Below are 57,058 nucleotides of genomic sequence, written 5' to 3' on the forward strand. Positions count from 1 at the left end.
GCCCGTCAATGTGCCTCAGGCCACGCCTGCATCCAGGACGACGAACTCCGGCAACGGCCAAAACTGGGGCAATAGTCAGACACAGCAGCAAAATCAAAACCGGCAAAACCGCAATACGCAAAACCAGGGAGACAACTCTACGACCGCGCAGCCCGTGGCGCCTACCGAGTTTCAGGTCATGGTCGCAGGAACCGCCGGTCGCATTCTTCCCATCTTCGGCGCAGACCTCTTTGACGGCGCACCCTCGACCTTCGCCCCGATTGACGACGTGCCCGTCACGGGCGACTACGTCATCGGCCCCGGCGACGAGATTCGACTCAACACCACAGGTCAGTTGAACCGGGAGGGCAGTTTTACCGTTGACCGGCTGGGAAACATCACAATTCCTGACGTCGGTCCGGTTCACGTCTCGGGACTTCGCTATTCGGAGCTCAATCACTCCATTCGTACCCAGATGGAGAGGGTCTACCGAAACTTCGAACTCAACATCAGCATGGGTGAGTTGCGCTCCATCCAGGTCTTCGTCGTAGGCCAGGCACGCCGCCCCGGGGTCTACACCGTCAGCTCCCTGAGCACTCTGCTCAACGCTCTCTTCGCGTCCGGTGGCCCCTCCGGCACAGGCAGCCTCCGCCACATTGAACTGCGCCGGGGAAGCAGTGTGGTCACGGAGCTTGATCTCTACGACTTTCTGCTCCATGGAGATAAGAGCAAAGACGTTCGTCTGGAACCCGGCGATGTGATCTTTATCCCGCAGATCGGACCGCAGGTCGCCATCACTGGAAGCGTGAACACGCCCGCGATCTTCGAACTCCGGAATGAAGCCTCGATCTCGCAGCTCCTGCAGCTGGCAGGCGGAGTCAGCGTCGTTGCTTCCTCCGCTCTGATCCGGGTCGAGAGCATTTATGAGCACAGCGAGCGGGCCTTTCAAGACGTGGATCTCAGCTCCCCCGCCCCTTTCCCGGTCAAAAATGGAGATATTGTCTCCATTGGATCCATCACCGACCGCTTCCGGGAGACGATCACGCTTCGCGGAAACGTAGCCAACCCGGGCCGGTATACGTGGCATGCTGGCATGCACGTCCGTGACCTGATCCCCAATAAGGATGCTCTGATCACGCGCGCCTACTACCGCTCGATCACCGCACTTGGACAGAACACCAACTACAACGGCCCTGTGGACACCGGTCTCAACACCATGTCTGCCGCAGCTGCCGCACCCAGTTCCAGAGGTAGCAATACTGCAAGCAGCATCACCGCTGGCGGCGGGACGATCACTGGCGACCTGAACGGCCCGTCCTCAACCACCACGGCATCCACCGCCAACACCACGACCCGGACCGACGTCGTTCTACCAGCTCCTGACATCAACTGGGACTACGCCGTCATCGAGCGTCAGGATCCCGACGGTCTGAACACGACGTTGCTTCCCTTCCGTCTCGGCGACCTCGTACTTCGCAATGACGAGTCACAGAATCTCGCTCTCCAGCCGGGAGATGTTGTCACAATCTTCTCGCAGGCCGATCTTCGTGTTCCTTCGGCTCATCAGACGCGCTTCATCCATCTCGAAGGAGAGTTCGTCTCCGCGGGTGTTTACAGCGTGCTCCCTGGCGAAACGCTCCGCCAGGTCATCCAGCGCGCGGGTGGCCTTACGCCCGACGCCTTCCTTTATGCGTCCGAGTTCACCCGTGAGTCCACACGCAGGATCCAGCAGCAGCGCCTGAGTGAATACGCTGATTCGTTGGAAGCCCAGATCAACACGCAATCCTCAAAGGCCATGTCGAACAGCACCGGAAATACTGACGGAATCACAGCAGAGCTGCTGCCCGCACGCCAATCGGTAGCTCGACTTCGGCAGCTTCGCGCCACGGGACGCATTGTGCTCCAGATGAAGCCGGATGATGTTGGCCTGAACGCCATCCCCGATATGTCCATCGAAGACGGAGACCGCTTCGTGATTTCACGTAAGCCGTCCACAGTTCTGGTGCAGGGAGAGGTCTTCTCGCCCAATGCATTCCTCTTCGAGTCAGGGCATCGCGTGAAGGATTACCTCCACATCGCGGGTGGACCGGACCGCCAGGCGGACAAATCCCGCATCTTCGTGATTCGTGCGGATGGCTCTGTGATCTCCAAACAGTTTGGGAATCTTGACCACGCTCCAATCTTTGCCGGAGATACGGTTGTCGTTCCACCCCAGGTCAAGACGGGAAGCTTGCTCCGTGATCTGGCCCTCATTTCGACCGTCGTCAACTCGGTGACGCAGATCGGCTTGCTCGGCGCAGTCATCCTTACGAGATAGCCGGTCGCACCATTCGGCCTTCAGAAAGAAATCGATGTCCACGAACGACGCTCAATCCGGTGAATACTTGCCTCAGCCAGAGATCCAGACTGGCGAGGAAGGGTTCGATCTTCTTCAGTTAGGCCTTATTTTTCTCAAGCACCTCCGCCTCGTTTTGTTCTGCACTCTTGCCATGGGGATTGGTGCGTACGTTGTGACCTTGTTCATTCACAGGGCCTATGGAGCACACGCGACATTTCTGCTTGAATCACAGGACTCTGCAAACGGTTTGACCGGAAATCTCTTCTTCAGCAGACCGACCGACCCAACCATCTCTCTTCTGCAGAGCGAGTCGGTGTCGGAGCTCCTTGTAAGCGGACAGCATCTTGAACCGCTCTTTCCTAACATGACGCCACGGGCCATTCAGAGACAAGCTGCCGGAGAGGCCACCTTTGCCCGCTCTGCGGACGGCATGTTCATTATTTCGGTCACCGACGTGAAACCGGAACGGGCCGTCGCCATCGCGAATGGTTACCTGCAGGCCTTGCAGGAGCTGAATGACCGCATGAACCTCGATGCAGCCAAGCATCGTCGCACTTTTTACGAGAGCCAGGTCGACGAAGAACGTGACGCCCTGGAAAAGGCAGAACTTCGACTGACAGAACTTCAGCAGAAGACCGGCGTCGTACAGCCCGAAAGCCAGACTTCCATGGAGCTTTCCACGATCGCGAGCTTGAAAGCGCAGATTACGGCTCAGCAGGTGGCCCTTTCGACGCTTCTCACTGGCGCAACCGAACAGAATCCGGAAGTCATTCGAATGCGAACGGAGATCGACGCGCTTTCAGCGCAAGAGCGTCGCATGGAAGCAAGTTTCAACGGCAAGCAGACCAACGATATCCCGGCAACGAACCTTGAATATCAGCATCGGTTGGCGGACGTCACGTATCACCGCACTCTGCTGACCTCCTTTTCCTCAGAATTCCAGCAGGCCCGCCTGCAGTCGACCTACCAGTCGCCCCACGTCCGCGTCGTCGATATGGCCCACCTTCCCCTGCCGATTACGTGGCCACCAAGCATGAAGATCACTTTGATCTTCGTCGCCATCGGATTTTTTCTTGGCATCCTGCTCGCTGGAATGCGCCATATGGCTGAACGCCTCATGGTTGACCCGGAGCGTCGCCTTCAGGTGGAAGAGATGAAGCACTCTCTTCGCAGGGCCCTCTTCCTTCGGAGCTAGATGGCATCCACGAGCCTTACTCTTGAACGGCCCGCGGGCCACCACCGCACGATACAGGTGATCGCGGCCCTCCTCTGTGTTTTTATCGTCCTCGTACCCAAGGGCGGCATCAAGGCCATCGGACTCCCCATTACCTGGGGATATCTTCTTCTCATCTTCAGTTTTATCTATAGTCTTCCTACCCGTTTACTTACTTACAGAATGTTCTATTCGCGGCGACTGCTGATTACACTTGCCACGATTGTTTCTTTTTTGATCCCTTTCTTCTATTCCACCTGGGCAAACGGGATTGCCAGTCTTCCGTTCTTCGTCAGCACGTTTACGAACTTTGTCGTTCTTCCCTTCCTCTTTTTCATCTTCTATCCCCCTTTTCTGCCTCAGTTGGACGGCCCTCGTTTTAGAAAGGTCCTCGTCTTCTGCATTCTCGGCGCTGCGATTTACGGCATCTTCACCTTCCTGCTTCGACCTATTACAGGAAAATATGTGGAGATTCCTTTTCTCACGACGAACTCCGGCGATGCCAATCTGGAAGCCACCAAGAACATCGCCCGTGGAAATACCTTCAAGCTCATCTCCACGTACAACAACGGAAATATCTATGGCGTCTGTACCTTCATCCTGCTTCCTCTTTTTGATCGGCTGGTGTCCCAGAGATGGAAGCGCCTGACGGTACGTGCCGCCATCTTCCTGACGCTTTCGCGCTCTGTCTGGGCGGGACTCTTCTTTGAACAGATCCTCTCCATGGCCGCAGTCTTCGTGGAACAGGCGCGTTCTTTCCCGCGTATCCACGGTAAAGCTTTGTTGAGCCGCCTCCTCCTGCTTTCTGCCTGCGGAGTTGTCCTCTCCGTGATCGTCGTCTGGATGAACCGCGACTCTTCGTTCATCTTTGACAGCGAGTTGGGTGGTCGCGCAAATTCTCTTTCGACCTTCTCCTACGCCACCTTCCTTCCTTCGGTGCCCGTCGATGCTTTCTTTGAGATTCTCTACGCGTCCGCCGTCTATCAATACGGCTATCTCGGCTTGCTCGCGATCATCGCGGTCTTTTTCGGACCGTGGATCGTTCTGCTCTCCGACCTTCGGGCGCTTTCCGACCCCTACCGACGCGCAGCGATGAAAGGTCTCGTCCTCTACTCTCTGCTCTCCTTTGGCGACTGCGCCATCAGTTTTATTCCGGTCATGACCTTTTACTGGTTCGCCTACATGGTCTTCCTCTTCGGTTTTCCAGGTCATCTGGTTGTTTCCAGTACGAGAGTAAAGACACGCTCTTCGACCTTTCTAAATCCCACACCTGCTCGCATCTCTCCCGTGGGCGGTCTTACCTGATGGACCTCCAATTCGACCATCTGGGACTTGTCACCAGCGACTTGGTCACCGCACGCGCTCACCTCTCCATCACGCTGGGCATTCAAGCCTGGAGTCAGGTCTTCGACGATCCCGGTATCGGCGTCTCCGTGCAATTTGGCATAGGGAACAACGGCTCTCCTGTCTTCGAACTGATCGCTCCTCTTGGGGAGACGAGCCCCGTCGCGCAGGCGCTCAAGCAAAGTCGAAACATCCTCAATCACATCGCTTACCTTGTACCCAATCTTGAGTCGGCAGCGGATCATCTGCGCACGCAGGGATGTTTCCCAACGGGCGATCCCATGCCTGCCGTGGCGTATGGCGGCCAACGCGTGCAGTTCTTCCTGTCTCCCCTGCGCTTTATGATGGAACTCATCGAAGCACCCGCCCATCAGCATCGCTTCTTCGAGTAGATCGACCCTCTATAAATCGCGTGGCGCACACCTCCTTCAATCCGGAATGTCTTCTGCAATGGCTGCCCACCGCTCCAGCAGACTGGTCTGCGCGCCTCTCTGAGGCACAACAGACCGCAGATCCCTGGCTACACCTGCAGGCCCTGGCGAACTTCCGCCTGGACTTTCTTGCAAACGCGAAGCTGGATCGCGCTCTCACAAAGACCGTCGCCACTCATTCAATCCCAGCCAGCTTTATTTCTCTTCGACTCGGCCTGCTCGCGTCGTCCACGACGCGCCACCTTTTGCCCAGCATGCGGGTCGCGGCGCTTCGGCGAGGCATCGTGCTTGAGATCTATGAAGGCGGATACGGGCAGTACATGCAGGAGCTTGCCGATCCGCTTTCAGGACTGCGCAGCTTCAATCCGCAGGCTCTGCTCTTCGCATTTGACGAACACCATATAGTCGAACTCGCACAACAGGGCGAGCCCATGGATCGTGTGCGCCTCGCGTGGAAGCTCGCGCGCGAGCATACCTCGGCGGCACTCTTTCACCAGACCATGCTTCCCGTCTTCCCGCGTCTGCTCGGTTCGAACGAGCATCGTCTTTCAACGTCTCCGGAGAGCATCCTCCAGCGTTTCAACTTAGAACTGACCACAGAGGCCGACCGCGAAGGCGCTGCTCTGCTCGACGTGACCGCACCGTCCGCACAGGATGGTCTCACCATCTGGCACGACCCCGCTCTATGGCATCGAGCCAAGCAGATCATCAATCCCGCTGCTGCCCCCTTGTACGCAGAGGCCCTTGCACCGTTACTCGCCGCGCACCTCGGAAGGTCTCGCAAATGCCTCGTTCTCGATCTCGACAATACCCTCTGGGGTGGCGTCATCGGCGACGACGGCGTGGAAGGCATTCAGCTTGGCCACGGGCATGCCGAAGGCGAAGCGTTTCTTGCGTTCCACCAGTTCTGCCTGCGCCTGCGCGATCGCGGCATCCTGCTCGCCGTCTGCTCCAAGAATGAGGAAGCTGCCGCCCTTCCTCCCTTCTCGCAACATCCTGAGACCTTGCTGCGGCGCGAGCATTTTGCCGCGTTCTACGCTAACTGGCAGGACAAACCTACCAATCTGCGAACCATCGCTCACCACCTGAACATTGGTTTGGACTCTTTGGTCTTTGTGGATGACAACCCCTTCGAGCGCGCTCTTGTTCGCCGCGAACTTCCGGAGGTCGCCGTCCCGGAGTTGCCCGAAGATCCCGCGCTGTTCGCGGCCACCATCGCACGCGCAGGATACTTCGAATCCCTCGGACTCACTCCGGAAGACCTCGAACGCGCACGCCACTATCAGGCGAATCAGTCCCGCGAAGATCTCCGCTGTTCTGTCACCGATCTCGATGGATACCTGCGCTCACTACAGATGGAGCTGCGCTATCGTCCCTTCGACGAAGCCAATCTCCAGCGCATTGCGCAACTCACGCAGAAGACCAACCAGTTCAATGTCACCACGCGGCGTCATACCGCTGAAGAGCTTCGCGTCATGATGCAGGATCCCTGTACGGTGACTTTGCAGTTTCAATTGAGGGACAGCTTTGGAGACAACGGCACCATCGCCCTCCTCATCGCCTTCGTTCGTGAGACGAGTCTCGTGATCGATACATGGCTGATGAGCTGCCGCGTACTGGGCAGGCGGGTGGAGGATGCCGTGCTTCGCCTCCTCGTGGAGGAAGCAAAACAACGTCAGCTCGACCTCATTGAGGGAGAGTTTCGGCCCACAGCGAAAAACACCCCCGTTGAGAACCTCTTCCCCCGTCTAGGCTTCACACCGGAAGTCTCCACTTCCGAAGCCCAATGGTTTTCTCTCGATGTCGGAGCATACTCACCCGCAGAGATTCCCATGCTCATCACCCATGAGTAGGACGATCACTCGTCACTTCTGCTTGTCCATCGAACCAGGCGTCACCGTGACATCGTTCGGTGCGGAGGGATTAATCTCTCCCTCTTTTTTCTCGGGCACAGGTGAGGTCACATGGGTAGGCTTGCCATGCTCACCTTCTCCGCCATACTTGCTTTCGTTCGGTCTGGGATCACTCATCGTCTCTTCACCTCTTCCCATCAGATTCCGCCAAAGCCGCTGCGAGATGCCCTCGCTTACACTGGACTGATATGCCTCGCAGTTTAATCGTTAAACTCGGTGCCATTGGCGACGTCATCATGACGTTGCCTGCGGCCTTTGCTTTGCACGAAAGCGGGCACGAGATTCACTGGATCTGCGGGCGAGGCGTTCTTCCTATTCTGGAACTCTATCCGTGGGTGCATCCCATTCCGGTCGACGAGCGTGCGCTTCTGCAATCCAGCCTGATCCAACGCTTGCAAACGATGATCGGTCTCTGGCGAAAGCTTGGCCTTTCCCACTACGACACGATTGCCACGATCTACTATGACCGGCGTTACCAGACGCTCACACTTCCTGTGCGTGCGCGGCGGAAGATTCTTCTGCGGCAGGGCGACCGAGCATTGGACCTGCTTCCCAATCGCCATCACACCGACGAGTACGCGCGGCTTCTTGTAGGAGAAGATGCGGGCCCGGTGCCTGACTCGCTGGCCCCCATCTTCCCTGCCAATCTGCCTCCGTCTCCGCTTCCGCCCCCTCAGAGAATGCGCATCGTGCTGGCACCGGCTGGCGCAAAAAATCTTCTGAGAGATGACGCGCTGCGCCGCTGGCCTGCGGAGAGCTATGTCTCGCTCGCCGGGATAGCGTTGGAGGCTGGTTATGAAGTCGTGCTCGCGGGCGGCCCGGACGACGTCTGGATTCGACCCTATTTTGAGCACCTTCCGGTCATCGATCTCATCGCGCAGCTCTCGCTTCCTCAACTTCTCGCCCTCTTCGACGCCTCCGCGGCAGTGGTCACCCACGATACCGGCCCACTTCATCTTGCAGGCATCACAAAGACAAGACTTCTCGGGATCTTTGGCCCAATCTCTCCCTGGGAGCGGCTTCCGCGCCGCCCCGGCACTGCGGCCATCTGGGGAGGCGAAGGCTTTGCCTGCCGCCCCTGTTACGTGGCGGGAAACTTCGCAGCGTGCACCAATAACCTTTGTATTCAGCAGGTGACTCCCGCCATGGCCTTCCAGCAGCTTCAAGTGCTTCTTGAGGGCGAACCTGCTTCTCCGTTTGTGGTCGTCCCGCAGCCCCCTCCAGGGGCCTTCGTATGAGGCCCGCGCTTTTTCTCGATCGGGATGGCGTTATCAACGAAGAAGTCGGCTTTCTTCATCGCCCGGAAGAGGTCCGTTTTGTCCCCGGGATCTTTGAGCTGATTCGTCAGGCTCGCAGCCGCGATTACGCCATCATCGTGATCACCAACCAATCTGGAATCGGGAGAGGGCTTTACTCCGAGGAGCAGTTTCAGGCGCTCATGCGGCACATGCGGTCTCTCCTGGCTGCCGAAGACGCCGACGTGGATGCCGTCTACTTTTCTCCGTTTCATCCAGTGCATGGCTTGAATGAGTACAAACGCGATACCGACTGCCGCAAACCTGGGCCCGGCATGTTGCTTCAAGCGGCGCGGGAGTACGATCTCGATCTCTCCCGGTCTGCCCTGATCGGAGACAGGTGCTCGGATCTGGCTGCGGGAGCAGCCGCCGGTGTTCCCCTGTTGATTCTCCTCGACGGCACGGAAGTTTCACCCTGCGAACAGGAGAATCTATCCAAATATCTAAGGGCACAAAGTCTCGAAGTCGCAGCGTTTCAGCTGGGCTTCCAGTCTGCCCCACCTACTTCGTCAACGATAACTTGAACTATCCTCGTTACTTGCGAGTATCCAGCTTGTGTGCTCGCACAACTTATTGTGACAGAGTGCATCTATACTCAACATAGACAAGAAGATCCTTGAGGAGCGGTGAGCTGGGTTCATACGGTTCATTCCCATCAACAGGACTTGCAGTAGTGAAATGCTTTCACTTGCTTCGCATGGCACCTTAAGGCGGAGATGAGCTACCCCTGCTATCTGCCTTTTTCAGGTAACTCGCTGCCGCAGACTATAAACCAGGATGAGCATGCCTTTGCAAGACCAATCACCGGAGTCCAGAGCAGTTGCGACTTCCCAGTCGTATCTCGAACAGCTCTCCCCACAGATCACGCATGCGGGTAGAACCAATGCCTATGGCGTAGGCTTCGAGTCGCCAGCGAACACCTTTGACTACATCGTTCTCAAACGGGTCTTCGATATCGGGATGGTTCTTGTCTTTTCACCCTTCCTGCTTTCGATAGGCACCATCGTTGCGCTTCTTGTAGTACTCAGCTCTCCGGGACCGATCTTCTTCTCGCACCGCCGGATCCGCCGTGGAGGAGCCTTCTTCTCCATGTGGAAGTTCCGCACCATGTGCCAGAACTCCGCCGAGGTCCTGGAACGTCATCTCGCCCTGCACCCCGAAGACCGCGAAGAGTGGCTTTTGAACCACAAGCTGAAGAAAGATCCGCGGATTACAGGCATCGGCAATATCCTGCGTCGCTCTTCTCTGGATGAACTGCCGCAGGTCTGGAATGTTCTTACGGGTCGCATGAGCCTTGTAGGCCCACGGCCTATCGTCGCCGCCGAGGTTGAGAAGTACGGCAGCGATTTTGCCTATTACATCGCTGTCAAGCCAGGTGTAACCGGCCTGTGGCAGTCCTCCGGACGCTCCACTCTCACCTACGATGAGCGCGTCGCCCTAGATCGCAAGTATGTCGAGAACTGGTCTCTCTGGCTCGACGTTAAGATCCTGGTTCGCACCGTGCGTTGTGTGGTCAACAGCAACGGTGCTTTTTGACCACGCACCTTAAGTCTTCTGTACCATCGGTTACATGCGCGTAGCCATCCTCCATCACTGGTTTGTCACCCGTGGCGGGGGGGAACGCGTCGCGGAGTGCATCGCCTCTTTATTTCCCGGAGCGGATCTGATCACGCTCGTCTCCGCCGACTCAGGACTTCCTGAGTCGCTGAAAGATCGCAAGCTGACCACTTCTTATCTGCAAAATATCCCTGGCGCGGTGAGCCATCATCGCCAGTTTCTTCCGCTTTACCCCTCGGCAGTCGAACACCTGGACGTCCGCGAATACGACCTCATCGTGTCCTCGGACTCTGGCCCTATTAAGGGTGTGCTCAAACGGGAAGATGCAACCCACCTCTGCTACTGTCACTCTCCCATGCGTTATCTCTGGGACGCTTACGATCAGTACCGCAATCAGATGTACGGCCCCGCCCGTCTCGCCTTTACCCTGACCGCGAAATATGTGCGCGACTGGGACGCGCTTGCCGCACGCCGCGTGACCGCCTTCGCCGCCAACTCCAACTATGTGGCGGACCGGATCTCGCGTTATTACGGTCGCGAGAGCACAGTGATTCACCCTCCCATTGATCTGCAGAGGGTCCGTATCCTGGAGCCGCAGGATCACTATCTGGCTGCGGGCCGTCTGGTCTTTTACAAACGCACCGATCTGCTCATCGCCGCCTGCAATCGCCTGAACCGGCCTCTTCGCATCGCAGGCACCGGCCCGGAAGAGGCCCGTTTGCGCAAACTTGCAGGACCAAATGTAACCTTCCTTGGCGAGCTTTCGGATGAAGATCTTTGGAATGAGTACGCCCGCGCCCGCGCCCTGCTCTTCGCCGCCGATGAGGACTTTGGCATGGTCCCTCTGGAGGCACAGGCCTGCGGACGTCCCGTGATTGCATATGGCGCTGGCGGATCTTTAGAGACAGTCGACGCTTACGGCGACCAGCCGACGGGCGTCTACTTCCCATCGCAATCCGAAGACGCCCTCATCGCGGCCATCGAACACTTCGAGTCCATCGAATCGAGCTTCTGTTCCACCGCGATACAGAAACATGCTGAGAACTTTGCAACGCCCATCTTTTTGCAACAGATGCGCGACTTCGTTCTCTCCCATGCCCCGCAGGCGATGGAAGCCATGGCGCCTCTGGAAGAGTGCGTTGCCTTAGAGCGCTCTACCCTGCTCAGAACCGTCTCCTAGCATGCAGACGATGCGCGATCTTCTCCGGTCCGTTCTCGGAGATTCGCTCTCCGCGCTTCCCCCTGTGGAACGGCTTGCCGCTGCCTGGCCCGTTGCAGCCGGAAGTTCCATCGCGGTGCATTCCCTCGTCGCGCGCCTGGAAGGCACAGTGGTCACGGTGCATGTTGCGGATAGAGCCTGGCTCCAACAGCTTCGAAGCATGACGCCCCAGCTCCGAGGGGAACTCTCCCGCATCGCGCGTGTGCCGCTCACCGATATACTTTTTGAATACAGCCATGACTGAAATCACGAACCCCGAACGCGTCACCCTCGAAGAAGTCCGCCACGTCGCCTCGCTTGCCAACCTTCAACTCACGCCTGAGGAAGAGCCGCACATGCAGCGCGATCTGAACGCCGTGCTTGGCTATATCGCCGAGCTCAGCGAACTGGACACCACCGGCGTCCCGCCGCTGGCGCAGATTACCGAACTGTTGCATGAGGCCGACTCCACATGGCTTCGCGCCGACGAGCAACGTCCCTCCGTCGACCGCGCCACCGTAATGCAGGAAGCACCGAATACCGACGGCCGCTTCTTCAAAGTCCCAAAAGTCATCGAGCGCTAAAACTCTCCGCTCACCGATGGAATGCCGTCCTTGAAGCGCAGCCTACGGCGAAAACCGGCTGTTGCAAGGCACGAAGTATGAGCAAAGATTAGGACCAAATCATGAATCTCAAGACCCTGACCATCGACGTCACCCTCGCCGCGCTCCGTTCCGGCGAAACGACCGCCAGCGCCTTAGCCCAACTTCATTTTGACAAGATCAAAACCGAAGACCAAGTCCCGGGGAAGGAAATCAACTCCTTTCTCTCCCTTGCCGAAGAGCGCGCGATGCAGCAGGCGGAGAAGATCGACGGCATGCTGAAGGCGGGCGAAAACCTCCCCGTCCTGGCGGGCGTCCCCATCGGCATCAAGGATGTTCTGACGATGCAGGGTGCGCCCTCTACGGCAGGCTCCAAGATCCTCAAAAACTACCATCCGCCCTACGACGCCACGGCGGTGCGCAAGCTGGAAGCCGCGGGAGCGGTCCTTCTGGGCAAGCTGAACTGCGACGAGTTTGCCATGGGCGGATCGAATGAAAACTCCGCCTACGGGCCGGTTCGGAATCCCAGAGCGCTGGACCGCGTTCCCGGAGGCTCCTCCGGGGGCTCTGCCGCAGCCGTCGCCGCGGGCTTCTGTGTTGCTTCGCTAGGCACGGATACGGGCGGCTCGGTGCGTCAGCCTGCCGCGTTCTGCGGCGTGACGGGCCTGCTGCCTACCTACGGACGCATCTCGCGTTACGGCCTGATCGCTTTTGCCTCTTCGCTGGACCGCGTCGGACCTGTGACACGCTCCGTGCGCGATACCGCCACCATGCTCTCTGTCCTGAGCGGCCCAGATCCTATGGACGCCACCGCTTCGCAAACCCCGGTGGAGGATTATGTTGCCGCGACGAAGGCCCCCGTTGCCGGATTGAAGATCGGCATTCCCGCCGAGTACTTCGGCGAAGGCCTCGAGCCGGAGATCCGTGCCGCCGTGGAGCGGACGCTGGACCAGCTTAAAGCTGCCGGATGCACTACGCATCCGATTTCCCTGGCGCATACAAAGTACGCCGTTCCAACGTATTACGTCCTGGCGACAGCCGAGGCGAGCAGCAATCTGTCGCGTTTTGACGGCGTACGCTTCGGCCATCGCGTCGACCACCCGAAGAACCTTTCGGAGCTCTACAAGGAGTCGCGCGAAGAGGGTTTCGGACCGGAGGTCAAGCGCCGGATCCTTCTGGGCACGTACTCGCTCTCCTCGGGCTACTACGACGCTTACTATCGCAAGGCGCAGCAGGTCCGCACGCTTCTGGCGCGGGATTTTCTGGCCGCCTTTGCCGAGGTGGACGCCATCGTGACTCCAATCACCCCCACGCCTCCATGGAAACTCGGTGAAAAGACAGAAGATCCGCTCTCCATGTACCTCGCGGATATCTACACAGTCGCCGCCTCATTGGCCGGAATCAGCGGCATTAGCGTGCCCGTCGGCGAAACGGCGGAACATCTCCCCATTGGCGTTCAGGTACTTGCGGGTCACTTCCAGGAGGCCAAGCTTCTTCGCGTCGCTCAGGCCATCGAGGATGCTAAAAAATAATCTGTCCGCAACCCATTTTTTGGTGAAAGTCGCGCGCAACACCTGCAAAACTCCTGTGTTCTTACTAATGCAACAAGGGAGGTTTTACATGCAGATCACGAAGACAATCACAAAATGGATTACGGGCGCCGCCCTTGCAGCCGCGCTCTTCATCGCGGCTCCGGCACCGCAAGCCAAGGCTCAGGTTGCCTTTGGGGTCAGCGTGGGAGTTCCCTATTATGGGTACGCTCCGTATCCCTACGGCTATTACCCCTACTACGGCTACGGCCCTTACTACGGCTATGGCCCGGCGTTCTACGGGCGCTATGGTTATGGCCGCGGCTTTTATGGCGGACGAGGCTTCTACGGCGGTCGCGGGTTTGTAGGCGGACGTGGATACGGCGGTGGCGGTTACGCACGTGGCGGCGGCTTTGGCGGCGGTCGTGGTGGTGGAGGATCTCGTGGTGGCGGAGGACGCCGGTAACGGCAACCAAACCACTCTTTCCAAACGAGGCCAGGCGATCACCGCCTGGCTTCTCTCTTTGAAGATGCAGTGAACGTTTCTTAACCGCAGGTGCATCACCAGCAGGTGAATCTTATGCGCAGCACACGTTTTGTCTCAGCCGCAACGCTCGCTTTCGCACTTCTTGCCTCCACTGCCGCCCATGCGCAGAACTCCTTCCGGAATGATGGACGAGAAGACCGGCGGGACAATCGTCGAGATTTCCGCGAACAGCAGCGTTTTGACGAACAGCGCCAGCGGGAAGAGCACTTCCGCTTCGAGCAGTCTCGTTTCAACCACACGGACGAACGCTTTGAGCCACAGCGCTTCGAGAACCGTCGCGATTTCAACCTGGCAGAGCACCGCCTCGTACATGACCGCTACGAGGATCACGGAAGCAACTATGCCCGCTAAGGGACGTACCACAGGCCACCGGAACCCTCCGGCGGCCTGTTTCGTGTCCGAAAATAACACGGAATAAATGTGGTAGCCTCAAGCTTGAAGCGGTTGGCACGAGGCACAATGGCCCAGTCAATCTGAGAACATACGGCGCACGTCCTACAGAACAAGAGGAAGCCGCACAGCGCATGACCACCGTATACGACCTGATCGTTATTGGCTCTGGCCCTTCCGGGCAGCGGGCCGCTATTTATGCCGCTAAACTCGGTAAAAAAGTCGCTCTTATTGAAATGCGCGAAGTGGTCGGAGGAGCCTGTATCTCTACCGGCACCATCCCTTCCAAGACCATGCGCGAAGCCGTCCTTCACCTCTCCGGTTATAACTACAAATCTATCTACGGTATGAACTACCGCGTGAAGGAACGCATCACGATGGCCGATCTGGCCTTCCGCGTTCAGCACGTGATCAAGACCGAGATCGACGTGACCGAAGCCCAGCTCTCGCGCAACAACATCGAGATGCTCACCGGCACGGCCAGTTTTGTAGACGCCACCCATCTAAAGGTAACTAACTCGCGTGGTTCCACCATTTACGAGTCGGCCAACATCGTGATCGCTACTGGCACCAAGCCTGCGGCTTCAGTAAAAGTTCCGATCAACGGCACCTCGATCATCAACTCCGACCTGGTGCTGGACCTCAAGACCCTTCCGAAGACGATGATCGTCGTCGGCGGAGGCGTGATCGGCGTCGAGTTCACCTGCATGTTCGCCGCTCTAGGCGTCCGGGTCACGTTGATTGAGCGCCGCCCACGCCTGCTGGAGTTTGCCGACCAGGAGATCGTCGAGGCCTTGAGCTACCACCTTCGCGATGCGCGTGTCACGATGCGCATGAACGAGGAAGTGGAGTCCGTGGAAGAGATGGAAGACGGCTCCGTCGTCGCGAACCTGGAGTCCAAGAAGAAGATCCAGGGCGATGCCCTTCTGTTTGCAGTCGGTCGCCAGGGAAATGTGGATGAGCTGAACCTCTCCGCCATCGGCGTCGAATCTGACGAGCGCGGTCGTATCCCGGTCGATAAGGACTACCGCACCAAGGCACGCAATGTCTTCGCCGTGGGCGACGTCATCGGCTTCCCTTCCCTGGCCTCGGTCAGCATGGAGCAGGGCCGTGTGGCTGCAGCGCGGGCCTTTGGAGACGAGAGCATCCTCTCCAACCCCAGCTTTTACCCGTACGGCATCTGGACGATCCCAGAGATCAGCTTCCTCGGCAAGACCGAAGAGCAGCTTACGGAAGAGGATGTGCCTTACGAGGTCGGCGTCGCCTACTACCGCGAGATCGCCCGTGGGCAGATTCGTGGAGATACGACAGGCCGTTTGAAGCTCATTTTCCATCGCGAGAACAAGTCGATCCTCGGCGTGCACATCATTGGCGAAGGCGCCAGCGAACTGCTGCACGTCGGACAGGCTGTGATGGCTCTGGGTGGAAACATCGATTACTTTGTGGATACGGTGTTCAATTACCCGACGCTGGCGGAGGCTTATAAGGTCGCTGCGTTCAATGGCTTGAACCGGTTGAGTAAGTTCGAGTAGATCCGGCTCCGCTAAAAATTTTCGTACCAGTAGCCAAATAATCGCATGGGACTCTTCCCTGGCATTATTTGGCTATCGCTTTTGGGATGCCAAATAGCTCTGAAGCGATCCTGTCTCCGATCTCCCACGGTGCCGAAGGATCGATATTTTCGAGCACGATAATGCAGACTTTGTCTTTGGTATATCTCTGAATCACTGATTCAAACCCTTTGACACCGCCACCGTGGTAATACAACGCCCGGCCAAAACGCTCCGCCAGCACGACGCCATATCCATAGTGCATGCCCTGCAGCAGGGTCTCGGGGTAGAGGGCAAACATCTGACGCGTTGAATTTTCCGATAGAAGTTTGCCATTCGCGAATGCCTCATTCCAGCGGTACAAATCCTCAACCGTCGAATAAATGCTGCCCGCAGCATTCGGAATACTCATGTCGATGAACTCTGCATTGATGGTCTGTCCGTCCCTTCGCATGTATCCCGAAGCACGTTCTTTGAGGATGGGGAATTGTTTGTCGTAGCCCGAGTTTGTCATGGCCAAGGGCATGAAGATGTTCTTTTGGAGAAAGTCCGCGTAAGAGACTCCAGAGACCTTCTCGATCACCATTCCCAACAAAACATATCCAGTATTTGTGTAGCGGAGTTGTAATCCTGGCGTAAATTCCAGAGGTTTCGTTGCGGCCACCTCGACCAATTCTTTCGGTGTAGCGCCGGTCCGGTTAAGTATCTGATCAACGCGAGGCATCTCCGCGTAATTAGGAATGCCTGAGGTATGTGTCAAAAGCTGATGAAGGGTGATTGCTTGCCAGGTCGGAGGAAGATCCGCGACGTACTTGGCTATTGGATCTTTCACGTCAAGTTGGTGTCGTTCCTGCAACAGGAGAATTGCGGCCCCTGTGAACTGCTTTGTGAGGGATGCGATCCTGAATTTGGTTCCTGTTGAATTGGGTATGTCCCACTCTTCGTTCGCAAAGCCGTAGCCCTTCTCGAAGACAATCGAGCCGCCTTTCCCGATAAGAACCGACCCGCGAAAGTTGCCGGATGCTGTCTCCTGGTTCAGGAAACTGTCGATAGTCAGGAGTGCTTTTGGAAGATTTGCGGTCTGGGTATTGAGATTTGAGGTCGTTAGAGCCAGTGAGAGAAGCACCGCCCTTTTCACCTGGGATTTTGCGTTCGGATAGCTCAAAACCTGCTCCCCTAGGCTGATTCTCCTGTTTCTTTGACCCGTTCCTCAAGTTAAATGTAGTCGCGATAAGAACATTAGTTTCGGGTGTAGGAGAGCTACGCTCGAAGCGGTTCGCGCTTTCGCGCGAATACCCACACATCGCAAAGAGCGCGATGTATGGGGCACCCGGTTTGATTTCTGAGGATCTGGTTTGTGGGCTCCGCGCGACCCCGCCCTTTCGCGATGAGGCCGCGAAAAAATGGGGCACGAGGGTACGCTACGCGGTTTTCTTTTTGTTGCGGGCTTTTACCTTGAACCAGATGGGGGTGCCGACGAAGCCGAAGGCCTCGCGGACCTGATTTTCCAGGAAGCGTTCGAAGCCGAAGTGCAGCTTCACGTCGCGATCGGTGAACAGGACGAAGGTTGGAGGAGCCACGGCGGCCTGCGTCATGTAATAGATCTTCACGCGCTTGTTCATCGGCACGCTGGCGCGCTGGAAGTCGACGTCAGCGAGGAAGCGGTTCATCTGGCCCGTGGTGACGCGCTTGCGGCGCTCGCGCGCGACCTTCTGCACTTCGCGGAAGACCGAGTTCACGTTGATGCCCTCGGCGGCGGAGATGAAGAGCAGGGGGGCGTAGTCGAGGTACTTCAGCGCGTGACGCACCTGTTCCGTGTAAGCCTTCTGGTCTGCGGGGGGCTGTCCGTCGGTGCGGTGTGTCGTGACGAGATCCCACTTGTTCACGACGATGATCACGGAACGTCCGCTCTCGTGCGCGTAGCCGCCGATGTTGGCGTCCAGCGCGGCGACGCCTTCGGTGGCATCGATGATGAGCAGGCCAACGTCCGCGGCTTCGAGATGCTTGCGCGCCATGATGACGGAGAGCTTCTCCGCCATGAGCGTGGTCTTGCCCTTGCGACGGATGCCGGCGGTGTCCACGAAGCGGAAACCGTGGCCGTTGCGCTCGACGAGTTCATCCACGGCATCGCGCGTGGTTCCGGCGATAGGCGAGACGATGGAGCGGTCGGTGCCTGTGAGGGCGTTCAGTAGCGTGCTTTTGCCGACGTTGGGGCGGCCGATGATGGCGACCTTGGTCTCCTTGGAGTCGTACTCGCCGTGCGAACGCAGCTTGCGCGGCTTGGGCGCGTTGGGGTCGGGCTCTTCTTCCCAGACCTCTTCCAGCTCTTCGGGAGCTTCGACTTCGGGACGCGGGAGGGTCTCAAAGACCGCGTCGAGAAGGTCGCCGATGCCGTTGTTGTGCTCCGCCGAGATGGCGAAGACGTCGCGGAAGCCAAGCTGGCGGAAGTTCTCCGCGTCGCTGGTGATCTGCACGGTATCCATCTTGTTGACGGCCAGGAAGATGTGTTTGCCGCTGCGCAGGAGAATGCGGGCAAGTTCCAGATCGGGAGCGGCGAGCTCCGTTCGACCGTCGACGACCATGATGATGGCGTCGGCTTCGTCCAGGGCGACGCGGGCCTGACGATAGATCTCGCTGGGGATGAGGGCTTCGTCATCGGGAACGACTCCGCCGGTGTCCACGATGCGGGCGTACTCGCTCTGCCACTCGATTTCGCCGTAGATGCGGTCGCGCGTGATGCCGGGTTCGTCGCCGACGATGGAGCGGCGGGTGCCGGTGAGGCGGTTGAAGAGCGTGCTTTTGCCGACGTTGGGGCGACCGCAGACCGCGATGAGCGGAGCGTCGATGGCCGCAGAGGGCTTCTGCAGCTCTTCGATCAGAGGAAGGCTGGCAGCCACGGCGCGTTCGGTCTCGCGATCTTCGAGCGCGGAGAGGTGTGTGCGCGGACGCTGCTCTTCTGCTGCGGTCTGCGAGGCCGAGTCAGGCTTCGCGTGCCGGGCGGAGGCGCGCTCGATCGCGGCTTCCTTGATGTCGCGCTGGGTCGCCTTCGCGCCGCGCGGCACTGCGCCTTTGGCACCGGTGGTTCTGCCGTGCTCGCTCTGCTCGACGACTTTTTTGCTTTCAAACTCTGGCGATTGCCGCCGTGTACGCGCCTTTGCCGCCGCAGCGGACTTCTTCGCCGCTGCTTCCTTACGCGCCTTGGGCGAGGTTGCCGCCCGTGTTCCGCTCGCCAATTGCTCAGCCTTGGTCGCCTTGCCCTTATGCGGACGAGTAGACGCCTGCCTGTGCTTTTTTCCGAGCCTTTTCTTCTCTACCTTTGCCATTCTTCAAGGCTAGCAGTTATGGAGCACTAAACCTGCGTCAAACGTCACCGTATTGGCCCACTGAAGGCCATTCGTACCTGCTTTTCTCCCGGGCAGCCGCTATCATAGGGTTTTCGCCTGTTCTTCGATGCCTGTGACCCTGACCCAGACCGAGCCGCTTCCTACCCTGCGGGACTTCTTTTCGCCGGGCGGCGTGCTGGCGCAGTCGTCGCTGCACTACGAGCACCGCAAGGGTCAGTACGAGATGGCGCAGGCCGTCGAGAAGGCGATGGACGACAAGCGCCACCTGATCGTGGAGGCCGGTACGGGAACGGGGAAGACGCTGGCGTACCTTTTGCCCGCCATCCGCAAGGCGCGCGAGACGCAGCAGCGCATCATCATCTCCACCGGAACGAAGAACCTGCAGGAGCAGCTTTTCTTCAAGGACATTCCCTTTCTGGAATCGCTGCTGGGGCCGCTGAAGGTTTGCTACATGAAGGGCCGCAGCAACTATCTCTGCAAGCAGAAGCTCTATGCCCTGCGCGCGCAGCCACTATTGAGCGGTCTGGACGAGATCGACCAGTTCCACATTCTTTCTAACTGGGAGCACGAGACGAAGACAGGCGACCGCGCCGAGGTGAACGGCCTGCCGGAAAACTCTGCCCTGTGGGGCAAGCTGGATGCCCGCAGCGAGGCCTGCCTGGGGCAGACGTGCCCGAACTTTGAGACGTGTTTTGTGACCGAGATGCGACGGAAGGCGCTGGAAAGCGAGATCGTGATCGTCAATCATCATCTCTTCTTCGCCGACCTGAATATCAAGCAGCAGTCTGGGAACGCTCCGGATGCTGGCGTGCTCCCGGATGCGTTGGCGGTCGTCTTCGACGAGGCGCACGAGATGGAGGATGTGGCCAGCGATTACTTTGGCGTGGCTCTTTCTCAGCAGCGCTTTGAAGAACTGGCGCGCGATACGGAGTCTCTGTTGAAGGCGAAGAACGCTTCGTCCTCTTCGATCGAGTCGGCAACGATTTGGCTACGCGAACGGGCGCGGGTCTTCTTCGCTTCGCTGCCGCAGATCGGGACGACGATCGGGCGCATGCCTTTCGACGACCGTGAAGGTTTTCTGGAGGAGCGCGGGGATGGGTATCTAGGCGCAGTGGCTGCGCTGAATCGGCTGGAGTCCGAGCTGGAGCGTTTGAAGGAAGTGGACGAAGCTTCGGGTCTGCGCCGCAGGGTGGGAGAGATCCGCACCAGCCTGAAGTTTTTAATGGAGGCGAACGATCCCAACACCGTCTTCTGGATCGAGCGTCGCTCTGCGGGCGGAGTGCGGAATGCGGCGCAGGGCGGGCAGGCGTTTCATACGCATCTGCAGGCCACGCCGATCGATGTTTCGGAGCTGTTGACGCAGACCTTGTTTGAGAGCTTTTCCTGCGTGGTTCTCACCTCGGCTACGCTGACGGTGCAGGGCGGCTTCGAGCATATTCGCAAGCGGCTGGGGCTGGTGCTTCCGCGAGAGCTTGTGGTGCCTTCGCACTTTCAGTATGGGAAGCAGGCGCTGCTGTATCTGCCGCCGTATATGCCCGATCCGCGTGACTCGGCGTACATGCCGCGAGCGGCGGAGCGTGTGCGGCGCGTTCTGGAGATTACGAAGGGTCGCGCCTTCTGCCTCTTTACGAGCTATGCGCAGATGCGGGCGATGTACGAGCGCATGCTGGTGGAGGTGCCCTTCCCTCTACTGCTGCAAGGGACGCAGCCTCGTCGTGCCCTGTTGGATGAGTTTCGTGCCACGCCGAATGCGGTGCTGTTTGGCACGAGCAGCTTCTGGCAGGGGGTAGATGTGCAGGGCGAGCAGCTCTCGTGCGTGATCATCGACCGTCTGCCGTTCGCGGTGCCGAATGACCCCGTGGTTCGCGCGCGCATGGAGGCGATTGAAGCTGCGGGAGGCAAGCCGTTTTACGATCTGCAGATTCCGCAGGCGGTGATTACGCTGAAGCAGGGGTTTGGGCGGCTGATTCGGTCGGTAGAGGACCGCGGCGTGCTGATGCTGCTGGATGCGCGTATTCAAACGCAGCGGTATGGGAAGGTCTTTCTGGATAGCCTGCCGCCGTATCGGATTACGAGTGAGCTGGGGGATGTGGAAGAGTTCTTTGCTGAGCCTAAGGCTAAGGGGTGACAGCGGTTCGCGCGTTGCGCGAATACCCACACATCGCAAAGAACGCGATGTATGGGGCACCCGCTTTGGTTTCCTTTGGGTTTAGTTTCCGGGGACGGGTTGGGCTGTAACTGCTGGTGTCGCCGGTGCAAGGACTCGGACGGCCATGCGGGGGAAGCTGAAGGTGCCGCCTGCGTCGTCTATCACGTTGACCTGGCAGACGTACGTTCCGGGTTTGAGGCCGCTGAGTGGGACGTCGAACTGGAAGCCCACTGCTCCGCGTTCCGGTAGGTTGACGGCTGTCCCTGCGACTAACGGCGTTTCGTATACCTTGCTTCCGCCGCTTAGAAACTGGATGGAGGTAAGGACGCGCACGCCTCCTACTGAGGGGCGGGCCTTGAGGCCGCTGGTGCTGGCGTTGTTTGCTGTGGCTGCATCGGCTGCGGCTACCGCGCGGACCTTCGCGGGATCGTAAACCTCGTACATCACGTAGAGATGCTGGTCCTGGCGGAAGACGTGGGGTACGTTGGCAACAAACTCCATGCCGTCCCGTACCAGCGGGTTTTCCGTGCGCTTGGTCGTATTGGGAACGCGCTGGCTGGAGAGCAGGACGCTGGAGAGCTTGAGCGGAGATTTCTTCAGATCGGGCACGTTGAGATCGGTTTCAAAGCTGCCCATCGCGCCGGTCTGGTTTTCGCGGACGACGAGCTTGAGGTGATACTTTCCCGGGGCGAGCGCGAAGCCGGTGTTGTACTGAATGTTCTTGCGCTGCACCTGCTGGTCCGCGCCAAGTTGCAGTTTCACCGTTTCGCGGATGTTACCGACGACGAGGCGCTGTGCGTTGCGGACTTCGCCGAGAAAATCGAGCGAGGCCTTGTCCTTGTCGCCGTTCTTGATGAAGGGAATCTGCGAACCGGGAACGATGGCGGAGACGGGAACGAAGTAGCGGTTGTCGCTGAGTCGGAAGTAGAGCGCCTGCAGATAGACGGCGACGTCGGTCGCGGGGAGGTCGCTCTTCAACTGTTCGGTGAGCGCGATCTCGCGGTCCTCGGTCTTCTGGTGCTGGAAGTCGGCGGGGGCGTAGTAGCCGGGGCGGAAGTCGAGCTTTACATCGTTGCGGTTGAGCTTGACGGAGAGGTGGCGATACTTGCCGTCGCGCGCCTGGTTCTGTGAGCGAAAGCCGAGGATGTAGTAGGCCTCGGTGTCGTTCTGCACCTGCTGGAAGGCGGGCGCAAAGTCGTTGGAGTCGAAGAAAGACTTACCACCCGTATCGCTGGAGAGGGTGGCGAGGGTCTCCTGCGAGGAGAAGTTGGAGCTGAGGCGTGATTGCATGGCTGCACCACTGTAGGCGGAAGTTCCACGCAGGCTGCCGACGCTGGCGTTGCCGACGGGAGGGATGGCTTCGAGGCCGCGCGTGTCCACGCTGTAGATGCTCATGTTGGCGCGGACGGCAGCGTTGGTGGCGGCGCGCAGGGAGGCCTGATTCTCGATGCCGTTGCGGCTGAGTCCGCCAGAGAAATACAGCATGGATTTGCGCTGGTCGACGCGTTCGAGGCTCTTGGCGATGGACTGGATGGCGTAGAGTTCACGGTCGGTGTTGAGGTTGTTGTATTCGGTGTCGTCGGCGGTGAAGCTGGTGGCGTCGTCGGCGGTGCCTTCGCTATCGCCCGTAGTTCCAGCAGCGAAGCCCTGGCCTTCGGTGCCGTTATATTTTCCGACGGCGGCGAGGAGCGAGTCCTTGTTCGCCGTGAAGTCGTGATCGAGTGTAAGGCTGGTGCTGAGGCTGGCCACGGCGACGAGGTCGGCGGGCTGCATCTTGGTCTTGATGTAATTCTGCGCGGCTTCCACGGCACGGTCGATATCTTCCTGCTGCATGGAGGCGAGATCGAAGAACATGACGATGAGGCGATGATCGCGAAGTGCGGCGGCGTCTGCTGCGATGGAATTTTCCATCATCTCTGCGATGGTGGGCGCTTTGCCGCTGACGGTTTTTTCGTTGAGCACGGCTGCTTCGTCGACGTTTTGAAAGTCGAAGGAGGCGACCTTCTGCGGCTTGCCGTCTTCGGTGATGGTGAAGTCGGAGGCCTTGAGTCCTTTGACGATGGCTCCGGTCTTCTTGTCGCGCACGACGACGTTGGTCAAAACGAGTTCGCTGCGGACGTTGAGCGTGAAGACCTGCGACTGCGCGTTGCCCTGCTGCTGAATCTGGCCGGACTGGGCCATGAGAGGAGTTGCGCAGAGCGTAGCTACGAGAGAAGATGCTACGACTGCGCGCACGGACGCGATGAGGTGAGCTGCTGACATGCTACTGCCATCCTGTATGCGATCTTTCAAAACCGATACCTCGCTTGGACGGTGAGTTGACGTGCGCTGGCCACACTGGTGACGCGGCCAAAGGTCGCCGAGTTGAGCACCGTGTTGATTCCAGAGTATTGGACAGTGTTGAAGACGTTGTTGGCGGTGGCGCGTGCTTCGAAAGACTTGGTTCCACCGAAGCTTTGCGTACGCGCGAGGGACATATTCACATTCACCGTGCCGGGGCCTTCGATAGAGTTACGCGACGCTGTGCCGTAACCGGAAGAGGAGGTAGGCGCAGTAAAGGCCGCGCTGTTAAACCAGAGAGCAGAGCTTCCGGGTCCACTGATGGGCTGCGAGAAGACGCGGTCAGGACGCAGAGTGTAGTTCCCGCCGGAGGCCACCTGGGCGATCGTAGAGGCGTAGCTCGGTGTGAAGTAGCTGCCCGAGGCGAAGGTGAAGGTACCCGAGACGGAGAAGCCATCCAGGATCTTCGGCATCACGCCGCCTTGATTGAAGAAGGCGCGGTTGGGGCCGAACGGAAGCTCGAAGACATAGTTGCCCGTGACGGAATGCCGTACATCGAAGCTGGAGTTTCCGTACTCAAGATCGAGGCGCTGGTCGTTCTGCGCGATCACGTTTCCGCCGCTGCCGCCGATGCTGGAGGCGTTGTCGATGGAGTGGCCGTAGACGTAGCTTGCGCCGAGGGCAATGCCCTTCTGCATCCGCTTGCGAGCGTTGATCGTCAGGGAATTGAAGCGCGAGTTCGCGATGGAGTCTTCGTAGGTAAAGGCCGTAGCGTCTGCAGAGGTCACGCCGGTAGCGGTGTGATTTGGAGCACGGAGCAGATCGAGGTCGCCACCAAACGAGCCGTTGTAGCCGACGTTGAGCACGATGCCGAGCGGAAGCGTCTTCTGAATATCCGCGTTGAGCACCTGCACGCGACCGAGGCGGTAGTTGCGGTTCACGGCAAAGCTGTTCTGCGTGACGGTGGACACAGTGCAACCGAAGGCGTTGGCGAGCGTGAAGCTGCCGTAGGTTCCGCATCCACTCTGCCCGGCGGTGTTGGTCTGCGTGATGGCGAAGGGTGGCTGTGACTGCAGGCTGCGCGCAAAACGGCTGTACTGGCCCGTGTTGAAGTTAATTCCATAGCCCGCGCGAATGACGATCTGCTTTGGCCATTTGGGGCGATAGGCGATGCCGATGCGCGGAGAAAACATCGTTCGGTCAGGCTGCACAAGCGAGCGCGGAAACTTGCCGCTGAAAGGCCCCGTGCCATTGGCTACGACGGCAGAAACCTGCGTGAAGTCCGCGTTGTGATCCAGGTTGACGAGGCGATCATATTTCTCAACATACGGCGCGAAGTACTCGTAGCGCAGACCGGCGTTGACGGTCAGGTTGGCGCGGAGACGGAAGTCGTCATTGGCGTAACCGTCCCAGACAGTCTCGCGGAGATAGGTCTTGAACGATGCGGCCTGGATCTTCGACTGCTGTGGAGCTCCGAGGAGGAAGTCGGCGAAGGAGCTTCCCGTGGGCGTGCTGGCAGTGGTCGTAACGGTGGACGGAGCCGCGGTGGCGTAGCCGGTAAAGGTGAGTGAGCCGAGGACGTTGGAAGAACCAAGGACGTCATAGTGGACGCGCCGCACGTCGAAGCCGAAGCGGAGGTTATGTTTCTTATGGCTCCAACTGACGGCGTTGCCGAAGGCGACGGTCTGGTTGACGCTGTCAGTCGGATTGCCTCCGCCAAAGCCGGTGAAGTTGGTAAGACCGATCGTCGGGAGGCCACTGTAGAAGCCGGTCGCGACTGCAGATGGCTTGGGGACAGCGATGCCCGCAGCCGCCGTGGGGTCGGTGGGAGTGCCGGTGTAGATATTGGTCGTCAGGGCGTGCGAGCGGTTCCAGTTGAGCGTGGTGTTATCGCTGAAGCGGCCATATCCGATGGAGTAACCGACGCCGAGGCCGTAGCCGTCCGTGGCGGCCTTGGTGTCCTGCACGGCAAAGGTGCCGAGACCGTCGGTTGCGCCATGCTGATAGTTAAAGCTGGCATTCAGGTTTTGCCGCAGCGTCTTGGGGGCGTCCTGACGCTGCCTGCGTCCACCGCCTCCACCTCCTGCTCCTCCTCTACCGCCGAAGGCGGGTTGTGCGCCGATATTGCGTACGAAGCGGGCGGAGAGGGCGGCGGAATTGTTCCCCGCTGCGGCGATGCGCTGGTAGTTGTAGTTCTGCGTGTTGGTCGCGATGTTGGGCATCGGGTAGTAGGTGAGCAGGTTCTGCGCAGCGGTGGAGAGACGGTTGGCGCAGATCACATTCGTCTGTGCATTGCAGACGAAGGGCGCACCGGTCGTGGGATCATAGATGGTGACCGGAACGGCGACTCCGTTGACGGTCTGCGTGAGACCGGTGAAGTCTCCGGTCCGTTGTGCCACCGTAGGCACGGTGGCGTAGGCGTTGAAGGGCGTGATCGTGCGTCCCCCTGTGAGATTGAGGAAGACAAACTGCTTCGGGTTGGGCTTCGTGAGTCCGGGGATATAAGGCGAACCGACAAAGCTGCCACCGTAACGGTTGCTGCTGTAAGCAGGCTTCACGGCAGTGCCGGTAAGCGAGTACGGCGTAGCGTCGAGCGCGCCGTTGCCGCCCTGGTAAAAGACGTTGCCATGGATTGCGTTGGGATTCATGTTGCGGAAGGCACCACCGCCAAAGCCGCCTCCACCACCGCCGCGCCCTCCACCACCACCGGGCCCACCACCTCCCGGTCCTCCACCACCTGGACCACCCATGCCGCCGGGGCCTCCGCCCATCATGCCGCCGAGCATCCCGACGACAGCGGTCGCGATGTCGCCGTTGCCTCCGCCGCCAGCGCGCGCCTGGGTCATGGCGTCCTGAATGCGGTTGCGGATCTCGTCTTCGGAGAAGTTGGCGAGGCCGTTGGTCGTTCCTGTCTGTCCGCTGACGCTGACGGAATCGGTAAGATCGCTTCCGCCGGAGATCGAGGGCAGCGCGGCTCCACTGGCGCCTCCGCCAACGGTGGCATCACTGGTCTGCGCATCTCCACCAGAAGCGATGCCGAGAGATTGAAGACCGCGTGCAAGCGTCTGCGCGTTGACGCCAGCGGTCGATTCGGCTCCTGCTGCGGCATCACGCGCGGCAACACGGCTGGCGAGTTCCATGTGGAAGGTAGCTGTACCTGCATGTGCCGTGGAGTTGAGAAGGACCTCCTGCGTCGTAGCGGCGAAGGCTGCCAGTTCGGCGCGAACGACGTATCTCCCGTTACGCGGGATGGCGAGAGCGTAGGTTCCGTCAACATCCGTAGAGGTGGTGTATTTTTTGCCGGTAAGACTGTTGGTCGCAGTGATGGCGACGCCGGGAAGTGGGACGCCAAGCGACTTGGGATCAGCAGCGCCCGCGCTGACCGTTCCGCGGATGGTGCCGCCCTGGGTCTCTATTGCCGCCGCGGGCGCTGCTGGAGTGGCCGAGGGCGTTGCGGGTGCGGCATCCTGCGCGCAGAGCGGCAGAGACGCGGCAGCGCTCACCGCCATGACTAGAGCCAGTACATGTGTCTTCAAGCTTCCGTCCTTCTTATAAGTCGATCGTGCTTTTACCGCTCTAGACGATATGGCGATGCACTTAGAGAAAGTTATTGCGAAAAAGTTATTGCTGCGCAGAGGGTGGTGGAGCAGAAGCGCCGTCCGGTCTGGGGCGACGGGGTTCCATGATCGTCAGGGTTGTGGGAACGAAGACGCCTCCTTTGAGCGCGCCGCGTCCGGTGACGCTTTCGCCTACCTTCACATCCGCAAGCGTGATGGATTCGCCCGCCGGGGGCGTGTCCGAAGCTGCACCGCCGCCGCTCATACCCATGCCAGCTCCCATGCCGCGACCACCGCCGCCCTTGCGGAAAGAGGTGTTCTCGTCCACGACGATGACCTGCTCTACATTGTCGGGACGCATGACGGTAATTTTCACATCGTCGATCTTGGTGATGCGACCAGCAATGAGGGTCTTGCCGAGGCTTTCGCGCATCTCTTTTTCGCGCGCCTTCATCTGTGCGGCTTGTTCCGGCGTCATCACCGCGACCATGGCGGCGTGGATCTCATGCTTGCCGGGCTCCTGCATGCCCATCGCCATCACGGTATCGCCCACCTTGATGTCGGACGTCTTGACCGGCTGGCGGTCTTTCATCAGGCGCGTGTTCGCGGTGAGGTCCACGGTGTAGGCTTCACCGGCCTCACTCTTCAGATTGAGAACGGTGTCGCTGATGGCGGTGACCGTGCCGCCGACTCCGTTGCCGCCACCGAAGCCGCCACGGCGGCCCTGCCGTTGGCCGCCCTGCGGAGCGTCGCCCGCAGGAGCGTCCTGCGCATGCATCGCCAAACTCATCGAACCTACGAGTACCAGACCGATCAGAGCACGCATCGTAAATCTCCCTACGCAACAACCGTATGCCATTACAGACGCATCGCGTTTGGGAAAGACGCTCTCCTCGACAAAAATCAATATGGAGCCTGACTGATACACTCGCTTTCACTTCCAGCAGAGGCACTCACGGAGAAAACGCTTATGTCCACGACGCACCACGCACCGACCCCCGCCTTCCGCCCCTTCGTTCCCGACAGCGAGAACCGTCCTGAACTAACTGTCCGGGCGATCCTGATTGGCGCGGTCTTTGGCGTGCTCTTCGGCGCAGTCACGGTGTATGTCGGCCTGCGCGCCGGTTTGACGGTAGGAGCGTCTATTCCGATCTCGGTGCTGTCGATCTCGATCCTGCGCGTACTCGGGCGGTCGTCCATTCTGGAGAACAATATTGTTCAGGCCACCGGAAATGCCGGACAGTCGATTGCCAGCGGCGTGATCTTTACGCTGCCTGCGCTAATCTTCCTGGGCTTCGACCTGGAGTACGCGCGCATCTTTGCGCTGGCGCTCTTTGGCGGATGGCTGGGCGTGCTCTTCATGATTCCGCTGCGACGACAGTTGATCGTGGAGGAGCATGGAACGCTGACCTACCCGGAAGGAACGGCCTGCGCGGATGTGCTGATCGCGGGAGAGCGCGGCGGATCGTTTGCTTCGCGAGTCTTCCTGGGGCTTGGGCTCGGAGGCCTTTACACGCTGTTTCAGAACGACAATCTGTTTGGCTTGTTCCCTTCTACCCCCGCATATAACCCGGACTTCGGAGAGCAGCACCTGCTGAAGGGCGCTTCGATCCGCGCGGACGTGACGCCGGAGTACCTGGGCGTGGGCTACATCATCGGGATTCGCGTGGCGGCGATCATGCTGGCGGGCGGCGTCTTCTCGTGGCTGGTGCTGATGCCAGCGATCTACTTCTTTGGATCGCATCTGACGTCGCCACTGTATCCCGCGACGACGCTGATCAAAGATATGTCTCCCTCCGATATGTGGAAGACCTATGTGCGGCCCATGGGCGCGGGCGCAGTGGCGTGCAGTGGTTTGATTACGGTGTGCCGCAGCCTGCCTACAATCTTCGGAGCGCTGGCGGGAACCTTCCGCAAGAAGACGGTTGTGGGCGAGGCTGTAAAGAGTGCCGCACGCACCGAGCATGATCTGCCAAACTCGGTGGTCTATGGCGGATCGCTTCTGCTGGTCGTGATCATGTTTGCGTTTCTGCAGTTCAAGCCTGTTCCCGGAGCGCAAGTCGGTGCTCTGGCGAACATCGCGGCGGCATTGCTGGTGGTGGTCTTTGGATTTCTGTTTGTGACCGTAAGCGCACGCATCGTGGGCATCGTGGGAAGCTCGGCTTCACCGGTCTCCGGGATGACGATTGCTACGCTGATGGCGACGACGGCGATCTTCCTGGTGAAGGGTTGGACGGCACCGGCGTTTGGCGCGCTGGCGATTACGATTGGCGGCATCGTCTGCATTGCGGCCTCGAATGCGGGCGACGTTTCGCAGGATTTGAAGACGGGCTTCCTGATCGGAGCGACGCCGTGGAAGCAGCAGCTTGCGGTGATGGTGGGCGTGATCGTTTCAGTGTTTTCGATCGGGTTGACGCTGAAGGCGATGAACACGGGGTTGGAGGAGTTTCGGCGGATCTCGACGCCCATCGTATTGAATGTCGCAGCGCTGCCGGAAGGCGTGCAGCTGAAGGGCGCGTTTCCTCGACCACATATCCTGCTCTCCGACCCGAAGGACAAGGCGCATCGCGAGGAGGTCAATAACGCCTCGCACTACACGCTGGTGAATGCGATTGGGTCGAACACGCTCGACGACGGCAAGTACCTGATGAATCCCGACACCGGCGCGCTGGAGGTGCAGTGGATCCAGGGCATCGGCAGCGAGAAGGCCGCAGCGCCGCAAGGCAAGCTGATGGCAACGGTGATCAACGGCATCCTGTCGCATCGGCTTCCGTGGGCGCTGGTACTCCTGGGCGTAGCGCTGGTGATCATGGTGGAACTGCTGGGCGTGCGCAGTCTGACGCTGGCGGTGGGAGCTTATCTTTCCATTGCGACGACACTGGCGATCTTTGTGGGTGGCGTGATGCGTTGGATGGTGGATCGTGCGATGGCCAAACACAAGGCGCAGGCTCTACTGACGACACGCACGATCGATGAGATGGAAGCGGATGTGACGAACAACGAGGCGCTTACGGACCTCGACAACGAGGAGATCTCTCCGGGGTCGCTCTATGCTTCGGGGTTGATTGCGGCGGGAGGCATCGTTGGCCTGATGGGTGTGGCGATCCGGCTCTATGAAGCCGCGACGGATCACGTAATGCCGAGGTTCAGCGATCACAATCCGCTGCATCATGATCCGGTGAGCGTGGTGATGTTTGCGCTACTGGCATTCAGCCTTTATTACTTCGCGCGAAAGCCGCTTTCGGAGACAAAGTAGATGAGTTACTTAGATGCGAGAGCTCTCGAAGAGACAACCACTGTCAAACTAGACTTAGATTAGCTATGTCAGTGATGTGCGAAATCGACTGCCAAAGCCCCTAACCAAACTACTGCTGCCATGAGCCACAACCGTCCTCCTTGCCAATGGCGGCGAGTGAGAATGCCTGTCCCCCATGCCAAGTTGATTACCAGAAAAATTGTAACGATTGGCAGAATGCTAAGGAACCAGACGAATGGTTCTCCTGTTGTGACATGTATTCCCGCTGCGCGTTCCTCGGGTATCGCCCACCCACCCCGCGAAGCAGCAAACACGTAGAGAACCGCACCAACGGCGTTCAACATGAGCAGCGTCATAGACGTAGCTCTAAATGAACTTTTCGTTCGTTGCGCATGTGTTAACGAGTTCATGCGGCCTCGATTTCGACGCGTACTTTGCGGCCGAGGGCGGTCGCGATATTAACGAGAGCATCGAGAGAGAAAAGGGAGACGCGACCGCGCAGCAGATCGCTGATGCGCGGTTGCGTGACGCCGCACTTTGCCGCGGCTACGACCTGCGTCCATTTTTCGTTCCTGACGATGGCGTCAATCTGCTGCATAAGTTCTGCGCGTACGCGGAGATTCCCTGCTTCCTCAGTTGTATCCGCCAGGGCGTCCCAGACGTTTTCAAACTGCTGCGATGTATCTTTCATCGGAGTTCCTTCGAAGCGCCAGACCATCTCTCAATTTATCAAAGCTAATTGCTGCCGTTCCCGATATCGGAAGCGGCGGCGATGGCGCTCTTCTCGTCACAGTACTCTTCGATGGCGTGGGCGAGGGTACCCTGCGCTTCGAGGATGAACTCGATAGCGTCGCGGCCTGCACCTTGGCCGCCAGAGTGCGGCGTGATCCAGTGGACGGTGTCTTTGACGATCTGGCGGGCGTTGGCTACACCGATGGCGAGGCCGCAGACGCGGAGAACGGGCAGGTCGACGACGTCGTCTCCTACGAAGCAGATCTGGTCCAGCGTAGCACCGGTCTTTTCCATGATCTCTCGGACGGCGTTCATCTTGTGGGCCTGGCCCATGTAGAGATATTCGAGGCGCAGGTCGCGGGCGCGAAGGGCGACGGAGTCCGAGACGCGCTTGGTGATCATGCCGCAGGTCAGCCCGGCGATGCGGGCGAGCGAGATGCCCAGGCCATCGTGGGCGCTGAAGCCTTTGGCCTCGACGAAAGTGGTGGAGTGGATGCCGAAGCCTCCCTTTCCCTGCAGAGCGGCAATGCCCTCGGAATGCACGGTCTCCTCCGTTCCGGCGGGTTTTGGGAAGACCCAGATGCTGCCATCAGTAAGGACGCCGTCTACGTCGAAGAGGAGGATTTTGATGTTCTTTGCACGGGCAATGGCGTCTGGGGTGGCTTCGAAGGGCATGAGGTGATTGTAGTTGCTCGGATTCGATAGAGTGGAGGGATGGCGAAGGCGGCTAAGACGGGATTGGCGGAGCGATTGGGGTACAAATTTCGCGATGCGAAACTTTTGGACCTCGCGCTGACGCATAGTTCGCTGGCATTTGAGGCCGGCACCGCGTCCGAAAGTAACGAGCGGATGGAGTTTGTTGGCGACGCCGTGGTGGGGTTGATTGTAGCGGAGAGTCTCTTCCAGCGCTTTCCCTCACTTGGCGAGGGAGAATTAACGCGGATGCGCGCGCTGCTGGTCAGCCGCAAGCATCTGGGGGAAGTGGGCGCGCGGCTGGGACTGGGCGAGTATTTGCAACTGGGCCGTGGAGAAGAGCAGAGCGGCGGACGAAAGAAGCCCGCGCTGATGGCGAATGCGATGGAGGCCGTTCTGGCGGCGGTGTATCTGGATGGTGGTCTCTCCGCAGTGCAGGAGATCGTCGAACGCGAGGTAGTTCTGCCCAAGATGCCGGAGCTGGAGCGCGCGGCTGGCGAACAGACGCACTTCGGCGGCGTGGTTGGCGACTACAAGTCCGCCCTTCAAGAGCTGTTGCAGGCGCGGGGTGTGGGTTCTGCCGTCGCTCGCTATGTGACAGCAGAGGAGAGCGGGCCGGACCATCGCAAACATTTTCGGGTAGAGCTGATGCTCGTCGAAGGCGACGCGGCGTCCAAGAAAGAGACCCTGCTGGCCGTCGGAGAGGGCCCGACAAAAAAGGCGGCGCAGCAGAAGGCCGCCGAGATTGCGTTTCTTGAGCTGCGAGGAAAGATTGCTTGAGTGAAGTACCGCAGCACGGGGTCTTTCCAACGCTACAGTCCATGCTGCGTGCGACCGTGGTGGCCGTCTTTGTGCTGACATTCCTTTTGCAGCCGTACCGCATTCCTTCGGCTTCGATGGAAAAGACGCTGCTGGTGGGCGACTTTCTGCTGGTGAACAAGCAGGCGCTGGCGCCGGCTGGACGTTGGAGATGGCTTCTGCCTTACCGCAAGATCCAGCGGGGGGATGTTGCCGTCTTCTATCAGCCCGTCACCGATACGCTGCTGGTCAAACGCGTGATTGCCGTGGGTGGGGATTCTGTCGCGCTGCATGCAGGCCAGGTGGTCCTGAACGGAACCCCGCGGCCTGAAGGGTATGCCGTTTATGCTCCAGCGGCACGGAGTCGGTTTCGCGATGATTTCCCTAACATGCAGGAGCGCGATCCCGATACCGACGCAGCCTGGTGGGTGGAGATGCGCTCCCGCGTGCAGAGTGGCGCTCTGCAGGTGCCCGGCGGGGACGCCTTCATGATGGGTGACAACCGCAATAACAGCCAGGACAGCCGGTACTGGGGATTTGTGCCGGAGACGAAGATTGTGGGCTCGCCGCTGCTGGTCTACTTTTCGGTACGCGGCGACGAAGAAGGTACGTTCTGGCATCGCTTGCGGCGTCTGGGACGCTGGCGCAGGGTGCTTTCAGTGGTTCGGTAGCGGCGGGAAGATCTTCAGGAGAGACATAGTGGCAGAGATGGTTCTGGAAAAGCAGGAGCGTAAGGAGACCCTTCTGGAGTCCATCTCCGGCATGGCCCTTATGCTGGTGGTTGGTTTGTTTGTGCTGACGTTTGTAGCGCAGAACTTCGAGATTCCATCCCCGTCCATGGTGCCTACGCTGCTCATCGGCGACCACGTACTGGTGGATCACGCGACCTTTGCTCCACCGACGAAGTGGATGCCCCTGGTCCCCTATCAAACCATCCGGCACGGCGATGTCGTGGTGTTTTTGAAGCCAACGCTGGAGGGCATGATCCTGGTGAAGCGGGCGATCGGCCTGCCGGGCGACCGGATTCACCTGCGGCATGGCATCCTGTACCGGAATGGCGTGGCACAAAAAGAGCCGCAGATCTCCGTGCCCGACGAGAGCGACCCGATCCACACGTATGAACCGTTTCGGGATGACTTTCCGAATGGACCTGCCGATCCGCGGATGACGGCAACCTGGGCGAACGAATGGCAGAGCCATGTCGTGAATGGCGACCTTGTCGTACCGGACGACATGATCCTCGGTCTGGGCGACAACCGCGTGGGTTCGCTCGACAGCCGATTCTGGGGGTTCATTCCCCGGGAGGCTGTTTTGGGACGCCCGCTCTTCGTGTACTGGTCGTTCATGACACCAGAGGACCAGGAACAGAAGACCAGTGCGAGCGAGCGCGTGGCCTTCTTTACCCAAGTAGTGGTCCATTTCTTTGATCAGACGCGATGGAAGCGTACGTTTCACCGGATTGTCTGATTGCTTCCCACTGACCTGACGCCTGCCTTTTCCTCTGTTGGACTTCCGTTGTGAAGGCGGGTTCCGTACACTGGACGGGGGTCGGTGAGGCACATTTTGTCAGAGACAGTCGTGGAGAAGCAGCAGGCCGTGGAAGTCGTAGAGGAGCGCAAGGAGACTCTGCTGGAGTCGATCTCCGGCATGGCGTTTGTGCTGGTGGTGGGTCTGTTTGTGCTGACATTTGTCGCGCAGAACTTTGAGATTCCGTCGTCTTCGATGGTGCCGACGATGCTGATCGGCGACCACCTTGTGGTGGACCACACGACCTTTGCGCCGCCCACGAAGTGGATGCCCCTGGTGCACTACCGCCCCGTACAGCACGGCGACATCATTGTTTTCCTGAAGCCCAATCCCGAGTCGCCTGACCTGATCCTGGTAAAGCGCGCCATCGGTCTGCCGGGCGACCGCATTCACCTGCGGCATGGTGTCCTGTATCTGAACGGCGTGGCACAGGTTGAACCGCAGATCTCCATGCCGGATGACGGTGACCCGATGCACGGGTACCAGGCGTATCGCGACGATTTTCCGAGCGCTCCGCCGGACGATAGCAATATCACCGCGCTCTGGGCGACGGAGTTGCAAAGCCACATCGTGAACGGCGAACTCGTGGTGCCCGAGGGCAAGATCTTCGGCATGGGCGACAACCGTCTGGCCTCGCTGGATGGCCGCTTCTGGGGTTTCATTCCGAAGGAAGCCGTGCTGGGACGACCGATGTTTATCTACTGGTCTTTCATGACGTCGGAAGACCAGATGTACAAGACGAGCGCGAATGAGCGCGTGGCGTTTATGGGCCACATTCTGCTGCATATCTTTGACCAGACGCGGTGGAAGCGTACGTTCCATAGGGTAGTGTGACGACCCTGGAAACAAAGAGCGGTATGAGCGTTCTACGGAAGCGACTGGTGATTGCGGCATGCGTGCTGCTGGCGCTTGTGGTCCTGGCCCTGCTGCCTCCGCTGGTCAATGTTAACCGCTTTCAGCGGCGCATCGCGTCGAGCATCTCCAGGAGCGTGGGTCGGCCGGTGCATCTGGACAGCGTCAGCATGACCCTGCTTCCCTTGCCCGGGTTCACTCTGGAAAACTTTGTTGTGAGCGAAGATCCGCAGTTTGGATCGGAGCCCGTGATGCGCGCCGATGAAGTGAAGGCAACTCTTCGCGTGAGTTCGCTGTGGCGAGGCAAGTTGGAGTTTTCCACGATCAGCCTGACCGCGCCGAGCGTGAATCTCGTGCGGAACGCTGCCGGACGCTGGAACCTGGAGACGATCCTGTTGCAGGCGTCGCAGATCGATGCGGCTCCCACGCAGCAGAAGCGTGCAGGTTCGACGCCGCGCTTTCCCTATATCGAAGCAACCGATGCGCGCGTGAATGTAAAACTGGGCGACGAGAAGACGCCGTTCAGCCTGACCGGTGCGGAGTTTGCCCTGTGGCTGCCCGATCCGCAGGAGTGGCGGCTTCGCCTGAAGGCCAAGCCCGCGCGCACCGATACGGACGCCAGCGATACGGGAGAGCTTCGCGTGGAGGCGACGCTTCGCCGCGCCGCAAAGATGAGCGACGTTCCCATCCAGGCCGAAGCCGTCTGGCGACGGACACCTCTGGGTGAAGCCAGCAAGGTTCTGGTGGGATATGACGCCGGTTGGAGAGGCGATGCAGCCGCAGAGGTGAAGGTCGATGGCACGCTAGGCGATGCCTCCGTGACGGCCACATTGCACATGACGGATGTCCGGCGGTCGGACTTTGTTCCGACGCGCTTGATGGAGATCGACGCGCACTGCGAGGCACGCGCAACCGGAGTTCTGCGGGAGCTGCGTGGTCTGCGATGCTCGATTCCCGTAGACGCCGCGGCTCTGACGGGGACGGAAGCTGGCGGCCAGATCGAGGGCGTGAATGCTGGAACACTCGCTCTGACGGGCGACCTGCCGAGCCTCTTCGATTGGAAGTCTGCTGACCTGCAGGCGAGCCTGGCCGGTGTGGCTCCTGGCTATGCGCTGGACTGGCTGCGTCTGTTTTCGCAGAGAATCCCGCAATCCTTGAGCGCTACAGGCGAGATGCATGGGACGTTCTCTTACGGTCCCGGGACTGCTGGTCTGTGGGCGGGAAGCGCCACCTGCGATTGCGCCTTGTCTCTGCCCGTAACGACTCGCGGAGCTGTCCTTTCCAAAACGACGACGGAGCGTCTGCCCATTCATGCCGACGCCACCATTGGCAGTGATGGAACTGGCGGCCGTTCGTTGCAGATCGTCGCGAGCGTCTCGCATGCATTGCATCCGGACAAGACGGTCGCCGATCTTCCCGGCGGAGACGCCGAAGCTTCCATCAACGGCGAAGGTCTGCGCGTACATTACCCCGCGACGACCTCCACAGAGTTTCTTGAGGCACTGGAGAGACGCCTGCCACCTCTCATGGATGGGCTGCCGGAGGGATCTGGGGAATGGGTTTCGTACCGGCCCTGGGGTGGGACGCAGATCTGGTCCAAGCCGGTGGCGGCCCCTGTGCATAAGCGTGGACACAGAGGTTAAGATTCCTGGCTAAGGAGTCAATAGTGAAACGGCATCTAGTCTGAAAACTCTTACGGCTGGCGTTCCGTGATCGAGCGGGTATGCGTGCTGCTTCGGAGTTCCGGGGTGGTGCCGTCGTTCACTGTAACTTCGTCCGGTTGAGCGGGGGTAAGCATGCGGACCGTCGCGCGACCGTGAGCAGGAATGCGCAGGCGTTCCGTTGTGGTGAAGGTTCCGGTGCGGAGTGTAACGGGCACGTCGGTGGTGGCTCCTCCGTCGTTGGAGACGGCGATGGCCGTGATCCAGCCGCCTTCGGTTCGGACCTGCTGGCCGGTGGGTGTGCTTTCCAGCGTGCCGTGGCCGTTGGCCGTGCTTGTGCTGGGCGCAATGGAGCGCGGCGCGATGTTCACAATAGTGAGGTCAGGAAGTCCGCGGTCATGGTTCACCCAGTCGTCGAAGAACCATCCCAGATCCTTCCCTGAGGTCTTTTCCAGCAACGCCTCGAAGCTGGCAGAGTCCTGATTCTTTGCGATCCGAAAGGCCTGCAGGGTCTGCTTCAGAGCATCTTCACCCGCAAGGGTACGAAGCATCTGGAAGATGGCTGCGCCCTTGGTGCGGTAGCAGATGGGGTCAGGGCAGGCGGTGAGAGCGGGGTGTTCAGGCATGGCGGAGGTGGAGACGGCAGCGTCCGTAGCTACGGTCGAGGACTCGTAGAGAGCGAGGGCACGCAGTTCTGGTTCGCCGGCGGCAAGGGCGGTCTCGCGGCCGGTCGGGCCTCCGAGGCGTTCGAGGTAGAGCTGCCCCATGAAGGTCGCCAGACCTTCGGAGAGCCAGGGCTCCGGCGAGTTGGACCAAGCGTGCGTAAGGGCGTGCACCATGGAGGGTGCCAGGCGAGCGGCATCGGTGATGTGCAGCGGTAGAGCGAGCGTGCTTCCCTCTTCAAAAGGCGAGGCGTTGGGTGTGCCGAGGTCGAGGAGGGTCAGTTCTTCCAGCGGCGAAGCCCCAAGCCACGCCGAGAGGAGCGGCTGAGCAAGCTTGGCCGCAGCAGTGTAGCTGGAAACGGTGTCCACGTGATTGGTTACGACCTGAAGAAGGTGGTCGGGGCTCTCAGTTGGCGACGGTACAGCAACGAAGAGGCTCGGCGTGCGAAAGCCGAGCCGGGCGAAATCCCACGTGGCGGTGGCGAGCGCTGTGGGAGCTGGGTCGGCTGTAGTTTCCTGTGGCGTGAGGGAAACCAGCGGTTGGCGCTGACCGCAGAAGAAGGCGGCATCCGGTATGGAGCCGGAGAATTCCAGGGTAAGGCGGAGGCGGAAGGTAGCCTCCTGCTGGCGAAGGCGGCTTTGGCCAACGGCGGCGAAGAGGTTGTTCCCCTCACCGAGAAAGACGGGAGGCTGAGCAACCGGATACCAGAGCACGTTGCCCATACCGCGAACGCCTTGCACCGCTGTCTCCGACGGGAGGCCAAAGCCATCCCAGTCCGAGGCAGCGGCCTGCGGCGCGGGCGCGCCGATCTGTTCGAGGCGTTCGGTGCTGGGTGTGAGTGCGCCTTCGTAGAAGAGGTCGAGATCGATAGAGGCGCCGGCGGCCAGGGGGGTGTTGAGGACGATCTCTGTCGCGGTGCCAGTATGGTCGGCTGCGGTGAAGAGGGGGTGCTGCTCGAAGTCCGCCGCCTTGTTCCCGGCGCGGGCGCTCTGCCACTTGAGGCTGCTGGAGATCTGGAGCGGGATGTGCGTAAGAGCGCTGGTGGCATCGTTGCGGACAGTCAGGCGGGCGCGGGTGGTGGTGGCTCCGGTGGTCAGGTTGAGATGCATGTCCAGGTTGTAGGCCGTGATCGCGATGGCCTGGCGATCGGCGTCGGGGATCTTTTCCGCTGCCGTCTGCGACTCTTCGGCGGGGACGCTCGAGGAAACTCCATGGGGTTTCAGCTCCGGCGCAACGGGCGGCGGGGCGGGAGCGTCCGGGGCGGCTTCGTCGTGGCGCTGGAAGACGACGGTGCCTTTGGGGGGTTCAGGAGCCGGTTGCGTAGTTTGGGAGTCTTGGGGGTACGTCAATGCCGCCATGAGCGGGAAGGTCGCTGCTTTCCCCTGAGATCCGTTTGTGCGCTCCGCGCGACCCCACCCTTTCGCGATAGTGCCGCGAAAGAATGGGGCACTTTGGGAGACGGAGAGTTGGGGGATCAGGAGGGTGGTGCAGAGAGCGAGAGTGGGGTAAAGCTTTTTCACGAACCGAGGCCTTTTTGGGGTTTCTTCTGTTTGACGGGCGGGGGAGCGGAGGGTGCCCGGCGCTGCCGTGCGACTTCGTACATCACGACGGCTCCAGCCACAGAGACGTTCAGAGACGAGACGCCTCCGGCCATGGGGATGCGGAGGAGATAGTCGCAGGTTTTTTTGACAAGATCGTGCAGACCGGCGCCTTCGCTACCCAGAACAAGCACGCAGTCCGTGGGGGCGAAGTCGAAGTCGGTGTAATCCGGGGTGCCGCGCTCGTCGAGCCCGATGACCCAGATATTATCCTTTTTCATCCGTTCCAGGGCGCGGACGAGATTGGTAACCTTGGCGATGCGGACGTGTTCCGTGGCTCCGGCGGAGGTTTTGGCGACGACGGCGGTAATGGGAGCAGACCGGCGTTCGGGAAGGAGAATCCCGTCCACACCGGCTCCGTCGGCCGTTCTGAGGAGAGCACCGAGGTTATGCGGATCTTCCACGCCGTCCAGCGCGAGAAAGAAGCGGCGCTGGCCGTCGGGCTTCTGCACGGCGAGAAGGTCTTCAACGGCAAGGGCACGGCGCTCGCGCAGAAAGGCGATAACTCCTTGGTGCATCTCGGTTTTCGCCATGCGGTCGATCTGAGCGCGGGGCTCCGAGGTGATGCGGATACCGGCAGAGCGGGCGGATTCGACGAGGGCGTCTAGCCGAGCGTCCTTGCGTTCGCGGGAGATAGTGATGTGATCGAGGTCGCGCGGGCGGGAGCGGACGGCCTCCTGCACAGGATGCAGGCCGTAAAGCAGTTCCATATTGAACTAGTTTACTCGCCCCATTTCGACGAAATTGAGTGCTTTCGCGACTTTCTGTGTTCTGGTAGCGTCTTCTTATGCAGGTGAAAACAGCTCAGACCATGACGGTCGAAGAGACACAGCGCGAAAATGCTGCGATTGCCTACGGTTTAAAACGGCAGGACCCTGAACTTCTGGACCTTTTGATTGAGCAATATCAGCATCGTTTGATGCGATATCTCCTGTTTCTGTCTGGACGCCGCGAAGTTGCGGAAGACCTTTTCCAGGAGACATGGATGCGCGTTCTTTTACGCGGTGCACAATACAACGGCAAGGCGCGGTTCGATACCTGGCTGTTCACGATCGCACGGAACCTGGTGATTGACCTGTCCCGCAAGCGGACGATGGCGAGCCTGGACGCGATGCAGGACCCCGTCGGCGAAGATGAGCGCCCCTTCGAAGTGGTTTTGGATGCTCCTTCCCCCTTCCAACAGTTTCAGTCGCGTGAGGATGCCGCGCTGGTGGCCGAAGTCTTACTGAAGATTGAACCGAACTATCGCGAGGTCCTAACGCTTCGTTTTCACGAAGAGATGTCGCTCGAAGAGATTGCAACGATGACGCGGGCACCGCTTTCTACCGTCAAGTCGCGCCTCTATCGCGGTCTGGCTTCGCTGAAGCCAGAGATTGAAGGTTTGCAGGCACGCAGAGCGTTTGCGGAGGCCGCGCGATGATCGAGCGGATCGACGGAAGAACACAGGGTGCGAATGCCGCTGTGGTGAATCGGACGCGACGTGCGGTACGGCAGAGGGCAGAAGCGATGCAGGCGCAGCGGTCACGGCTCAAAGATCTGTGGCTGCCGCTCAGCCTGTGCTCGATCTTGCTGATGATGGTCTGCTATGCGGTGTGGGCCGTGATGGAGCAAAAGACCGAAAGCTCGATTCCGGAGACTTCCATGCTTTCCTCCGAACCAGGTGGACTCTCTTCCATCCTCCTTCTATGGCTGCTCCCGGTGTCCATTGCCGGGATTGCCATGGTCTGGATGCGGCGCAACAGGTCGGACGAGGCGACCCGATAACTATTATGTGGAGCCATGAGATAAGTCGCGGACGCGATACGGGCAAGGGCGATAGCGAGATGAACCTGATCCCGCGCTGGTCTATTGTGCTCTCGCTTGCGGTCTTTGCGTTCTGGCAGTACATCTTCCATTACGTGATGCCGCATCCGCGTCATGATCTGCTGCCCATGCGCCTCCTGATGGGATACAGCTGGGGCATGGCGATTGCCAGCTATGTTTTGCTGATCGGCTATATCAGTCGCGATGTAAAGCGACGCAATATGTCTGCCGGTCTGTGGATGCTGATCGTTCTGGTGATTCCTGGTTTCATCGGGGCGATTGTGTACTTCATGCTGCGCGAGCCGATGTTGTCCAAGTGCCCGTCGTGTTCGACCGAGGTGGCTTCGAGCTTCCACTTCTGCCCGGAGTGCCAGTTCCAGATGGCGCCGGTCTGCGGACAGTGCTATCGCGGCGTGCAAATCACAGACGTCTACTGCGTGAACTGCGGACATGAACTGGCCAAGGATGCTTCTCCCGCACGTCTGCGAACCTTCAGCGACTAAGCGGCAACCACGCAAAACCCTATACTGAATCGATGCCGTTACGAGTCATTATCGTGGACGACGAGACCCTGGCGCGGGAAGAGCTAGAGTATCTGCTCGGACGCGTGGGGGACGTGGAGATCGTTGGCATTGGGAACAATGGCATCGAGGCGGTCGACCTGATCCGCACGCACCAGCCGGATCTTGTCTTTCTGGATGTGCAGATGCCGGGGCTGGATGGTTTTGCCGTTCTGAAAAAGCTTCTGGCGCGCGAGCATCGCGACACCAAGGGACGTATGCCGCAGGTCGTCTTTGCCACGGCGTTCGATCAATATGCGGTGCGAGCGTTTGAAGTAAACGCTGTGGACTATCTCCTGAAGCCCTTCGATCGCGCGCGTCTGCAACAGACAATCGACAAGGTCAGGGCACGAACGCAAAGCGAAGAGAGCGGAGTCGCTGTTCCGTCCACCGATGCGCGACTGGACTCTCTGCTGAAGCTGCTGGAGCAACAGGCTGGCTCCACTTCCCCGATGCCTTCGCAAAAACAGCAGCAGACGGGCAAGGTTGTGGTCCGGGCGCAACAGCGTTTGCTTCTGATCGATCAGAAGGAGATCTGCTTTGCCGCGACCGATGACGGCTCCATTCGCATTGTGACGCAGGCGATTGAGGGTACCTCGAACTGCAGAACGCTTGAGGAATTGATGGACCAACTCGATCCCGAGATGTTTTGGAGAGCACACCGTTCGCATGTCGTAAACATCGAACACATTCGCGAAGTCGTGCCGTGGTTCAAATCGAGCTACCAGTTGCGCATGGATGATAAGAAACAGACGGGCCTTCCGGTAAGTCGTTCGCAGACGAAGCGGCTACGGGAACTCTTCAATCTTTGATTTGCTGAATGTTCTTTTTGCTGCAACTTACAAAAGCGTCTCTTCGAGCCATCGCAACTGGCTTCTCGTGGGCTCTAGCCGTCACGCCTCTGACGCAGAAGTGATTACACTTCGCCCACGTTGTTCAAGGAGCCTTTATGCGTCTTCGTTTTTTAGTTTCTGCAGTGATCGTTCTACTTGGTTTGCCCCTCGCTGCGCGTGCCGATTCCATCATCGGAAGCACGGTTGATGTTAAATATCTGTTCCCTACATCGTCTAACGCTGTGACTGACTCTGGGCCCCTTACCGTGACTAACGGACTTCAAGTGGTATCTCCGGGGAACGCCAACGTAACCTTTGCCTCAAATGTCATCACGATCACAAACCCCGGCCTGGGCCCCTTTACAGCCTCCAGCTTCAATGGATTCGACATCAGCTTTCTCGCGGGTTTGTTGATCAATAGCGTTTCGATTGACCCTTTGAGTGATGCTTCTTTCGCCCCGGGCGCCATTCTGACCTTTACCGGCAACGACATCCAGATCAACCTCGCTGGGACGTGTGGCACTTGCAGCACTGGCAATCAGAATATTTACTTGGACGTAAACGCGACTGCACTTACGCCGGAGCCTTCCAGCCTCGCTTTGCTCGGCACAGGGGTGCTGGGCATATTGGGAGCGGTACGACGCCGGTTTGTGTAGTTGCTGTTCGCACACCAAGCGGCTTCGGGAACTCTTCAGACTCTATGGTGCAAGGAACGACGTGGCGCTCCATGAGCGCCACGTCGTTCCTTGCGACTACCAACCGATGGTAAAGACCATGTGTTCCGGAGTGCCTGTACTGATGGTTGAGCTCTGACCTGAGACGTCATCGTATGCGAAGCCATAGGCAAGACCGCCCATGCTGTGCCTATGCCAGAACTGCGCATAACTGTTCGTCGGTGAATTTAGGTAAAAGGCAGAAGGCGTTGCCCAGGTAGTGACATCCGCCATAACATGCCGGTTGAAGGCAGCACACATCTGCGCCTCCAAAGCGAGCTCCACTGTGTTGATATCCTTCGTCGGGTCGCCCTTGGCCATCGATCCACTGCACTGAAAAATATCCTGCGTCGTAGGCCGGTTGACGACATAGGAATTGCCGACAAAGGCGCCGTTGTTGAGGTTTACCTCCGTGAAGTTGAAACTGGTCGCGGTGGTAGTGCCCGTGAAACGACGATTCCCAAAGAGATTCACGATGAGAGGATTGGCGCTGTACATGTTCCAGATATTGGCGACATACGCGTCGAAGTATTGTCCATTGACGCCCTTTGCACCGAATGTCGTTTTGGTAGGAGACAGGATGCGGAGGTTACTGATGGGGGTCGTGTGGAACTCCGCAGGAGTCTCGTTCACAAACTCCTGATCGAGCGCGGCGATCGATTCAGTGATCCCGGTCTGCTGATGGAAGGTAGCCTTATTCCCCCATACATCAAGCACTAACGGAAGACCGAATTCATCGACCTGCGTCGTGTTAATGAAGAGGCCGGTGTTGTTATAGGTGAATTCGTACCAGTCGAAGGGTACGTTTTCGTTAGGATCTGTAGTGTTCTGCGGATTGGGTCCTGCGTAGCCTATATTTCCCTTGGCATCCTGCAGGATCTTGAGATAGACGGGCTCTCCCATGGAGATGAACACGCGACCGGAGCTCATCTTCGGCAGTTTGAGCAGCTTACTCTGTGCAAGAGTGAAAGCGTAATTGGGGTAGTTGTTCTTGTTCTTTGTAAGGTGTCCGGCCGCATCGTTGTCAGCGACCGAGACATCGGTGATCGTGCCATCGGGTTTGACCGTAGCAAATACGCCCGTCTGGGGATCGAGACCGATGACCGTGACATAGATCTGATCATCAGGCCACGCACCCTTCGTATTGTTGGCCAGATCGGTGCCGACAAAGCCGGGGTAAACGGTATAGCCTGGGTTCACCGTCAGGATGGCGGGGTTCGAGGCGACGGAGCCGATCGCATCGGTGACCGTGACGCTATACGAAGTACCACTGTCTGCGATAGCAAGCACGGGCGTCACATAGCTCGCGCTGTTTGCGCCGGAGATCGGTACGCCATTCTTCAGCCATTGATAACTGAGCGCTCCCGTCCCGGTGGCGGCAACAGTAAATGTGACCGTTACTCCAGCTGTAACCGTCTGGCTGGCAGGCTGCGCGGTAATCGTTGGTCCAGCGGTAGCAGCGGGACCATAGACTCCAAACTCAAACAGCGAATAGCCGTAGATCGTAGAACGCTTAATACCTAGCATGCGGACGAAGCGGCCGCTGACAGGAGGAAAGGTCGGAGTCTCTACGCCTCCCAACCCAGCCGTCTGAACCAGGGCATCCGTCCACTTCGCCTCATCCGTCGAGACCTGGATGTTGTACTGAACAGCATGCGAATTCTGCCAATTCAGTGCGACTTGATTGATCGTCTGCACGGAACCCAGATCGACCTCAATCCATTCGTCATCCGCGAAAGCAGAAGACCAGCGCGTTGCGAGATTGCCATCCACCGCCTTCGCCGGGCCAAGGCTGGCGTTTTCATCGCCGCTGGATTTAGCGGGCTTGCCCAGAGCGAGGTTGGGGCCTGTAGGCGCCACCTGACTCTTCTGAGCGATCAAGGCACAGGAAGAAGACAGAAGCACGCTTAGTCCAAGGCAGGTGGAGAGCCATTTGCAGATTTTATATTGTTTCATTGATCTTTCCTCTGAAAGGTTGTGATTCATAACGAAGTGCGGCACGCTCAGGAATAGGCCGCGATCATGCATCGATTTGTCAGGTCTCGCAGTTTCTTTAGAAAAATGCGAAGAGATGCGTATTCCTGACGGTGTAGATCTCACGAATAAAGTTTTGACTTATGAATGAAAGTCCGAAGACAGGAACGTCTGCGAGGTGCAGGCCCAGATGCTTTGTGGTAGCTCTGTTCTACTCGCAAGCATTTATCTCGTCTTACAAAAAGCACTCATACTTATACGAAAGGGCCCCTAATTATGGGGCCACTCAAGATAATCCATGATGCTTATTTACTCCCAAAACGGGCGTTAATTTTCGAATAGATTCCTTCGATTTACACCACGACATAGAAGTTTATTACGACGCAAATTTAACAAATTTATTATAAAATTCCCAGAATGGAATTGTTCATCCCACTTACAGATAACTTTGCCGGCAAGAATTCACAGTAAGCGAATGACTGCCGGCAATCTATAGATTGCATCTCTCTTCAGTTCTTTTAATCTTCTAGAATCTGCGGAAAATCGAATTCTGCTGCTCGCCTAGCGAAGCGTACCAACGGCTCATGAGCATCCATACGGGGCAGAAAGACTTCGATGAGATATGCCCTGGAAGCATCGCTCGTTGCCTGGAGCGCGCTCTGAAGTTCGGCATGATTTCGGACGGAGTGAACGACGGCACGCTCTTCCGAGTTGAACGTAGAGACGAGTTGCCCATAACGCCAGGCGCGGATGTCGTTGTAACTTGAGTTCGCGCCGTAGATCAGACGCTCAATCGTATAGCCATCGTTATTGAGGAGAAAGATGATCGGCTTCAGGTGATTCCACAAAATCGTGGAGAGTTCCTGCACGCTCATTTGAAGTCCACCGTCTCCGACAAAGAGTAACTGCCGCCGCGCAGGGGCTGCCAGGCACGCTCCCAGAGCCGCAGGTAAACCATAGCCAAGAGCGCCCCAGATAGACTGCGAGATATACGTCACACCGCTGGGCAATGCCAGGTTGACACTCGCAAAGCCAGCTGTTCCAGTGTCGCTCACGATCACATCCCCCGCCTGCAAAAACGTTCCCATTGCATGCCAGAAATCTACCTGCGTCATCGGCTGTTGCGCTTTTGACTCTGCGTGTGGAGGTGGAGCCTGCTGTACGAAGGATATTGCCGTAGAAGGAGCGCGTCTGGTTACGCCAGGAAGTAATGCCGCGAGTAACTCCGCTGCGCCCACGGCATTGAAGAACTCTTTGTCGGTCCGCAGGCTGAACGGATAGAGGTCGATCATGGATGCGGCGTTCAGGGTATGGCTGAAGAGTCCCGTGGCCACATCCGTGAAGCGCGTTCCGATGCAGAGAAGACAATCGGAGTTTTCGATGGCGGAGCGGACTTCAGGCGAAGACCTCGCGCCCCGATAGAGACCGATGGCCAGGGGATGAGCTTCACTCACAAAACCCTTGGCAGGAGCCAGATGCGCGATTGGAAGATGCAGCGCTTCCGCCAGTGATTCGATCAGAGGGGTCAGACCAAATCTGTCCGCGTCCACATCCAGAAGGATCGCCGGAGCACTTGCCTCTGCAAGGCGCAGAGAGAGTTGAGAGAGGGCGCGAGCAAATTGTTTCGGATCGCTTCTGGGAAAGGCGAGATCCAGCGGTACCGTGATCGGTCCCGTTCTTACACCTGCGACGTCGGAAGGAAGTTGCAGATAGACCGGACGCTTTTCTATCCAGCAGGTACGCAGGACGCGGTCAATCTCCTGCCGTGCGTTCGACGGTTCGATCCGTGCCTGGGCAACGGTGAACTCCCGAGCACAGTTCCACATGTTCGTGTAATTCCCATCGGCCATGGTGTGATGCAGAAGGGCTCCTTCACGCATGGCATGCAGTGGAGGTGTGCCCGAGATACACACCATCGGCACGCGCTCCGCATAAGCTCCGGCGACTCCAGCGAGCGAAGCAAGCTCTCCCACACCGTACGTCGTAACGAGGGCGGAGATGCCATTGAGCCTTGCGTATCCGTCGGCGGCATAGGCCGCATTAAGCTCATTACAACAACCGATAAACTTGAGAGAGTCGCTTTGGATGGTCTGCTCGAGAAACCACAGGTTGAAGTCTCCAGGCACACCAAAGACGTGGCGTATCCCAATCTCTGAAAGACGAGCGAGAAGATATTCTCCGATAGTGATCGACATAAAGCGGTAAGCCTTTCCGTTGAGTCCTTGAATATTTTCGCTCAACCTTATTGAGAAGACGCCGGGCGAGAGTCTCCATCGGCTTGGCTTTCAGGGAATCTAAGAAGACTGGCGCTCGTCTGCCAGAGGCCAAATAAAAAGGGCACAGAGGCACAATATCGCTACCGCTGCGACGTAGTGTGCGGGACCGAATCGGTCAAGATGCGCAAGCCATGAAACCAATAGCGGCGTGAGGCCTCCAAAGATTGCATAGGCGAGGTTGTAAGAGACAGAGACTCCGCTGAAGCGAACCTTCGCCGGAAATGCAAAGACCATCACAAGGGGCGAGAGCACACTACTGGCTGCACCGATGGCAGCAAACACGTAGAACGTCAAGAGCATGGAAGGCATGTGCGCCGCGCCAAAATAGAGTCCGTAGGTTGAAAGGACCAGAAAGAGCAAGGAGGGGATTGCCACTCGACGGACACCGAACTTATCGGTTGCAACGCCCACCGCGACGTTTGCAATACAGAGAACAGCCGTCGCGACCAGGTTTGGGATACGCAATGCCCCAGGCGCCAATCCAAAGAGTTTTGGCATCAAGGTCGGAGTCATCAGCATGACTACGACGACCGCTGCGGTGAGCATCCATGTGGAGATCATCGAAACGATAACCGATCTTCGGTGCTTCTGGAAGACAACACTCAGAGGCATCTCCTGGGAGAGGGTTGCGCGTCTCTGCATCTCTTCGAAGACTGGCGTCTCTTTGAGCCAGCGACGCAGCCACATGGCGATCAGGCCAAAGAGACCGCCGACGAGAAATGGCACCCTCCAGATACCTGCGGCGATTTCGGCCTGAGTAAACGTCAGGTTGATACTGGTCGCCATCAGCGAGCCCAGGAAGATACCGAAGCTCAAGCCGCCGGTGAGTAAGCCGATGGCGAAACCGACCTTGTCGCGCCGCGCATGTTCAGCGACGAAGACCGAGGCCCCAGGAACCTCTCCGCCGATGGCGATTCCCTGCAAAATGCGGAGCAGGAGGAGAAGCAAAGGGGCCGCGATTCCGATGGTCTGATAGGTGGGCAGCAGCCCAATGAGCAGCGTCGGAGTAGCCATGAGCAGAACGCTCAGCGTAAACATGCGTTTACGGCCCACGGTGTCTCCGAAGTGCGCCATGACGATGCCGCCCAGCGGACGCGCCAGATAACCGGCGGCAAAAAGCCCGAAGGTCTGGGTCTGGCGAACCCAATCAGGAATACCGGGGGCAAAAAACAGCTTGCCGATGACCGCGGTAAAGAAGACGAAGACGACAAAATCATAAAATTCCAGAGAGCTGCCAAGTGAAGATAACCAAAGTAGTTTGGCTTCGGAGGCTGCAAAGGGGCGCGGTGATTTTGAGGCAGTCGTGATATCGGGGATTGCTTTTTGCATAAGATTATTTATTTTCGGGGCATGCAGACTTGATCCCTAATCGCGGGTTGTCCTAAGGGATAAGACACCAATCCTATGCGTTTTATTCCATTTCTATAATGGGCTGGCAGGGCTGCGGAATAAATACAAGGGCAAGCGTGTCTTTTCTGCGCGAGCCTATCGTCATGAACACGAAGAAGTTCGCTGGAATGTCTCGTGATTTTTGACAGATTCAGCCCGTATTCGTGTTACGGGAAGATCCGGACATAATTTACATTTTCTTATGGAGAGACATTTGACCCCCACAGTTGCACCCGACTCAGATTCCTTCGTCTCCACTGCAGACCTTCTCTCTTCCGCAGTGCCCAGCAAGGAGACCTTGCCGCGAGATTGCACCTTTTCCGCATCGGACTGGCATGCTCTGGCTCCGTTCTGGTATCCGGTCGCTTTTTCCAGCGAGGTCACAGACAAACCCTATGGGGCGCGGCTGCTCGACGAGCGAGTGGTGGTCTATCGACTCTCGGATGGATCGCTCGCCGCCGCCAAGGACATTTGCTATCACCGCGGAGCTCCGCTCAGTCTTGGACACGTCGAAGGCGACGAGATTATCTGCAAATATCATGGCCTGCGCTATAACGCAGAAGGGCGCTGCACCTGCATCCCCGCACACCCAAAGGGAGCGATCTCCCCTCGCTTGCGTCTGCACACGTTCCCCGTACGGGAGGCGTTTGGTCTAGTGTGGGTCCGTCTGGTGGAGAGAGGCGAAGCTTTGCTTCCTGAGATGAAAGAGTGGGACGATCCTTCGTATCTTCAGGTCCTGCCGGACAGCGTGACGATGAAGGCTTCGGCGGGACGTCAGATGGAAGGCTTTCTCGATGTAAGTCATTTCGCCTTCGTCCATTTAGAGACCTTCGGCAAGGGGGAGAACCCGGAGGTTCCCGACTACACGGTGGAGCAGACCCCGCAGGGTTTTGTGGCCGATTACTACAGCACGGTAAGCAATTATTCCGTGGGTTATAAACACCTCAATCCACCCGGCTTCCTTTGGCGTAGACGCTTCGAAGTCTTTACGCCGTTTACAGCAAAACTGACCGTCTTCTTTCCAGGGGACGGGCAGTTGCACATCCTCAATGTTGCTTCTCCCGTGTCCGCGCGGAAGACGCGTCTGTTTGTACCGATCTGCCGCAACTTCGATCGGGACGCGCCTTTGCAGGCCACGCTCGATTTCAATCATCAGGTCTTCGCGGAAGATCAGGCCATCGTCGAACAACAATATCCCGAAGACCTTCCTCTCGATCTTCAGGCGGAGGCCCATTTCCCTGCGGACAGAAGTTCGATTGCCTATCGCAAAAGACTTGCCGCTCTTGGTCTGGGCAGGAGCTTCACGGCGTAGCGTGCGACCCAACAGAGGTAACCTAAATTCCATGAACCATCTCGTCACCGTCTCCTGGCTTGCCGACCATCTTAACGAAACCCTGGTCCTGGACGCCACGCTCGCGCCCCCGGGCTCCGCTCTACCCGTCACACCACGTGCGCGATATGAAGCGAAGCATATTCCCGGCGCGATCTTTTTCGACATTGAAGACCTCTCCGACCACGCCACGACGCTGCCACACATGTTGTCGCCCGCGGAGGCGTTCGCCTCGAAGCTGTCCGCCCTTGGGGTGGACAGCGACAGGACCATCGTGGTCTACGAACAGGAGGGTGTCTTCTCCGCCCCGCGTGCGTGGTGGATGCTCCGTACCTTCAGTGTCCGGAAAGTCTATGTACTGGATGGAGGTCTTTCAGCCTGGGTGGAGAACGGACTTCCGACAGAGTCCGGAGCGGTGGCACGAGAACCGGTTTCTTTTCATGCAACGCTCGATCAAGAGGCCGTGAAAGATTTTGCGCAGCTTCAGAAGTTGATCTCGGAAGAGGCCCAGATTGTGGATGCACGTTCCGCTGGCCGCTTCGCCGGAAGCGCACCCGAGCCTCGACCGGGAATAAGTTCTGGCCATATGCCGGGAGCCATCAACATTCCCTTCACAGACCTTATCGAAAAGGGTCGATACAAATCCGCCGAAGAGCTTCGCAAAGTCTTCTCCGCAAAGGGCGTGGATCTGGAACAGCCGGTTACCACCACCTGCGGATCCGGAGTCACGGCCGCTGTCGTAGGACTGGGTCTTGAGATTGCTGGCGCAGAATCTTTCAGCCTCTACGATGGTTCGTGGGCCGAGTATGCCCTGCAACCGGATGCGGTGATTCAGAAAGACTAGCGCGGAAACTTTGCGCTCAGAAATCGCGCCATCCCGTTTCAGGACCGACTTTGATCCCCAAACGGGATGGGCGCTTGAATCCGCTATTGCGGCTGTTTTGTCATACGCAGATAGGGCTTGATCGTCCGATAGCCGGGAAATACGGTCTTCGCTTCTTCGTCTGAGACGCCTGCCGTAATAATCACATCATCGCCTCGCCCCCAGTTCGCGGGCGTAGCAACCCGGTGCTTTGAAGTAAGCAACATCGAGTCGAGCGCACGCAGGATCTCCTCGAAGTTACGCCCGGTCGTCATGGGATAAGCGAGCGTGAGACGGATGCGCTTAGCCGGATCCACCACAAAGACGGTACGGACGGGCGCATTGAGTGCAGGCGTACGGCCCTCCGAGCTGTTTCCCGCATCTGCGGGAAGCATGTCGTAGAGCTTGGAGACTTTGAGTTCCGGATCTCCGATGATGGGGTAATCCACCTTGTTGCCGCTTACGTCGTAGATATCTTCCAGCCATCGTCCGTGACTCTCAACAGGATCCACACTCAACCCGATCACCTTCGCGCCACGCGCAGCAAACTGCTTCTCCAGGGCTGCCACAGCGCCAAGCTCCGTGGTGCATACCGGGGTGAAATTTTTCGGATGAGAGAACAGAACAGCCCAACTGTCGCCGATCCATTCGTGAAACTTAATGGGACCCTGGGTCGTTTCTGCGACAAAATCGGGAGCGACTTCATTGATTCGGAGCGACATGCTGATTACCTCTCTGGAATAGAGTTTTCCGTCCTTCTATAAAAGACAAGCCGAAGGTCGTTTTATTCATTTGCGGGGATGGAATCACCTCTATTCGCCCTGCAACCGGAATCACCCTACCCCTCTAAAGGGGCGTTCTGGAGCGCCCCGAAAAGAGCGATCAGGTAGAAGCACTTTTTTATCAGGGTGGTTGCCTCGTGCAAGCCCGCCGGTTCTCTTCTGGATAGAACTTAAGAGAGAGGTAATGCGGTTGATGCCCACCACACAGATGATGCACTACGACGCGGGTCTCAATGCTTATGCAAAGGTGCTTGCCCGGAATGCGAGCGACGCGGAAGACCTAGTGCAAGAGACCTACGTTCGTGCGATCCGCGCGATGGGCAGAACGCAGGAAGCCATCAACATGAAGAGCTGGCTCTTCACGATCCTTCGCAATGTATGGCGCAACCAGCTTAGACAGAGACGGAACGGTTTTCAGTTCATCGAAAACGGCGTGGACGAAACGGACACCTACACGGCAGTGGAACCGTCGAAGAGTCCGTATGCCCTCTACGAAGAAAAGATGGAACGCGAAGAGTTGCAGCGCGCCATCCTGAGCCTCTCGGTCCCGCTACGCGAGATTATCCTGATGCGCGAGTATCAAGAGCTGTCCTATCAGGAGATCGCCACCATCCTTAACTGCCCGGTCGGAACCGTGATGTCGCGACTGGCGCGGGCACGCTCCAAACTCCGTATATCGCTTGCCTCCATGCATGAACAGAGAGCAAGCTATCGGCCAGAACTAACGCACTAAGATCCAAAAGAAAATGATGAAATTTTTGAAAAAAGAGAATCTCTCTCTTGCTTATACCGACACCCAGACCTCTCTCCCAGCGGTCCTTCTTATCCACGGTTGCGGTTGCGACCACACACACTTCGCCCCTCTGGCGGAGCTTCTCAGCCCGTACCACCGCGTCGTCAATGTCGATCTTCGCGGCCACGGTGAGAGCGATGCGCCGCACAACGAATATACGATGGCCTCTCTTGCGGATGATCTCGCATGGCTCTGTGGCGAGCTGCGTTTGGAAAAGCCGGTTGCGATCGGTCACAGCATGGGAGGGAATGTGGGGTTGGAGCTCTCCGCGCGTCATCCAGATCTTCTTCGCGCACTTGTGATGGTCGACTCGGTGGTCGTCCCGTCGCAGCCGGTCCGTGAGGCTCTCGCACCGCTCGACGAAGTTCTCCAGAAACCGGACTATCTCTCTGCGTTTCGGCAACTGCTCTCAGGACTTTGCCTCCCCACGGATAAACGCTCCTTCGAAGTCATCGCTTCGGTGAAGGTACCGCAACATGTTGTGATCTCCACTATCAAAAATCACGCCACGCAATACGATGCGTCCTCTGTCGCAGCGGCGTGTCTCACTCCGATTGCTTATATCGGTGCGGCAGTTCCGCTGGCCGATCTGGATCGCTTTCGGACCCTGACGCCACAACTCGTCACGGCGCATGTGCTGGGATCCGTCCACTTCATTCCTCTTGAGGTTCCGGATCAATTGAATGCCATGATCTCCAGGTTCCTTGCAAATCTGAACTAAATACCCCATACCCCGCTCTTGACACCGCAAAAACACACGAAGGAGATCATGTGACACAGGCCGCAGCAGGAGAGACTCTCTCAGAGCAGGAAACACTAAGCGTAATGGGAGTGCTTGTGCGGTTCATCGCGACGCCGGAAGAGGTGGATGATGTCCTCGGCGCGATGCACGGAACCATTCCTCCCGGTGTCTTCATTCCGCTCCACAGCCATCCCGATGCGGAAATTTTGTATGTACTGAAAGGCTCGATTGAGGTCTATCAGGAAGCCGGTGCTTCGTCAGAGTGGCGAACGATGCAGGCTGGCAGCACGATTTCCATCCCTCGCAATGCGAAACACGCTTTTCGCAATACGTCTTCTCAACCCGTGACCGCCATCGTCGTCATTGGACAAGAGCTCTATCGCTTTTTCCGCGAGATCGCGCGCTCGTTCGATCCGAGCAAGCCTCCTGCGCCACCTACCGCAGAGGAGCGGGAACATTTCTTCAAGGTGGTGGCTCGGTACGGATACTGGCTCGGTTCGGCGGAAGAGAACGCCGCGATTGGCCTAATGCTCCAATAGGCCTGCGGAGTTAGTCGTAACGCTCGAAGACAATCTGCTTCCGGTCCCAGCTCAGAGATTTGAGTAGATCGCGGATCGGGCTGATGGAAGCATTCAGACCGCAGAGGTAAGCGGTCTGGATTTCCGGGTGTGCCGAAAGAAGCTTGCGGATTTGTGCCTCCACGAAGTCCGCTTCAGGCGCCACCATGGGTAGGTAACGCATTCCTGGAGAGGCAGCGAACTCATCGCGAAAGAGCAGATCTTCCCGCGTGGCAGCGATCTGCACCAGCGTAGAGTGCGGCGGCACGGCAGCGCGGAAGATACTGCGGATGGGAACGATGCCCGCATCGGCGCCGACGTAGAGTGCGGGCGCCTGTCCCTCGCGGCGGGTGAAGGTTCCATGTGGCCCATGAACCCGAATGATGTCTTCCATCGCAAGACTGCAAAGCGTCTCGGAGAATGCACCGACGCGATTGAGGCAGAGCTCAAAGTGTGGCCCACGTGGCGCGGAGGCCAGCGAGTAGGCACGTGTCTCCTGCCGCGGCTGGCCTGCCTTGGTGTGGCCTTCGGGATAAGTGCTGTCGCTCACGACGGAGACGAACTGCCCGGGCACGAAGTCGAAGTCTGCCTCGTCCTCCGTGGTGAAGGAGAGAAGAAAAGTCTGGCTGGGGGCAGCGAGCAGGCGGCGTCCGGTGAGACGCGCGGTGAGTGTGGGGCGATCCATGTCTGATTCGATTTTAGGCGATTTTGCTGGGAACTGAGAGTGGATCAGGAGCGGCGGTAGTCTCCGCTCTTTCCGCCGGATTTGGAGAGGAGCACCACTTCGCGGATGCGGATGGATTTGTCCAGAGCCTTGGTCATGTCGTAGACGGTGAGCGCGGCGATGGTAGCGGCGGTCATGGCTTCCATCTCCACGCCAGTTCCCGCCACGGTGGCAGCGGTGGCGCGGAGACGGACGCCTCCCTGCGTGCCCAAGAGGGTCGAAGCATGGACGATGGTGGCTTCTACATCGATGAAGCTCAACGGGAGCGGGTGGCACATGGGGATAAGATCGGCGGTCTTCTTCGCGGCCATGATGCCCGCGATGCGTGCGACCTCCAGCGGATCGCCCTTCGGGTTCTGCGGAAGCGCGGCGAGGACAGCGGCGTTCAGTTCCACAAAGGCTTCGGCGACGGCTTCGCGACGGGTGGCAGCTTTTGAGCTGACATCGACCATATGGGCTTCGCCCGCTTCGTTGAAGTGCGAGAGCTTTTTTGACATAAGAAAGCCTAACGCAGGAGGACGGTGATCGCTTCACCTTCTGCAAGGCTCTCGCGGTCCGGTGGGATGACGGCGTAGCAGTTGGCGCGCGCGTTAGAGGCAAGATCGCCCGAGCCCTGCCATCCTGTCAGCGTGACGGTGGTTTTGTCGAGGCCCGGCGTGAGGATCGCTGGAAGGAAGCGGGTGAGGCCAGGCTTTGTTTTGACCGGCTTTGCCAGCGTGGCCTGGGCAAAGTGCGGGGTGGGATAAGCTTCGCCGCCAAGTGCGCGCAGCAGCGGAGCCACCAGCAGCAGAAAGGTGACCTGCGTGGAGATGGGATTGCCCGGCAGGCCGAAGACGTACTGCGAAGGCATCTGGCCGAAGACGACCGGTTTGCCGGGCTGCATTTTGATCCCTGTAAAGAAGAACCTTCCGCCCCGGGCGAGCAGCGCAGGTTCGACGAAGTCGTATTTTCCAGCGGAGACGCCTCCGGAGAGGAGCAGCAGATCGGCATCCTTGGTCTGGTCGATTGCGGTCTCCAGGGCTTCGCGTGTGTCTGCTACGGGCGGAAAAGGAACGGGAATGCCGCCATACGCGCGCACCAGGGTGGCGAGGCCGTGCGTGTTGGAGTTGCGAATCTGATGCGTCGCAGGCTTCTGGGAGACGTCCACGAGTTCGTCTCCGGTGGCAAGGATAGCCACGCGAGGCTGCAAGTAGACTTCAACCGTGGCGTAGCCGAGGGAGGCGGCAAGCGCGATCTCTGCGGCGTGGAGACGAATGCCTTGCGTGAGTAAGACATCCCCCTCGCTGGCTTCCGCAGCGCGTGGCACCACGTTCTCGCCCGCAGTAAGCGTTCGGCCTGTGTCGAGATGCAGAGTGCTTTCCGAGATAGAGACGTGCTCGATCATAATGACGGCGTCTGCTCCGTCGGGGAGCGGCGCACCGGTCATGATCTCAATGGCCTGCCCCTGCTGGAGCGCTGGCCCTGTCCAAATCTTCCCTGCTCGGATAGTGCCGAGGATCGTTCTCGTACCTGCATCTGAAGAGCGCACGGCGAACCCATCGCGGGTGGAGCGCGGGAAGGGTGGCTGATCGCGATCCGCCGCGAGGGGCTGGGCGAGAACGCGGCCGAGGGAATCTCCCAGCGGGACCGTTTCGGATACGCGGACCGGGGAAACCCGGTCCTGCATCTCGTTTTGAACGACGGCAAGAGCTTGGGCGCAGGTAAGGAGATCGCTCATAGGTTGACCTCATGAGTGTAGCGGCACAGGCGCTCCACCTTAGACCGGTGCCTGTAGTTGGGCGGTTCTCAGGAGAGCACCTGCAAGCTCCTGCGGAGCCCGTCGGGGTCTCCATCCGGAAGAAGTTGCTCGACTTCGTCGTGCGTGCTCTTCCAGACTGGAAACGCACGCGCCAGCAGATCGCGTCCATCGTCCGTGAGCTTCAGGATGCGGGTTCGCCGGTCCGATGGGTCTCGTAATACCTGCACCAACTCGCGCCGCTCCAGCGGCTTCAGGGCTGCGGTCAAAGTGGTCCGGTCCATCGCGAGCAGAGATGCCACCGGTCCCATCGTGGGCGGCTCCGGACGATTCAGGGACATCAGGAGAGAGAACTGTCCGTTGGTCAGCCCAAATGGACGCAATACCTCGTCAAATCGCCTCGCCAGGGCCCGTGCTGCGCGCTGCATGTGAAGACAGAGACAGCAATCCCGCACAAGGAGCGTGGTTTCGTAGGGAAGCATCTGGGGCCTTGACATTCCGCGAGGTTAGTTGATATCAACGTATTTCTCAAATGAAATTGCTCTGCAAACCCTTCCCTGGTTCATATGCGGGCGGAGAAGCCGCCTGAACGGAGGTCCTGTATGTCGTTCATTCGCGATCTGAGAATGGCCGTGCGTTCCCTGGCGCGCCTTCCTACGCTGTGGATTACCGTCGCTCTTACGTTGGCATTGGGTATCGGTGCCAATGTCGCCATCTTCAGCGTGGTGCGTGCGGTGCTGTTGCGACCGCTGGCGAATCGCGACGAAGACAGGTTGCTCTATCTGCGCCAGAGCGCCCCTGGCATCGGCGAAACCAACGCAACATTTTCAGTTCCCGAAATTCGGGACATCGGCAGCGGGCTGAAGTCGATTAAAGAACTGGGCACATTTTCAGAGGTGCAGTTTACGGTCGTGGGTCTCGGCACGCCACGCGAGATTCCAGCGGGCGTAGTGGATGGACACTACTTCGAGGTAATGGGTCTGCGACCG

The 57,058-nt window shown here is 58.7% G+C and carries 51 protein-coding genes (2 of these 51 cut by a window edge); 32 read left to right on the forward strand and 19 right to left on the reverse strand.

The window, feature by feature from the left end; genetic code table 11:
• The 5 genes in view from ACIPR4_RS17495 to ACIPR4_RS17515 are tightly spaced (at most 34 nt apart) and all read left to right on the forward strand, a layout consistent with a single transcriptional unit that may run on beyond the window.
• Nucleotides 1-2,296 carry the 3' portion of a polysaccharide biosynthesis/export family protein gene (locus ACIPR4_RS17495; RefSeq protein WP_013569996.1) on the forward strand. The gene continues 170 nt to the left of window position 1, outside the view, so the window shows 2,296 of its 2,466 coding nt (coding positions 171-2,466); its start codon lies off the left edge, out of view; the stop codon is at nt 2,294-2,296.
• Between the two features lie 34 nt (nt 2,297-2,330).
• Complete coding sequence (locus ACIPR4_RS17500) at nt 2,331-3,512, forward strand: GumC family protein (RefSeq protein ID WP_013569997.1); 1,182 nt, start codon at nt 2,331-2,333, stop codon at nt 3,510-3,512.
• Nucleotides 3,513-4,835 (forward strand): hypothetical protein, encoded by a 1,323-nt coding sequence (locus tag ACIPR4_RS17505; protein WP_013569998.1) that lies wholly within the window; start codon nt 3,513-3,515, stop codon nt 4,833-4,835.
• Nucleotides 4,835-5,266: a VOC family protein gene (locus ACIPR4_RS17510; protein ID WP_013569999.1), complete on the forward strand. Its 432-nt coding sequence runs from the start codon at nt 4,835-4,837 to the stop codon at nt 5,264-5,266. Before ACIPR4_RS17505 ends, ACIPR4_RS17510 begins: the two co-directional genes overlap by 1 nt.
• Nucleotides 5,267-5,286: 20 nt before the next feature.
• Nucleotides 5,287-7,158: an HAD-IIIC family phosphatase gene (locus tag ACIPR4_RS17515; protein ID WP_013570000.1), complete on the forward strand. Its 1,872-nt coding sequence runs from the start codon at nt 5,287-5,289 to the stop codon at nt 7,156-7,158.
• Between the two features lie 12 nt (nt 7,159-7,170).
• Here the strand turns inward: ACIPR4_RS17515 and ACIPR4_RS22840 are convergent, their stop codons facing one another.
• The gene (locus tag ACIPR4_RS22840) at nt 7,171-7,335 is read right to left on the reverse strand and encodes a hypothetical protein (protein WP_013570001.1); all 165 of its coding nucleotides are present in this window, start codon (nt 7,333-7,335) and stop codon (nt 7,171-7,173) included.
• 71 nt (nt 7,336-7,406) lie between these two features.
• Between ACIPR4_RS22840 and ACIPR4_RS17525 the strand changes: the two genes are divergently transcribed.
• The 8 genes from ACIPR4_RS17525 (at nt 7,407) to ACIPR4_RS17560 (ending at nt 13,865) form a co-directional block, all read left to right on the forward strand.
• Nucleotides 7,407-8,456: a glycosyltransferase family 9 protein gene (locus ACIPR4_RS17525; RefSeq protein WP_013570002.1), complete on the forward strand. Its 1,050-nt coding sequence runs from the start codon at nt 7,407-7,409 to the stop codon at nt 8,454-8,456.
• Nucleotides 8,453-9,037, forward strand: a complete 585-nt coding sequence (locus ACIPR4_RS17530) for a D-glycero-alpha-D-manno-heptose-1,7-bisphosphate 7-phosphatase (protein WP_013570003.1) — start codon at nt 8,453-8,455, stop codon at nt 9,035-9,037. The genes ACIPR4_RS17525 and ACIPR4_RS17530 overlap by 4 nt, the downstream gene beginning before the upstream one ends.
• A 259-nt stretch (nt 9,038-9,296) precedes the next feature.
• Complete coding sequence (locus ACIPR4_RS17535) at nt 9,297-10,049, forward strand: sugar transferase (RefSeq protein ID WP_013570004.1); 753 nt, start codon at nt 9,297-9,299, stop codon at nt 10,047-10,049.
• 34 nt (nt 10,050-10,083) lie between these two features.
• Nucleotides 10,084-11,250 carry a glycosyltransferase gene (locus ACIPR4_RS17540; protein ID WP_013570005.1) on the forward strand — a complete coding sequence of 389 codons (1,167 nt, stop codon included), beginning with the start codon at nt 10,084-10,086 and terminating at the stop codon, nt 11,248-11,250.
• 10 nt (nt 11,251-11,260) lie between these two features.
• Nucleotides 11,261-11,533 (forward strand): DciA family protein, encoded by a 273-nt coding sequence (locus tag ACIPR4_RS17545; RefSeq protein ID WP_245536377.1) that lies wholly within the window; start codon nt 11,261-11,263, stop codon nt 11,531-11,533.
• Nucleotides 11,526-11,852 carry an Asp-tRNA(Asn)/Glu-tRNA(Gln) amidotransferase subunit GatC gene (gatC, locus tag ACIPR4_RS17550; protein WP_013570007.1) on the forward strand — a complete coding sequence of 109 codons (327 nt, stop codon included), beginning with the start codon at nt 11,526-11,528 and terminating at the stop codon, nt 11,850-11,852. The genes ACIPR4_RS17545 and gatC overlap by 8 nt, the downstream gene beginning before the upstream one ends.
• A 101-nt stretch (nt 11,853-11,953) precedes the next feature.
• Nucleotides 11,954-13,402 (forward strand): Asp-tRNA(Asn)/Glu-tRNA(Gln) amidotransferase subunit GatA, encoded by a 1,449-nt coding sequence (gene gatA / locus ACIPR4_RS17555; RefSeq protein ID WP_013570008.1) that lies wholly within the window; start codon nt 11,954-11,956, stop codon nt 13,400-13,402.
• Nucleotides 13,403-13,490: 88 nt separating this feature from the next.
• Nucleotides 13,491-13,865, forward strand: coding sequence for a hypothetical protein (locus tag ACIPR4_RS17560; RefSeq protein WP_013570009.1), 375 nt, complete (start codon nt 13,491-13,493; stop codon nt 13,863-13,865).
• 135 nt (nt 13,866-14,000) lie between these two features.
• Here the strand turns inward: ACIPR4_RS17560 and ACIPR4_RS17565 are convergent, their stop codons facing one another.
• Nucleotides 14,001-14,276 (reverse strand): hypothetical protein, encoded by a 276-nt coding sequence (locus tag ACIPR4_RS17565; protein WP_144312472.1) that lies wholly within the window; start codon nt 14,274-14,276, stop codon nt 14,001-14,003.
• A 194-nt stretch (nt 14,277-14,470) separates the two neighbouring features.
• On the opposite strand from ACIPR4_RS17565, the gene sthA reads away from it, so the two are divergent.
• Nucleotides 14,471-15,868, forward strand: a complete 1,398-nt coding sequence (gene sthA / locus ACIPR4_RS17570; RefSeq protein WP_013570011.1) for a Si-specific NAD(P)(+) transhydrogenase — start codon at nt 14,471-14,473, stop codon at nt 15,866-15,868.
• A gap of 64 nt (nt 15,869-15,932) precedes the next feature.
• On the opposite strand, the gene ACIPR4_RS17575 is transcribed toward sthA, so the two are convergent.
• Nucleotides 15,933-17,051, reverse strand: a complete 1,119-nt coding sequence (locus ACIPR4_RS17575; RefSeq protein ID WP_013570012.1) for a serine hydrolase domain-containing protein — start codon at nt 17,049-17,051, stop codon at nt 15,933-15,935.
• 256 nt (nt 17,052-17,307) lie between these two features.
• Complete coding sequence (gene der, locus ACIPR4_RS17580) at nt 17,308-19,209, reverse strand: ribosome biogenesis GTPase Der (protein WP_013570013.1); 1,902 nt, start codon at nt 19,207-19,209, stop codon at nt 17,308-17,310.
• Between the two features lie 127 nt (nt 19,210-19,336).
• On the opposite strand from der, the gene yoaA reads away from it, so the two are divergent.
• A complete protein-coding gene (gene yoaA / locus ACIPR4_RS17585) occupies nt 19,337-21,358 on the forward strand; it encodes a DNA repair helicase YoaA (protein ID WP_013570014.1) in 2,022 nt (673 codons plus the stop codon).
• Between the two features lie 81 nt (nt 21,359-21,439).
• On the opposite strand, the gene ACIPR4_RS17590 is transcribed toward yoaA, so the two are convergent.
• The 3 genes from ACIPR4_RS17590 to ACIPR4_RS17600 form a co-directional block, all read right to left on the reverse strand.
• Entirely contained in the window at nt 21,440-23,641 is a 2,202-nt protein-coding gene (locus tag ACIPR4_RS17590) for a VWA domain-containing protein (protein ID WP_013570015.1), read from the reverse strand.
• Nucleotides 23,642-23,667: 26 nt separating this feature from the next.
• Nucleotides 23,668-27,195: a carboxypeptidase-like regulatory domain-containing protein gene (locus ACIPR4_RS17595; RefSeq protein WP_013570016.1), complete on the reverse strand. Its 3,528-nt coding sequence runs from the start codon at nt 27,193-27,195 to the stop codon at nt 23,668-23,670.
• An 85-nt stretch (nt 27,196-27,280) separates the two neighbouring features.
• Entirely contained in the window at nt 27,281-28,042 is a 762-nt protein-coding gene (locus tag ACIPR4_RS17600; protein WP_013570017.1) for a DUF5666 domain-containing protein, read from the reverse strand.
• Nucleotides 28,043-28,186: 144 nt separating this feature from the next.
• On the opposite strand from ACIPR4_RS17600, the gene ACIPR4_RS17605 reads away from it, so the two are divergent.
• Nucleotides 28,187-30,472 carry an OPT family oligopeptide transporter gene (locus tag ACIPR4_RS17605; RefSeq protein WP_013570018.1) on the forward strand — a complete coding sequence of 762 codons (2,286 nt, stop codon included), beginning with the start codon at nt 28,187-28,189 and terminating at the stop codon, nt 30,470-30,472.
• Between the two features lie 406 nt (nt 30,473-30,878).
• Here ACIPR4_RS17605 and ACIPR4_RS17615 read toward each other — a convergent pair whose 3' ends face one another.
• Together ACIPR4_RS17615 and ACIPR4_RS17620 are read right to left on the reverse strand one after the other, a co-directional pair.
• Entirely contained in the window at nt 30,879-31,163 is a 285-nt protein-coding gene (locus tag ACIPR4_RS17615; RefSeq protein WP_013570020.1) for a helix-turn-helix domain-containing protein, read from the reverse strand.
• A 44-nt stretch (nt 31,164-31,207) separates the two neighbouring features.
• Entirely contained in the window at nt 31,208-31,879 is a 672-nt protein-coding gene (locus ACIPR4_RS17620) for a KdsC family phosphatase (RefSeq protein ID WP_013570021.1), read from the reverse strand.
• A gap of 39 nt (nt 31,880-31,918) precedes the next feature.
• On the opposite strand from ACIPR4_RS17620, the gene rnc reads away from it, so the two are divergent.
• The 5 genes from rnc to ACIPR4_RS17645 all read left to right on the forward strand — a co-directional run bounded on the left by rnc (nt 31,919) and on the right by ACIPR4_RS17645 (nt 36,717).
• On the forward strand, nt 31,919-32,677 hold the full coding sequence (gene rnc, locus ACIPR4_RS17625; RefSeq protein ID WP_013570022.1) for a ribonuclease III: 759 nt from the start codon (nt 31,919-31,921) through the stop codon (nt 32,675-32,677).
• Nucleotides 32,674-33,366: a signal peptidase I gene (gene lepB / locus ACIPR4_RS17630; protein ID WP_013570023.1), complete on the forward strand. Its 693-nt coding sequence runs from the start codon at nt 32,674-32,676 to the stop codon at nt 33,364-33,366. Before rnc ends, lepB (ACIPR4_RS17630) begins: the two co-directional genes overlap by 4 nt.
• A 28-nt stretch (nt 33,367-33,394) precedes the next feature.
• On the forward strand, nt 33,395-34,162 hold the full coding sequence (gene lepB / locus ACIPR4_RS17635) for a signal peptidase I (RefSeq protein WP_013570024.1): 768 nt from the start codon (nt 33,395-33,397) through the stop codon (nt 34,160-34,162).
• A gap of 96 nt (nt 34,163-34,258) precedes the next feature.
• Nucleotides 34,259-35,056: a signal peptidase I gene (lepB, locus tag ACIPR4_RS17640; protein ID WP_013570025.1), complete on the forward strand. Its 798-nt coding sequence runs from the start codon at nt 34,259-34,261 to the stop codon at nt 35,054-35,056.
• 23 nt (nt 35,057-35,079) lie between these two features.
• Nucleotides 35,080-36,717 (forward strand): AsmA family protein, encoded by a 1,638-nt coding sequence (locus ACIPR4_RS17645; RefSeq protein WP_041586176.1) that lies wholly within the window; start codon nt 35,080-35,082, stop codon nt 36,715-36,717.
• Nucleotides 36,718-36,767: 50 nt separating this feature from the next.
• Here the strand turns inward: ACIPR4_RS17645 and ACIPR4_RS17650 are convergent, their stop codons facing one another.
• Complete coding sequence (locus ACIPR4_RS17650) at nt 36,768-38,918, reverse strand: hypothetical protein (RefSeq protein ID WP_013570027.1); 2,151 nt, start codon at nt 38,916-38,918, stop codon at nt 36,768-36,770.
• A complete protein-coding gene (gene rlmB, locus ACIPR4_RS17655) occupies nt 38,915-39,706 on the reverse strand; it encodes a 23S rRNA (guanosine(2251)-2'-O)-methyltransferase RlmB (protein WP_013570028.1) in 792 nt (263 codons plus the stop codon). The genes ACIPR4_RS17650 and rlmB overlap by 4 nt, the downstream gene beginning before the upstream one ends.
• 77 nt (nt 39,707-39,783) lie before the next feature.
• Between rlmB and ACIPR4_RS17660 the strand changes: the two genes are divergently transcribed.
• From ACIPR4_RS17660 to ACIPR4_RS17680, 5 genes are all read left to right on the forward strand, one after another.
• Nucleotides 39,784-40,416: an RNA polymerase sigma factor gene (locus tag ACIPR4_RS17660; RefSeq protein WP_013570029.1), complete on the forward strand. Its 633-nt coding sequence runs from the start codon at nt 39,784-39,786 to the stop codon at nt 40,414-40,416.
• Nucleotides 40,413-40,760 carry a hypothetical protein gene (locus tag ACIPR4_RS17665; RefSeq protein ID WP_013570030.1) on the forward strand — a complete coding sequence of 116 codons (348 nt, stop codon included), beginning with the start codon at nt 40,413-40,415 and terminating at the stop codon, nt 40,758-40,760. Before ACIPR4_RS17660 ends, ACIPR4_RS17665 begins: the two co-directional genes overlap by 4 nt.
• A gap of 5 nt (nt 40,761-40,765) precedes the next feature.
• Complete coding sequence (locus ACIPR4_RS17670; protein WP_013570031.1) at nt 40,766-41,302, forward strand: double zinc ribbon domain-containing protein; 537 nt, start codon at nt 40,766-40,768, stop codon at nt 41,300-41,302.
• A 32-nt stretch (nt 41,303-41,334) separates the two neighbouring features.
• Entirely contained in the window at nt 41,335-42,171 is an 837-nt protein-coding gene (locus tag ACIPR4_RS17675) for a LytR/AlgR family response regulator transcription factor (RefSeq protein WP_013570032.1), read from the forward strand.
• 137 nt (nt 42,172-42,308) lie between these two features.
• Nucleotides 42,309-42,848, forward strand: a complete 540-nt coding sequence (locus ACIPR4_RS17680; protein ID WP_013570033.1) for a PEP-CTERM sorting domain-containing protein — start codon at nt 42,309-42,311, stop codon at nt 42,846-42,848.
• Between the two features lie 96 nt (nt 42,849-42,944).
• Here the strand turns inward: ACIPR4_RS17680 and ACIPR4_RS21860 are convergent, their stop codons facing one another.
• From ACIPR4_RS21860 to ACIPR4_RS17700, 3 genes are all read right to left on the reverse strand, one after another.
• Nucleotides 42,945-44,861 (reverse strand): beta-1,3-glucanase family protein, encoded by a 1,917-nt coding sequence (locus ACIPR4_RS21860; protein ID WP_013570034.1) that lies wholly within the window; start codon nt 44,859-44,861, stop codon nt 42,945-42,947.
• 536 nt (nt 44,862-45,397) lie between these two features.
• Nucleotides 45,398-47,074, reverse strand: coding sequence for an alpha-keto acid decarboxylase family protein (locus tag ACIPR4_RS17695; protein WP_013570035.1), 1,677 nt, complete (start codon nt 47,072-47,074; stop codon nt 45,398-45,400).
• 99 nt (nt 47,075-47,173) lie between these two features.
• Nucleotides 47,174-48,484: an MFS transporter gene (locus tag ACIPR4_RS17700; RefSeq protein WP_013570036.1), complete on the reverse strand. Its 1,311-nt coding sequence runs from the start codon at nt 48,482-48,484 to the stop codon at nt 47,174-47,176.
• 274 nt (nt 48,485-48,758) lie between these two features.
• Here ACIPR4_RS17700 and ACIPR4_RS17705 point away from each other — a divergent pair, with 274 nt between their 5' ends.
• Nucleotides 48,759-49,856, forward strand: a complete 1,098-nt coding sequence (locus ACIPR4_RS17705; RefSeq protein ID WP_013570037.1) for an aromatic ring-hydroxylating oxygenase subunit alpha — start codon at nt 48,759-48,761, stop codon at nt 49,854-49,856.
• Nucleotides 49,857-49,887: 31 nt separating this feature from the next.
• Complete coding sequence (gene sseA / locus ACIPR4_RS17710) at nt 49,888-50,718, forward strand: 3-mercaptopyruvate sulfurtransferase (RefSeq protein WP_013570038.1); 831 nt, start codon at nt 49,888-49,890, stop codon at nt 50,716-50,718.
• A gap of 83 nt (nt 50,719-50,801) precedes the next feature.
• Here the strand turns inward: sseA and ACIPR4_RS17715 are convergent, their stop codons facing one another.
• On the reverse strand, nt 50,802-51,458 hold the full coding sequence (locus ACIPR4_RS17715) for a peroxiredoxin (protein ID WP_013570039.1): 657 nt from the start codon (nt 51,456-51,458) through the stop codon (nt 50,802-50,804).
• Nucleotides 51,459-51,702: 244 nt separating this feature from the next.
• On the opposite strand from ACIPR4_RS17715, the gene ACIPR4_RS17720 reads away from it, so the two are divergent.
• From ACIPR4_RS17720 to ACIPR4_RS17730, 3 genes are read left to right on the forward strand one after another with little or no spacing between them, the layout of a single operon-like run.
• Complete coding sequence (locus tag ACIPR4_RS17720; protein ID WP_144312475.1) at nt 51,703-52,251, forward strand: sigma-70 family RNA polymerase sigma factor; 549 nt, start codon at nt 51,703-51,705, stop codon at nt 52,249-52,251.
• Between the two features lie 16 nt (nt 52,252-52,267).
• Nucleotides 52,268-53,032, forward strand: a complete 765-nt coding sequence (locus ACIPR4_RS17725) for an alpha/beta fold hydrolase (protein WP_041586177.1) — start codon at nt 52,268-52,270, stop codon at nt 53,030-53,032.
• Nucleotides 53,033-53,082: 50 nt separating this feature from the next.
• Nucleotides 53,083-53,592 carry a cupin domain-containing protein gene (locus tag ACIPR4_RS17730; protein WP_013570042.1) on the forward strand — a complete coding sequence of 170 codons (510 nt, stop codon included), beginning with the start codon at nt 53,083-53,085 and terminating at the stop codon, nt 53,590-53,592.
• Nucleotides 53,593-53,602: 10 nt separating this feature from the next.
• On the opposite strand, the gene ACIPR4_RS21865 is transcribed toward ACIPR4_RS17730, so the two are convergent.
• The 4 genes from ACIPR4_RS21865 to ACIPR4_RS17750 form a co-directional block, all read right to left on the reverse strand.
• Complete coding sequence (locus tag ACIPR4_RS21865) at nt 53,603-54,295, reverse strand: ferredoxin--NADP reductase (protein ID WP_013570043.1); 693 nt, start codon at nt 54,293-54,295, stop codon at nt 53,603-53,605.
• Nucleotides 54,296-54,339: 44 nt separating this feature from the next.
• The gene (gene moaC, locus ACIPR4_RS17740) at nt 54,340-54,831 is read right to left on the reverse strand and encodes a cyclic pyranopterin monophosphate synthase MoaC (RefSeq protein ID WP_013570044.1); all 492 of its coding nucleotides are present in this window, start codon (nt 54,829-54,831) and stop codon (nt 54,340-54,342) included.
• Nucleotides 54,832-54,839: 8 nt separating this feature from the next.
• A complete protein-coding gene (locus ACIPR4_RS17745; RefSeq protein WP_013570045.1) occupies nt 54,840-56,051 on the reverse strand; it encodes a molybdopterin molybdotransferase MoeA in 1,212 nt (403 codons plus the stop codon).
• Between the two features lie 68 nt (nt 56,052-56,119).
• Entirely contained in the window at nt 56,120-56,551 is a 432-nt protein-coding gene (locus ACIPR4_RS17750) for a MarR family winged helix-turn-helix transcriptional regulator (protein WP_013570046.1), read from the reverse strand.
• A gap of 120 nt (nt 56,552-56,671) precedes the next feature.
• Between ACIPR4_RS17750 and ACIPR4_RS17755 the strand changes: the two genes are divergently transcribed.
• Nucleotides 56,672-57,058: the beginning of an ADOP family duplicated permease gene (locus ACIPR4_RS17755; RefSeq protein WP_013570047.1), read on the forward strand. 2,073 nt of this gene lie beyond the right edge of the window; 387 of the gene's 2,460 nt are visible here — the first part of the coding sequence; its start codon is at nt 56,672-56,674; its stop codon lies beyond the right edge, outside the window.

Source organism: Terriglobus saanensis SP1PR4 (assembly GCF_000179915.2).
GTDB classification, from domain to species: domain Bacteria; phylum Acidobacteriota; class Terriglobia; order Terriglobales; family Acidobacteriaceae; genus Terriglobus; species Terriglobus saanensis.

What these genes read in the sequence shown, in the direction of transcription:
- ACIPR4_RS17605 (WP_013570018.1), top strand. Translation starts at nt 28,187, where the DNA reads ATGTCCACGACGCACCACGCACCGACCCCCGCCTTCCGCCCCTTCGTT.
- ACIPR4_RS17670 (WP_013570031.1), top strand. Translation starts at nt 40,766, where the DNA reads ATGTGGAGCCATGAGATAAGTCGCGGACGCGATACGGGCAAGGGCGAT.
- ACIPR4_RS17540 (WP_013570005.1), top strand. Translation starts at nt 10,084, where the DNA reads ATGCGCGTAGCCATCCTCCATCACTGGTTTGTCACCCGTGGCGGGGGG.
- ACIPR4_RS17505 (WP_013569998.1), top strand. Translation starts at nt 3,513, where the DNA reads ATGGCATCCACGAGCCTTACTCTTGAACGGCCCGCGGGCCACCACCGC.
- ACIPR4_RS21860 (WP_013570034.1), bottom strand. Translation starts at nt 44,861, where the DNA reads ATGAAACAATATAAAATCTGCAAATGGCTCTCCACCTGCCTTGGACTA.
- ACIPR4_RS17560 (WP_013570009.1), top strand. Translation starts at nt 13,491, where the DNA reads ATGCAGATCACGAAGACAATCACAAAATGGATTACGGGCGCCGCCCTT.
- ACIPR4_RS22840 (WP_013570001.1), bottom strand. Translation starts at nt 7,335, where the DNA reads ATGAGTGATCCCAGACCGAACGAAAGCAAGTATGGCGGAGAAGGTGAG.
- ACIPR4_RS17745 (WP_013570045.1), bottom strand. Translation starts at nt 56,051, where the DNA reads ATGAGCGATCTCCTTACCTGCGCCCAAGCTCTTGCCGTCGTTCAAAAC.
- moaC (WP_013570044.1), bottom strand. Translation starts at nt 54,831, where the DNA reads ATGTCAAAAAAGCTCTCGCACTTCAACGAAGCGGGCGAAGCCCATATG.
- ACIPR4_RS17525 (WP_013570002.1), top strand. Translation starts at nt 7,407, where the DNA reads ATGCCTCGCAGTTTAATCGTTAAACTCGGTGCCATTGGCGACGTCATC.
- ACIPR4_RS17590 (WP_013570015.1), bottom strand. Translation starts at nt 23,641, where the DNA reads ATGTCAGCAGCTCACCTCATCGCGTCCGTGCGCGCAGTCGTAGCATCT.
- ACIPR4_RS17665 (WP_013570030.1), top strand. Translation starts at nt 40,413, where the DNA reads ATGATCGAGCGGATCGACGGAAGAACACAGGGTGCGAATGCCGCTGTG.
- ACIPR4_RS17720 (WP_144312475.1), top strand. Translation starts at nt 51,703, where the DNA reads ATGCGGTTGATGCCCACCACACAGATGATGCACTACGACGCGGGTCTC.
- ACIPR4_RS17600 (WP_013570017.1), bottom strand. Translation starts at nt 28,042, where the DNA reads ATGCGTGCTCTGATCGGTCTGGTACTCGTAGGTTCGATGAGTTTGGCG.
- ACIPR4_RS17700 (WP_013570036.1), bottom strand. Translation starts at nt 48,484, where the DNA reads ATGCAAAAAGCAATCCCCGATATCACGACTGCCTCAAAATCACCGCGC.
- ACIPR4_RS17725 (WP_041586177.1), top strand. Translation starts at nt 52,268, where the DNA reads ATGAAATTTTTGAAAAAAGAGAATCTCTCTCTTGCTTATACCGACACC.
- ACIPR4_RS17620 (WP_013570021.1), bottom strand. Translation starts at nt 31,879, where the DNA reads ATGCCCTTCGAAGCCACCCCAGACGCCATTGCCCGTGCAAAGAACATC.
- rnc (WP_013570022.1), top strand. Translation starts at nt 31,919, where the DNA reads ATGGCGAAGGCGGCTAAGACGGGATTGGCGGAGCGATTGGGGTACAAA.
- sseA (WP_013570038.1), top strand. Translation starts at nt 49,888, where the DNA reads ATGAACCATCTCGTCACCGTCTCCTGGCTTGCCGACCATCTTAACGAA.
- ACIPR4_RS17660 (WP_013570029.1), top strand. Translation starts at nt 39,784, where the DNA reads ATGCAGGTGAAAACAGCTCAGACCATGACGGTCGAAGAGACACAGCGC.
- ACIPR4_RS17695 (WP_013570035.1), bottom strand. Translation starts at nt 47,074, where the DNA reads ATGTCGATCACTATCGGAGAATATCTTCTCGCTCGTCTTTCAGAGATT.
- rlmB (WP_013570028.1), bottom strand. Translation starts at nt 39,706, where the DNA reads ATGGAACTGCTTTACGGCCTGCATCCTGTGCAGGAGGCCGTCCGCTCC.
- ACIPR4_RS21865 (WP_013570043.1), bottom strand. Translation starts at nt 54,295, where the DNA reads ATGGATCGCCCCACACTCACCGCGCGTCTCACCGGACGCCGCCTGCTC.
- sthA (WP_013570011.1), top strand. Translation starts at nt 14,471, where the DNA reads ATGACCACCGTATACGACCTGATCGTTATTGGCTCTGGCCCTTCCGGG.
- ACIPR4_RS17715 (WP_013570039.1), bottom strand. Translation starts at nt 51,458, where the DNA reads ATGTCGCTCCGAATCAATGAAGTCGCTCCCGATTTTGTCGCAGAAACG.
- ACIPR4_RS17675 (WP_013570032.1), top strand. Translation starts at nt 41,335, where the DNA reads ATGCCGTTACGAGTCATTATCGTGGACGACGAGACCCTGGCGCGGGAA.
- ACIPR4_RS17510 (WP_013569999.1), top strand. Translation starts at nt 4,835, where the DNA reads ATGGACCTCCAATTCGACCATCTGGGACTTGTCACCAGCGACTTGGTC.
- ACIPR4_RS17680 (WP_013570033.1), top strand. Translation starts at nt 42,309, where the DNA reads ATGCGTCTTCGTTTTTTAGTTTCTGCAGTGATCGTTCTACTTGGTTTG.
- ACIPR4_RS17645 (WP_041586176.1), top strand. Translation starts at nt 35,080, where the DNA reads ATGAGCGTTCTACGGAAGCGACTGGTGATTGCGGCATGCGTGCTGCTG.
- yoaA (WP_013570014.1), top strand. Translation starts at nt 19,337, where the DNA reads ATGCCTGTGACCCTGACCCAGACCGAGCCGCTTCCTACCCTGCGGGAC.
- ACIPR4_RS17615 (WP_013570020.1), bottom strand. Translation starts at nt 31,163, where the DNA reads ATGAAAGATACATCGCAGCAGTTTGAAAACGTCTGGGACGCCCTGGCG.
- der (WP_013570013.1), bottom strand. Translation starts at nt 19,209, where the DNA reads ATGGCAAAGGTAGAGAAGAAAAGGCTCGGAAAAAAGCACAGGCAGGCG.
- ACIPR4_RS17535 (WP_013570004.1), top strand. Translation starts at nt 9,297, where the DNA reads ATGCCTTTGCAAGACCAATCACCGGAGTCCAGAGCAGTTGCGACTTCC.
- ACIPR4_RS17500 (WP_013569997.1), top strand. Translation starts at nt 2,331, where the DNA reads ATGTCCACGAACGACGCTCAATCCGGTGAATACTTGCCTCAGCCAGAG.
- gatC (WP_013570007.1), top strand. Translation starts at nt 11,526, where the DNA reads ATGACTGAAATCACGAACCCCGAACGCGTCACCCTCGAAGAAGTCCGC.
- gatA (WP_013570008.1), top strand. Translation starts at nt 11,954, where the DNA reads ATGAATCTCAAGACCCTGACCATCGACGTCACCCTCGCCGCGCTCCGT.
- ACIPR4_RS17750 (WP_013570046.1), bottom strand. Translation starts at nt 56,551, where the DNA reads ATGCTTCCCTACGAAACCACGCTCCTTGTGCGGGATTGCTGTCTCTGT.
- ACIPR4_RS17545 (WP_245536377.1), top strand. Translation starts at nt 11,261, where the DNA reads ATGCGCGATCTTCTCCGGTCCGTTCTCGGAGATTCGCTCTCCGCGCTT.
- ACIPR4_RS17530 (WP_013570003.1), top strand. Translation starts at nt 8,453, where the DNA reads ATGAGGCCCGCGCTTTTTCTCGATCGGGATGGCGTTATCAACGAAGAA.